Source organism: Rhizobium sp. 01N447_2 (genome assembly GCF_056399245.1).
The window spans coordinates 172767-226211 of record NZ_JBFTQY010000003.1; the positions used below are offsets into that span (position 1 = coordinate 172767).

General features: G+C 60.1%; 56 protein-coding genes, 2 tRNA genes and 1 pseudogene (1 of these 59 cut by a window edge). 22 read left to right on the plus strand and 37 right to left on the minus strand.

Annotated features, from left to right (window positions below; translation table 11 throughout):
• A protein-coding gene (locus tag AC1ECN_RS03330; protein ID WP_130673481.1) for a Gfo/Idh/MocA family protein crosses the window boundary here: on the plus strand, positions 1-321 show its final stretch. It extends 813 nt beyond the left edge of the window; the window shows 321 of its 1134 coding nt (coding positions 814-1134); its start codon lies beyond the left edge, outside the window; the stop codon is at positions 319-321.
• 122 nt (positions 322-443) lie between these two features.
• Here AC1ECN_RS03330 and AC1ECN_RS03335 read toward each other — a convergent pair whose 3' ends face one another.
• A complete protein-coding gene (locus tag AC1ECN_RS03335) occupies positions 444-1139 on the minus strand; it encodes an alpha/beta hydrolase (protein WP_130671941.1) in 696 nt (231 codons plus the stop codon).
• 514 nt (positions 1140-1653) lie between these two features.
• Here AC1ECN_RS03335 and AC1ECN_RS03340 point away from each other — a divergent pair.
• The 9 genes from AC1ECN_RS03340 to AC1ECN_RS03380 all read left to right on the plus strand — a co-directional run bounded on the left by AC1ECN_RS03340 (position 1654) and on the right by AC1ECN_RS03380 (position 9414).
• Positions 1654-2136, plus strand: coding sequence for an MSMEG_0572/Sll0783 family nitrogen starvation response protein (locus AC1ECN_RS03340; RefSeq protein ID WP_003545449.1), 483 nt, complete (start codon positions 1654-1656; stop codon positions 2134-2136).
• A gap of 77 nt (positions 2137-2213) precedes the next feature.
• Positions 2214-3260: a Nit6803 family nitrilase gene (locus AC1ECN_RS03345; protein WP_130671940.1), complete on the plus strand. Its 1047-nt coding sequence runs from the start codon at positions 2214-2216 to the stop codon at positions 3258-3260.
• A complete protein-coding gene (locus AC1ECN_RS03350; protein ID WP_130671939.1) occupies positions 3187-4305 on the plus strand; it encodes an MSMEG_0568 family radical SAM protein in 1119 nt (372 codons plus the stop codon). Before AC1ECN_RS03345 ends, AC1ECN_RS03350 begins: the two co-directional genes overlap by 74 nt.
• Complete coding sequence (locus AC1ECN_RS03355; protein WP_130671938.1) at positions 4302-4844, plus strand: MSMEG_0567/Sll0786 family nitrogen starvation N-acetyltransferase; 543 nt, start codon at positions 4302-4304, stop codon at positions 4842-4844. Before AC1ECN_RS03350 ends, AC1ECN_RS03355 begins: the two co-directional genes overlap by 4 nt.
• Positions 4845-4846: 2 nt before the next feature.
• A complete protein-coding gene (locus AC1ECN_RS03360; protein ID WP_477952196.1) occupies positions 4847-5821 on the plus strand; it encodes a sll0787 family AIR synthase-like protein in 975 nt (324 codons plus the stop codon).
• Complete coding sequence (locus AC1ECN_RS03365; RefSeq protein ID WP_130671936.1) at positions 5818-6987, plus strand: MSMEG_0565 family glycosyltransferase; 1170 nt, start codon at positions 5818-5820, stop codon at positions 6985-6987. The genes AC1ECN_RS03360 and AC1ECN_RS03365 overlap by 4 nt, the downstream gene beginning before the upstream one ends.
• On the plus strand, positions 6980-7267 hold the full coding sequence (locus AC1ECN_RS03370; protein ID WP_018072518.1) for an MSMEG_0570 family nitrogen starvation response protein: 288 nt from the start codon (positions 6980-6982) through the stop codon (positions 7265-7267). The genes AC1ECN_RS03365 and AC1ECN_RS03370 overlap by 8 nt, the downstream gene beginning before the upstream one ends.
• Positions 7268-7279: 12 nt before the next feature.
• Positions 7280-8551: an MSMEG_0569 family flavin-dependent oxidoreductase gene (locus AC1ECN_RS03375; RefSeq protein WP_130671935.1), complete on the plus strand. Its 1272-nt coding sequence runs from the start codon at positions 7280-7282 to the stop codon at positions 8549-8551.
• A 2-nt stretch (positions 8552-8553) separates the two neighbouring features.
• Positions 8554-9414, plus strand: a complete 861-nt coding sequence (locus AC1ECN_RS03380; protein ID WP_130673480.1) for a Pnap_2097 family protein — start codon at positions 8554-8556, stop codon at positions 9412-9414.
• Between the two features lie 62 nt (positions 9415-9476).
• Here the strand turns inward: AC1ECN_RS03380 and AC1ECN_RS03385 are convergent, their stop codons facing one another.
• The 9 genes from AC1ECN_RS03385 to AC1ECN_RS03425 all read right to left on the minus strand — a co-directional run bounded on the left by AC1ECN_RS03385 (position 9477) and on the right by AC1ECN_RS03425 (position 19061).
• Positions 9477-10163 carry an ABC transporter ATP-binding protein gene (locus tag AC1ECN_RS03385; protein ID WP_477952197.1) on the minus strand — a complete coding sequence of 229 codons (687 nt, stop codon included), beginning with the start codon at positions 10161-10163 and terminating at the stop codon, positions 9477-9479.
• Positions 10160-10897 (minus strand): ATP-binding cassette domain-containing protein, encoded by a 738-nt coding sequence (locus AC1ECN_RS03390; RefSeq protein WP_130671933.1) that lies wholly within the window; start codon positions 10895-10897, stop codon positions 10160-10162. Before AC1ECN_RS03390 ends, AC1ECN_RS03385 begins: the two co-directional genes overlap by 4 nt.
• Entirely contained in the window at positions 10894-11913 is a 1020-nt protein-coding gene (locus AC1ECN_RS03395; protein WP_130671932.1) for an ABC transporter permease subunit, read from the minus strand. The genes AC1ECN_RS03390 and AC1ECN_RS03395 overlap by 4 nt, the downstream gene beginning before the upstream one ends.
• Positions 11913-12779 (minus strand): ABC transporter permease subunit, encoded by an 867-nt coding sequence (locus tag AC1ECN_RS03400; protein ID WP_130671931.1) that lies wholly within the window; start codon positions 12777-12779, stop codon positions 11913-11915. The genes AC1ECN_RS03395 and AC1ECN_RS03400 overlap by 1 nt, the downstream gene beginning before the upstream one ends.
• A gap of 140 nt (positions 12780-12919) precedes the next feature.
• Positions 12920-14158, minus strand: a complete 1239-nt coding sequence (locus tag AC1ECN_RS03405) for an urea ABC transporter substrate-binding protein (RefSeq protein WP_477952200.1) — start codon at positions 14156-14158, stop codon at positions 12920-12922.
• A 55-nt stretch (positions 14159-14213) separates the two neighbouring features.
• Positions 14214-15719, minus strand: a complete 1506-nt coding sequence (locus AC1ECN_RS03410) for an amidase (protein WP_130671929.1) — start codon at positions 15717-15719, stop codon at positions 14214-14216.
• A 127-nt stretch (positions 15720-15846) separates the two neighbouring features.
• A complete protein-coding gene (locus tag AC1ECN_RS03415; protein ID WP_130671928.1) occupies positions 15847-16902 on the minus strand; it encodes a phenylacetaldoxime dehydratase family protein in 1056 nt (351 codons plus the stop codon).
• Positions 16903-17205: 303 nt separating this feature from the next.
• On the minus strand, positions 17206-18132 hold the full coding sequence (locus AC1ECN_RS03420) for a nitrilase-related carbon-nitrogen hydrolase (protein ID WP_130671927.1): 927 nt from the start codon (positions 18130-18132) through the stop codon (positions 17206-17208).
• A gap of 140 nt (positions 18133-18272) precedes the next feature.
• A complete protein-coding gene (locus AC1ECN_RS03425) occupies positions 18273-19061 on the minus strand; it encodes an IclR family transcriptional regulator (protein WP_245484704.1) in 789 nt (262 codons plus the stop codon).
• 275 nt (positions 19062-19336) lie between these two features.
• On the opposite strand from AC1ECN_RS03425, the gene AC1ECN_RS03430 reads away from it, so the two are divergent.
• Entirely contained in the window at positions 19337-20356 is a 1020-nt protein-coding gene (locus AC1ECN_RS03430; protein WP_130671926.1) for a LacI family DNA-binding transcriptional regulator, read from the plus strand.
• Positions 20357-20370: 14 nt separating this feature from the next.
• Here AC1ECN_RS03430 and AC1ECN_RS03435 read toward each other — a convergent pair whose 3' ends face one another.
• From AC1ECN_RS03435 to AC1ECN_RS03490, 12 genes are all read right to left on the minus strand, one after another.
• Complete coding sequence (locus tag AC1ECN_RS03435; protein ID WP_130662729.1) at positions 20371-21378, minus strand: zinc-dependent alcohol dehydrogenase family protein; 1008 nt, start codon at positions 21376-21378, stop codon at positions 20371-20373.
• Between the two features lie 107 nt (positions 21379-21485).
• Positions 21486-22274, minus strand: a complete 789-nt coding sequence (locus AC1ECN_RS03440) for an L-iditol 2-dehydrogenase (protein WP_477952204.1) — start codon at positions 22272-22274, stop codon at positions 21486-21488.
• Positions 22275-22408: 134 nt separating this feature from the next.
• Positions 22409-23467, minus strand: a complete 1059-nt coding sequence (locus AC1ECN_RS03445) for a carbohydrate kinase family protein (RefSeq protein WP_130654588.1) — start codon at positions 23465-23467, stop codon at positions 22409-22411.
• Positions 23467-24138, minus strand: coding sequence for a D-lyxose/D-mannose family sugar isomerase (locus AC1ECN_RS03450; protein WP_130660893.1), 672 nt, complete (start codon positions 24136-24138; stop codon positions 23467-23469). The genes AC1ECN_RS03445 and AC1ECN_RS03450 overlap by 1 nt, the downstream gene beginning before the upstream one ends.
• Positions 24138-25292 carry a Gfo/Idh/MocA family protein gene (locus tag AC1ECN_RS03455; RefSeq protein WP_130660892.1) on the minus strand — a complete coding sequence of 385 codons (1155 nt, stop codon included), beginning with the start codon at positions 25290-25292 and terminating at the stop codon, positions 24138-24140. Before AC1ECN_RS03455 ends, AC1ECN_RS03450 begins: the two co-directional genes overlap by 1 nt.
• A 22-nt stretch (positions 25293-25314) precedes the next feature.
• Complete coding sequence (locus AC1ECN_RS03460; protein ID WP_477952206.1) at positions 25315-26139, minus strand: class I fructose-bisphosphate aldolase; 825 nt, start codon at positions 26137-26139, stop codon at positions 25315-25317.
• A gap of 137 nt (positions 26140-26276) precedes the next feature.
• Positions 26277-27050 (minus strand): SDR family NAD(P)-dependent oxidoreductase, encoded by a 774-nt coding sequence (locus AC1ECN_RS03465; RefSeq protein WP_012756012.1) that lies wholly within the window; start codon positions 27048-27050, stop codon positions 26277-26279.
• Positions 27051-27061: 11 nt separating this feature from the next.
• On the minus strand, positions 27062-27787 hold the full coding sequence (locus AC1ECN_RS03470; RefSeq protein WP_012756011.1) for an SDR family oxidoreductase: 726 nt from the start codon (positions 27785-27787) through the stop codon (positions 27062-27064).
• A 29-nt stretch (positions 27788-27816) separates the two neighbouring features.
• Entirely contained in the window at positions 27817-29094 is a 1278-nt protein-coding gene (locus AC1ECN_RS03475; RefSeq protein ID WP_477952209.1) for a D-tagatose-bisphosphate aldolase, class II, non-catalytic subunit, read from the minus strand.
• Complete coding sequence (locus tag AC1ECN_RS03480; protein WP_128439591.1) at positions 29094-30071, minus strand: tagatose kinase; 978 nt, start codon at positions 30069-30071, stop codon at positions 29094-29096. Before AC1ECN_RS03480 ends, AC1ECN_RS03475 begins: the two co-directional genes overlap by 1 nt.
• 30 nt (positions 30072-30101) lie before the next feature.
• A complete protein-coding gene (locus AC1ECN_RS03485; RefSeq protein ID WP_477952211.1) occupies positions 30102-31328 on the minus strand; it encodes an ROK family transcriptional regulator in 1227 nt (408 codons plus the stop codon).
• A 62-nt stretch (positions 31329-31390) separates the two neighbouring features.
• Positions 31391-32275, minus strand: coding sequence for a sugar phosphate isomerase/epimerase family protein (locus AC1ECN_RS03490; protein ID WP_017992894.1), 885 nt, complete (start codon positions 32273-32275; stop codon positions 31391-31393).
• Between the two features lie 297 nt (positions 32276-32572).
• Here AC1ECN_RS03490 and AC1ECN_RS03495 point away from each other — a divergent pair, with 297 nt between their 5' ends.
• From AC1ECN_RS03495 to AC1ECN_RS03520, 6 genes are all read left to right on the plus strand, one after another.
• Positions 32573-34006: an extracellular solute-binding protein gene (locus tag AC1ECN_RS03495; RefSeq protein WP_012756006.1), complete on the plus strand. Its 1434-nt coding sequence runs from the start codon at positions 32573-32575 to the stop codon at positions 34004-34006.
• A 97-nt stretch (positions 34007-34103) separates the two neighbouring features.
• Complete coding sequence (locus AC1ECN_RS03500; protein ID WP_003545408.1) at positions 34104-34979, plus strand: carbohydrate ABC transporter permease; 876 nt, start codon at positions 34104-34106, stop codon at positions 34977-34979.
• A gap of 4 nt (positions 34980-34983) precedes the next feature.
• Positions 34984-35820: a carbohydrate ABC transporter permease gene (locus AC1ECN_RS03505; protein WP_003556379.1), complete on the plus strand. Its 837-nt coding sequence runs from the start codon at positions 34984-34986 to the stop codon at positions 35818-35820.
• Between the two features lie 4 nt (positions 35821-35824).
• Positions 35825-36031, plus strand: coding sequence for a DUF2160 family membrane protein (locus tag AC1ECN_RS03510; protein ID WP_003556377.1), 207 nt, complete (start codon positions 35825-35827; stop codon positions 36029-36031).
• 113 nt (positions 36032-36144) lie between these two features.
• Entirely contained in the window at positions 36145-37206 is a 1062-nt protein-coding gene (locus AC1ECN_RS03515; protein WP_018493710.1) for an ABC transporter ATP-binding protein, read from the plus strand.
• Positions 37207-37217: 11 nt separating this feature from the next.
• Entirely contained in the window at positions 37218-37943 is a 726-nt protein-coding gene (locus tag AC1ECN_RS03520; protein WP_477952215.1) for an SDR family oxidoreductase, read from the plus strand.
• A gap of 3 nt (positions 37944-37946) precedes the next feature.
• Here the strand turns inward: AC1ECN_RS03520 and AC1ECN_RS03525 are convergent, their stop codons facing one another.
• The 3 genes from AC1ECN_RS03525 to AC1ECN_RS03535 form a co-directional block, all read right to left on the minus strand.
• Entirely contained in the window at positions 37947-38204 is a 258-nt protein-coding gene (locus AC1ECN_RS03525) for a hypothetical protein (protein WP_018072498.1), read from the minus strand.
• A 118-nt stretch (positions 38205-38322) separates the two neighbouring features.
• Positions 38323-39087 carry a response regulator transcription factor gene (locus AC1ECN_RS03530; protein WP_024320986.1) on the minus strand — a complete coding sequence of 255 codons (765 nt, stop codon included), beginning with the start codon at positions 39085-39087 and terminating at the stop codon, positions 38323-38325.
• An 831-nt stretch (positions 39088-39918) separates the two neighbouring features.
• On the minus strand, positions 39919-41013 hold the full coding sequence (locus AC1ECN_RS03535) for a hypothetical protein (protein WP_018072495.1): 1095 nt from the start codon (positions 41011-41013) through the stop codon (positions 39919-39921).
• 603 nt (positions 41014-41616) lie between these two features.
• Between AC1ECN_RS03535 and AC1ECN_RS03540 the strand changes: the two genes are divergently transcribed.
• The 4 genes and pseudogenes from AC1ECN_RS03540 to AC1ECN_RS03555 form a co-directional block, all read left to right on the plus strand.
• Positions 41617-42192 (plus strand): hypothetical protein, encoded by a 576-nt coding sequence (locus tag AC1ECN_RS03540; protein ID WP_018072494.1) that lies wholly within the window; start codon positions 41617-41619, stop codon positions 42190-42192.
• 90 nt (positions 42193-42282) lie between these two features.
• On the plus strand, positions 42283-43998 hold the full coding sequence (locus AC1ECN_RS03545) for a type I secretion system permease/ATPase (RefSeq protein ID WP_027689564.1): 1716 nt from the start codon (positions 42283-42285) through the stop codon (positions 43996-43998).
• Positions 43999-44012: 14 nt separating this feature from the next.
• Entirely contained in the window at positions 44013-45458 is a 1446-nt protein-coding gene (locus AC1ECN_RS03550) for an HlyD family type I secretion periplasmic adaptor subunit (RefSeq protein ID WP_130660885.1), read from the plus strand.
• Between the two features lie 7 nt (positions 45459-45465).
• Positions 45466-45729 (plus strand): annotated as a pseudogene (locus AC1ECN_RS03555) (transposase); the annotation flags it as partial.
• Between the two features lie 302 nt (positions 45730-46031).
• Here AC1ECN_RS03555 and AC1ECN_RS03560 read toward each other — a convergent pair.
• The 12 genes from AC1ECN_RS03560 to AC1ECN_RS03615 form a co-directional block, all read right to left on the minus strand.
• Positions 46032-46379, minus strand: a complete 348-nt coding sequence (locus AC1ECN_RS03560; protein ID WP_003545376.1) for a helix-turn-helix domain-containing protein — start codon at positions 46377-46379, stop codon at positions 46032-46034.
• A 9-nt stretch (positions 46380-46388) separates the two neighbouring features.
• Positions 46389-46634, minus strand: coding sequence for a type II toxin-antitoxin system RelE family toxin (locus AC1ECN_RS03565; RefSeq protein WP_130671923.1), 246 nt, complete (start codon positions 46632-46634; stop codon positions 46389-46391).
• 150 nt (positions 46635-46784) lie between these two features.
• Positions 46785-46860: transfer RNA gene (locus AC1ECN_RS03570), tRNA-Phe, on the minus strand.
• Positions 46861-47039: 179 nt separating this feature from the next.
• Positions 47040-47252 (minus strand): DNA gyrase inhibitor YacG, encoded by a 213-nt coding sequence (yacG, locus tag AC1ECN_RS03575; protein WP_018072488.1) that lies wholly within the window; start codon positions 47250-47252, stop codon positions 47040-47042.
• A 135-nt stretch (positions 47253-47387) separates the two neighbouring features.
• A complete protein-coding gene (locus tag AC1ECN_RS03580) occupies positions 47388-48008 on the minus strand; it encodes a Maf-like protein (RefSeq protein ID WP_003545339.1) in 621 nt (206 codons plus the stop codon).
• A 57-nt stretch (positions 48009-48065) separates the two neighbouring features.
• Complete coding sequence (infA, locus tag AC1ECN_RS03585) at positions 48066-48284, minus strand: translation initiation factor IF-1 (protein ID WP_003545338.1); 219 nt, start codon at positions 48282-48284, stop codon at positions 48066-48068.
• A 123-nt stretch (positions 48285-48407) separates the two neighbouring features.
• Positions 48408-48893: an arsenate-mycothiol transferase ArsC gene (locus AC1ECN_RS03590; protein WP_018072487.1), complete on the minus strand. Its 486-nt coding sequence runs from the start codon at positions 48891-48893 to the stop codon at positions 48408-48410.
• A complete protein-coding gene (locus AC1ECN_RS03595) occupies positions 48890-49363 on the minus strand; it encodes a UPF0262 family protein (protein WP_018072486.1) in 474 nt (157 codons plus the stop codon). Before AC1ECN_RS03595 ends, AC1ECN_RS03590 begins: the two co-directional genes overlap by 4 nt.
• A 4-nt stretch (positions 49364-49367) precedes the next feature.
• Positions 49368-50666 carry a histidinol dehydrogenase gene (gene hisD, locus AC1ECN_RS03600; RefSeq protein WP_130671922.1) on the minus strand — a complete coding sequence of 433 codons (1299 nt, stop codon included), beginning with the start codon at positions 50664-50666 and terminating at the stop codon, positions 49368-49370.
• A 116-nt stretch (positions 50667-50782) separates the two neighbouring features.
• Positions 50783-51214 (minus strand): DUF2948 family protein, encoded by a 432-nt coding sequence (locus AC1ECN_RS03605; RefSeq protein ID WP_012755989.1) that lies wholly within the window; start codon positions 51212-51214, stop codon positions 50783-50785.
• 108 nt (positions 51215-51322) lie between these two features.
• The gene (gene murA / locus AC1ECN_RS03610; RefSeq protein ID WP_003545312.1) at positions 51323-52615 is read right to left on the minus strand and encodes a UDP-N-acetylglucosamine 1-carboxyvinyltransferase; all 1293 of its coding nucleotides are present in this window, start codon (positions 52613-52615) and stop codon (positions 51323-51325) included.
• Positions 52616-52722: 107 nt separating this feature from the next.
• Positions 52723-52917 carry a hypothetical protein gene (locus AC1ECN_RS03615; protein WP_003556333.1) on the minus strand — a complete coding sequence of 65 codons (195 nt, stop codon included), beginning with the start codon at positions 52915-52917 and terminating at the stop codon, positions 52723-52725.
• Positions 52918-53070: 153 nt separating this feature from the next.
• On the opposite strand from AC1ECN_RS03615, the gene AC1ECN_RS03620 reads away from it, so the two are divergent.
• A tRNA-Thr gene (locus AC1ECN_RS03620) sits at positions 53071-53145 on the plus strand.
• Positions 53146-53445 lie beyond the last annotated feature (300 nt).

Below are 53445 nucleotides of genomic sequence, written 5' to 3' on the forward strand. Positions count from 1 at the left end.
CAACCGAACGAGCTTGTCCACGCGCGCCTGAATGGACGAACTGAGATAATCAAGCGTGGTGCCGACGAGCTTAGCGACGCCGCCAAAGCGCGGACCCGTACGCCTCCCGGCCATCCCGAAGGTTATCTCGAAGCCTTCGCGAATCTGTATGCCGGCTTTGCCGAGGCAATTCGGGCCAAGCGTGAAGGACGTGACCCGACGGCGATCGGACGTGATATTCCGACCGCGCATGATGGGCTCAAAGGCGTCGCATTCGTTGATGCGGTTGTTGATAGCGCTGCGGCAACCGATCAGCCTTGGCTTGCACCAATTGCTGTTTAAAATTCACATCCCTAACTGGCCGCAGGCCGAAACGAGCGAACGAGGGGAGGCGAATTAACTTGCCCAGGTCGTGAAAGCGGGGGTGCGCTTATTGTCACACCCCCGCCACAAGCGCCTTGTTCTTACTTCGAGACGTCTACCGCCGCCTCATCGATAAGGGCCGCGACCTCCAGGGGCTTTGATTGAGGCAAAGCATGGCTTGCCGCCAAGGTCACGACTTTCCGAGCATTGAGACGAGCCGACATTGCCTTTTGATTTTCAGGAGCAATCATTCTGTCTTCACTTGCTATTTGATACCAGGACGGCTTCTTCCTCCAGGCCGGGGCGGTGATGGCGTCTCCAAAGGTGCCCGCGAGCGGCGCCTTTTGGGTCGCCGCCAAAACGAAACCGTCTTCGGGGGACATATCCTGGCAGAAGCTTTCGTGAAATTTGTCAGCCTTGAGCCACAGGTAGTTGTCGCTGTCCGGCTCGATATTGGCCATTGCCGCAGGAGGATGCCGTTGAGTGATGCTGCCTGGACTTTCGCCTGCGTCGGGAGCGAATGCGGCGATATAGACAAGCCCCGCGACATTCGATTGATCTCCCGCTTCGGTGATGACCGCGCCGCCGTAGGAATGACCTACGAGCAGGACCGGCCCCTTCTGTTGAGCCACCATCTTTCGCGTCCGTTCAGCGTCCTCGGCTAGCGACGTCAGCGGTAGTTCGACGGCGTGAATGGACTGATAGCCCCTATGCGCCAGTTCGAGTATGACCTTGCCCCAATGCGCGGCCCCACCCCAAAAGCCGTGCACCAGAATGATAGTCGGTTTGTTACTCATAGTTTTCTCCTGTTTCCTGCAGCGCCGCGTGTCGCTCCAGGCGCGCAAAGACGCCGTAGCACTTGGATGCAAATTGTCATTATGAATGCATACAAATCGCATTAATTGATCGCATTCAATATGGCTAGGCTTTTCCGATTGATGCGATAGGCCATCTTGACGCAAGGCGAACGAGGCGCATTCACTGACATGCGGGCGAGGCCGGATGTTCGGGCATGAGCCTTCGCATCCCGATGCCACCGGCGACAGAGACTCATGCCGGACAAATATTATGTCTCCCTGCAGTGATTGACGATCAATTGAATGCATTTGTTTTGAGCTTTCATGCATTCGTTTTTTGCATTCGTTCGCCCAGAAAATTGGCTTTAAAACGTTAACCTTCGTAATTGATCGCATAATTGAATGCATTATCGGTAGATTTGACTGCTATTTATGCATAATCAATGTGGCATGGTGCTTGCAATTGGATGGATGCTCCCCGGATGGGGATCGGATTTCAATCAAGGAGCCATCCATGCCCGCAGTGACCAAGCCAGCCAATCAAAAAGGCGACTTTCTTGTCGATTACGAGGACAAGGTTTTCGAGGACGTACAGGCCGGCGAAGGCGAAAAAGCCCTCGTCACCTTCCATACCGTGGCCTTCGAAGGATCGATCGGATTCGTCAACCTGCTGCAGGCGACACGCCTGAAGCGGAAGGGTTTCGAAACCTCGATCCTTCTCTACGGCCCGGGCGTGACGCTCGGCGTTCAGCGCGGTTTTCCGACGCTCGGTGCGGAGGCCTTTCCCGGCCATCTGAATTTCAACAACCAGATCGTCAAGTTCATGGAAGAAGGCGGCAAGGTCTATGCCTGCCGTTTTGCCCTTCAGGCGCTTTACGGCCATGGCGAAGGCGCGCTGATCCCCGGCATCACGCCGATCAGTCCGCTCGACGTTCTCGACCTGATCCTGATCCATCGCCGCGACGGCGCCTTCATCCTTGATACCTGGACGCTCTAAGCACCAGGCGCGCCCCGAAGAAGAAGCGGCGGAGCCTTGGCGCTCCGCCTCCTGCCCCGTCAATCGAGGATTTCGTCATGGAGAAAAAACCGAGCGTCCGGGTTGCCGCCGCGCAGATCGCGCCGGATCTGACCTCGCGCGAGAAAACACTGGCCCGGGTGCTGGATGCAATTCGTGAAGCAGCCGCCAAAGGCGCCGAGCTGATCGTCTTTCCCGAAACCTTCGTCCCCTGGTACCCCTATTTTTCTTTCGTGCTGCCGCCTGTTCTCTCCGGCAAGGAGCACGTGCGACTTTACGAGGAAGCCGTCACGGTGCCGAGCGCTGCCACCGATGCCGTCTCGGCAGCCGCCCGCGAGCATGGCATCGTCGTGGCGCTTGGCGTCAACGAGCGTGACCACGGATCGCTCTACAATGCCCAGCTGCTGTTTGATGCCGATGGCACGCTCATCCTCAAGCGTCGCAAGATCACCCCGACCTTTCACGAGCGGATGATCTGGGGCCAGGGCGACGCCTCCGGCCTGAAGGTGGTCGACAGCGCCGTCGGACGCCTTGGGGCGCTGGCCTGCTGGGAGCATTACAATCCTCTGGCCCGCTACGCCCTGATGGCGCAGCACGAGGACATCCATATCGCCCAGTTTCCAGGCTCCATGGTCGGGCCGATTTTTGCCGACCAGATGGAAGTCACCATCCGCCACCATGCGCTGGAAAGCGGTTGCTTCGTGGTCAATGCCACCGGCTGGCTGACCGACGGGCAGATCGCCTCCATCACGTCGGACGCCGGCCTGCAGAAGGCCCTGCGCGGCGGTTGCATGACCGCGATCATCTCACCCGAAGGCAAACACGTCGTGCCGCCGCTGACAGAAGGCGAAGGCATCCTGATCGCCGATCTCGACATGAGCCTGATCGTCAAACGCAAGCGGATGATGGATTCGGTCGGCCATTATGCCCGACCCGAGCTGCTGCATCTTGTCATGGATGGCCGCGCCACTGCGCCGATGGTCACCACCACCCAGCCATCCCTCCCCACAGCCGAAGCAAGGACCCTTTCCCATGGAGAATACGACACGTCTGCCGACCGAGGTTCTGATCAACGAATTGCAGTCCTACGGAGCCCGGCTCGTTGACCCCAAGGCCGGACATGAAAGCCGCCGCGGTGGTGCCGGACCTTCCGACCATAAGGCTCTGACCATTGACGGCATGACGGTGATGGTGCCGGTTCACACCGCACCTGCGTTCGAGAGCCCCTATCTGGTGGAAAAGCCGGACGAGATGGGCCGCAGCCGTATCAGCCGGGATGGCACGGTGCTGGGCGAAGTCTCCTTCCCTTTGCGCCCACGCTTCTACGAGCGCTCGACCGCCGACGGCATTCCCTATTCGCAGATCGCCGTTCTGCACGGCAAGGACGTGCTTGCCACGACCGTGCTGCAGACCTGCATCCGCTATCAGAGCCGCACCAAGACCTGTCAGTTCTGCGCCATCGGCCAATCGCTGGCCGCCGGCCGCACCATCGCCCATAAGACGCCAGAGCAGCTTGCGGAAGTCGCCAAGGCGGCCGTCGAACTGGACGGCGTCAAGCATATGGTGATGACCACCGGCACGCCGAAGGGCGACGACCGCGGTGCTGCGATCCTCGCCGACAGCGCCCGCGCCATCAAGGCGGCCGTCAACATTCCCATCCAGGCGCAATGCGAGCCGCCGGAAGACGATATATGGTTCAGCCGCATGAAAGAGGCCGGCGTCGATGCCCTCGGGATGCATCTGGAGGGCGTGACGCCGGAGGTGCGTGCCCGCATCATGCCGGGCAAGGCGCAGGTCTCGATCGCCAAATACATGGCCTCGTTCAAGGCCGCAGTGGAGGTCTTCGGGCGCGGCCAGGTCTCGACCTATATTTTGGCGGGGCTCGGCGACAGCCGTGAAGCCATTCTGGACATCTGCGAAAAGCTGGTTGCGCTCGGCGTCTATCCCTTCGTTGTGCCCTTCGTGCCGATCTCTGGCACGCCGCTCGAAGGCCATCCGGCGCCGAGGCCCGACTTCATGCACTCGATCCTCGGCCCCTTGTCCAGGATGCTGGTCGCCAGCGGCTTGAAGGCCGTCGACATCAAGGCCGGCTGCGGCAAATGCGGCGCCTGCTCCGCCCTTTCCACCTATGAAAGGATGCTCACCAAATGATGCTCGAAACCTTTGCTCCCTACCGCTCGAGCGAATTCCAGGTGAAGTTCGCAACCTCCGCCTGGGAGCGCAGCCAAGCGCATGGGCTGCGCCGTGCCGTCTTCTGCGAGGAACAGCAGATCTTCGAGGGCGATGACCGCGACGCGATCGACGATCATGCCATCCCGATCGTGGCGCTCTCCATGCTCGGCATTGCCGCCGATCAGCTGGTCGGAACGGTGCGCATCCATCAGGCCGAACCCGGTCTCTGGTGGGGCTCGCGACTGGCGGTCCATCGCGATTTCCGCAAGATCGGCGCCCTGGGGGCGACCCTGATCAAACTCGCCGTGTCCTCCGCCAACGCGATCGGATGCCACACGTTCCTCGCCAATGTGCAGGTGCAGAACGGTCTGCTGTTCCGCAGGCTGCACTGGGATGTGATCGAGGAGTTCGAGGCATATGGCAAGCCGCATCTCAGGATGAAGGCCGATCTTGCCTATTATCCGCCTTGCGCCACTCCCGAGGCAGGCTTCACCGCCCTTTCCAGAAAGGCGGCGTGAGAATGGCCGCGATCGACATCAGGGCCCTGGCGGCAAAACTCTCGACCAGCAGCGGCATCGCCGCCAAGCAGGATATCGGCGCGATCGCGGCAAGGCTCGGCCTGCAGGGGCAGCAGATTGCCGTCGGTGACGATTGCGCCGCGCTGCCCGATGGCGACGGTTATCTGCTTTTTGCCATTGAAGGGTTCATGAACGAGTTCGTCGCCGCTGACCCCTGGTTCGCCGGCTGGTGCGGCGTCATGGTCAATATCTCCGACGTCGTTGCCATGGGCGGCCGGCCGATCGCCGTGGTCGATGCCGTCTGGGCCAATGGCGAGGCTGGYGCGACTCCCGTTCTCGAAGGCATGCGGGCGGCTTCCAGCGCCTTTGGCGTGCCGATCGTCGGCGGGCACACCAATATCCGCACCGAACGCGGCCAGCTATCGGTCGCCATTCTCGGTCGCGCCAAGACGCTGCTGACGAGCTTCGACGCGAGGCCCGGCGATGTGCTGGTTGCAGCCATCGACCATCGCGRCCGTTACCGCGAACCCTTCAACAACTGGGAAGCCGCCACCGATGCCGCGCCGGCGCGCCTGCGCGGCGACCTCGAGCTGCTGCCCGAGATCGCCGAGGCCGGGCTCGCGCTGTCTGCGAAGGATATCAGCCAGGGCGGCATCGTCGGCACGGCCATCATGCTGGCCGAATGCTCGCATGTCGGCATCGACATCGACGTCACCGCCATTCCCCTGCCCGCCGGTGTGAGCCTCGACCGCTGGCTCGTCACCTTTCCGAGCTTCGGCTATCTGCTCTCGGTCGCGCCGGAAGATGTGGCCGATGTCGTCACCCGCTTCACCGCGCGCGGCATCAGCGCTGCGGTCATCGGCGCGGTCGTGGCCGGCGCCGAAGTCGCGCTGGTCGACGGCGAGCGCCGTGCAGTGGTGCGCAATCATGCCGAAACACCACTGCTGCAGCTCGGCCGACAGGATGTCGCCGCATGAGCCTCCCGCCGCACCGAACGCTACGCATTGCCATGCTGACCCATTCCACCAATCCGCGTGGCGGCGTGGTTCATGCCATGCAGCTTTCGGAAGCGCTGACCTCGCTTGGCCATAAGGTGATCCTGCATGCGCCGGATGCCAAGGCGGCGGGCTTCTTTCGCCAACCTTCCTGCGGCGCAGCCTGCATTGCCGTGCCGCCGGCACCCGCCGACATGACGCAAATGGTCGAGCAGCGGATTGCAGACTATGTCGACTATTTCCGGAGAACGGGAGCCGATGGCTTCGACCTCTTTCACGCCCATGACGGCATTTCCGGCAATGCGCTGGCGACGCTCAAGCTGGAAGGCCTGATCCCGAATTTTGCCCGCACTGTCCACCACATCGACCAGTTCGCCGATCCGCGCCTGATGGCTTTGCAGGATCGCGCGATCGATGCGGCCGATATCTTCTTCGCCGTCAGCCGCCTCTGGCAGGATAGGCTGAGAGACGAGCGCGGCATCGAGGCGACAGTGGTCGGCAATGGCGTCGACGCCAACCGCTTCTCGCCGGCCTGGAGCGGGGAGCAGGTCGCTCTGCGCGACAGGCTGCAGCTGGGAAGCGGGCCGATCTTCCTCAGTGTCGGCGGCATCGAGGCGCGAAAGAACACCCTTGGTATTCTCGAAGCCTTTCGTCAGGTCCGCGCCATCCGGCCGGATGCCCAGCTTGTCATTGCCGGCGGCGCCTCGCTCCTCGACCATGGCGACTATCAGGAGGAGTTCCGTTCTTGCCTCGCCTGCCTCGGTCGGGACGCAGCAGCGGTGCATGTCACCGGAGCGATCGCGGATGCCGACATGCCGAGCCTTTACCGGCTGGCGGATGCGCTGGTGTTTCCCTCGCTCAAGGAAGGCTTCGGCCTCGTCGTTCTGGAGGCCATGGCCAGCGGCATTCCGGTCGTGACATCCTCCATTGCGCCCTTCACCGAATATCTGGGTCCCGGCGATGCGATCTGGTGCGATCCGCATCATCCGGTCTCGATTGCCGAAGGCATGGCGCTGGCGCTGGTCGCACCGATCCGCGAGCAGATCATCCCCCGTGGTCTCGCGGTTGCCGCCCGCCATGGCTGGCAGCAAACCGCAACAGCCCATCTTGCCCGCTATCACACGCTGCTGGAGCCCGACCATGCCTGAAATGCGCTTTGTCATAACCTGGCCCGATGGCCAGGAAGAGAGCTGTTATTCCCCCTCGCTGATCATCCGTGAGTTTTTCACCGAGGGTGAAAGTTATTCGGTCGCCGATTTCGTCGATCGCAGCCGCAGGGCGCTTACCATCGCCAGCGATCGCGTGGAGGCGAAGTTTGGTTTTGCCTGTTCATCCGCAAACGACCAACTCGCCCGAATTGAAAGCGCCGCTGTCGCCTTCCTGAATGACGCAGATGCCCGCGTCCACTGCAAAACCTTCATCCTCTGAAAGGACTAGTCCATGCCCCAGAACCTGAAGCAGCATTACAGCACCGCCGTCATCGGTGGTGGCCAGGCCGGCCTGTCCGCCAGTCATTACCTGAAGAGGCACGGCGTCGACCATGTGGTCTTCGAGAAGAAGACCGTTGCGCATAAATGGAAGAACGAACGCTGGGACGCCTTCTGCCTGGTGACGCCGAACTGGCAGTGCCAGCTTCCCGATCATCCCTATGACGGCACGGATCCGCACGGTTTTATGGTCAAGGACGAGATCCTTGCCTATGTCGACCGCTTCGTGAAGAAGGTCGATGCTCCGATCTTCGAGCAAACCGGCGTGACGTCGCTCGAAAAGCATGGCGGCCTCTTCCGGCTCGAAACCTCCGCTGGCGCGGTGACCGCCGATGCCGTGGTGATCGCCACCAGCCTCTATGCGGATCCGGCCATTCCGCGTGCTGGCGAGCGCCTGCCCGAGGACATCACGCAGATCCACACCGCCGCCTATCGCAATGCCGACCAACTGCCGGACGGCGGCGTCATCGTGGTCGGCTCCGGCCAGTCCGGCTGCCAGATTGCAGAGGATCTGCATCTTGCCGGCCGCAAGGTGCATCTCGTCACCGGCAATGCGCCGCGTTGCGCCCGGTTCTATCGCGGGCGCGATGTGGTCGATTGGCTTTCCGATATCGGCCAATACGACATCACCGTCGAACATGACGGCATGACGAAGAAGAAGCACGACACCAACCACTATCTGACGGGACGCGACGGTGGACGCGATATCGATCTGCGCAAGTTCGCGCTGGAGGGCATGGCGCTGTATGGCCGCATGTCCGGCATCGTCGCCGGCCGGATGCTGTTCGAGCCGAACTTGAAGGCCAATCTCGACGGCGCCGACCGGGTCTATAACGGCATCAATGCCCTGATTGACCGGCATATCGCCGAGAAAGGCATCGATGCTCCGGCCGGATCCCCATATGTCCCTGTCTGGGAGCCTGAGGCGGAGATTGCCGAACTCGACCTGAAGGCGGAGGGGATCACCTCGGTCATCTGGGCCACGGGATTCAGCCCGGATTGGTCCTTCGTCGGACTGCCGATCTTCGACGGCAACGCCTATCCCGTTCATCGCCGTGGCGTCACCGCCGTCGACGGCGTCTACGTGCTGGGACTTCCCTGGCTCTGGACCTGGGGCTCGGGCCGGTTCCTCAGCGTCGGCAGGGATGCCGAACATGTGGTCGGGCATCTCGCAGCGCGACGTTCGGCACAGACATCGTCTCTCAAGCAATCGGTCAACGCCTGATCATGAGCGCGGCCCTTCTCGATTTTCCGCCCGCAGGACCTTCGGCACGCGACTTGATGGAACGTGCCCTCGATCCGCATATACTGCTGGGCATGCCCCATCTGAATGGAAACGGGCTGTCCGAGACCTGGTTGATGAAGGAACTCGGCCATCGTCACTGGCTGATGCTTGCGTGTCATCTCGAGCTCGACAATGCGGATTTCAGAACGGCCGACGGAGAAGAGGCCTATGCCGCGATCTGTGCAACGTCACTGACGGATGCGCGTTTCGACGTCGTGCAGGCGAACGACATTTTGACCATCCACTCGAGACTGTCCGCAGTCTCGCGAACCCGGACGTCGACCCGGCACGAGTTGTCCATCCACGGACGAAGCGTCGGCGCGGTCGAACTCATCTCAACCTTCGTTCACAGGACGATCAAAGACAACAATCACTCGATCGCCCGTGTGACGTTGCGTGCGCCGCAGGAACAGCGGTTCCAGCCCAGCCTTCTCGCCCAGAAGGCTGCAGACATCCGGAATGGGCGGTTGGCAACGCATTTCGGGCTTCCTGTCCCCGCCAACAAAGCGCTCCGAACCTTTCGGTTTGATCCCAGCGCCTCGCAGGAATTCAACGGCGCAGGCCTATTTTACTTTGCCGAGTATCAGGCACTCGCCGATCGCGCCTTGGAAAACTGGTTTCCTCGCAAAGGGCCGGTCGTCCGAAAGGACGTCTTCTTCCTTGGAAATATCGAACAAAATGAAAGCGTCTTCTTCGACCTTGTTGCTTTTTCTGACGAACAAAAAACTGTCCATGGGCAGCTACGACGCGAAAATGGGAAGGTGATCGCCAAAATATTCGGTTCGTGGACATGTCTTGGCTGAGACTACCTGAAGATTTCAGCCGCCTCGGTTCGGTTTGCAAGTTGGAACCGGCTGAAAGCCGGTCAATGAAGTTCGTCCATCTTAAGCAGTTCGTCCGGCCGAACCTCGGCCGAGATTTCACCCTTCTGCATGAGCAGAACGCGGTCCGAGAGAGCGGCGATAAATTCCCGCCGCTGCTCCACGACAATCAGCGTAAGGCGTGTGCGACTACGCAGCCCGATCAGGGTTTCGACAATCTCCTCGTTGATCGACGGCTGGATGCCTTCGGTCGGTTCGTCCAGCATCATGATTTTTGGTCTTCCGCAAAGGCAGCGCGCGAGCGCCAGAAGTTGCTGCTCGCCACCGGAAAGAAGTCCCCCCGTGCGCGACAGAAGCGGTTTCAGCCGGGGGAAAAGCTCAAGTATCTCCYCGATCACCCCTTCCCGGTGCCCGCCGGAAACGGCGCTGCCCATGCGAAGATTTTCGGCGACTGTCAGCGCCGGGAATATCTGCCGGCCCTGCGGCACGAGGCCCATGCCGCGGCGCGCACGGCTGTGGGTCGCAAGCCGCGTCACATCATCACCCGCAAACGTGATGCTCCCGCGAGTTGCCGGTTGATAGCCGAGGAGCGTGGTCAGGAGCGTGGTCTTGCCCATGCCGTTGTGTCCCCAGATTCCGACACATTCCCCCTCGGCTACGCCGAAGCTGATGCGATTCAGGATCGGGATGCGGCCGTAGCCGGAGGCGAGATCTGCAACAGTAAGAATCATAGCGTCACACCCCCTGTCTGCTTGCCGAGATAGACATCCTTGACGCGCTGGTCGGAGAGCACCTTGTCGACGGCATCCTCCATCAGCACCTCGCCCCTGTTGAATACGGTGACGGTCTTGGCGATCATCTTGATGAATTCCATGTCGTGCTCGACGACGATCATCGCGCAGGTGCGGTTGATGTCGCGGATGAGTTCGGCGGTCCGCTCGCGTTCATGGCCCGTCATCCCGGCCGCAGGCTCGTCGAGGAGGATGAGCTTCGGATGGCCGGCAATGACGACGCCGAGTTCCACCCACTGCCGCTGGCCATGGGCCAGCTTGGCGACCTCGGTTTTGGCTGCGTGCGCCAGCCTGATCGTTTCCAGCGCCTCGTCAGCAATCCGGTCCGCTTCGGCGCGTGCGTTTCGCTTGCGGGCCGAAAGCCAGAGGTTTTCCCGAACGGTCAGATTATCGAAGAGGCTCGGGATCTGCGTCTTGATGCCGACGCCGAGATTGGCGATCTGATGCGTCTGAAGGTCCTTGATCGGCGTGCCGTTGATTGTGACGCTTCCGACAGAGGGCTTATGCACTCCCGTCAGAAGGCGGAAGAAGGTGGTCTTTCCCGCGCCATTCGGGCCGATCAGGCATCGAAGCTCTCCCTGATTGAGCGAGAAATTGACGCCTTGCACCGCCTGCAGGCCGCCGAAATGGATGCCGAGATCCTTGGTTTCAACGAGTTTGGCTGCGCTCATCATACCGCTTTTTCCTCATGTCGGGTCGTCCTGGCGCCAACGGTCCGGGCAAGATTGCGGATTGTCGGAACAAGCCCCTGCGGAAGGAGCAGAACCACGATGGTGAGAATGCCGCCCAGGATAACGTCCTTGTTGATGGTATCAATCGTGGTGAGCCATGTGGTCAGCCATTGAAGAAGGAAGCAGCCGACGATAGGCCCAATCAACGTGCCCACGCCTCCAACCACGACCCAGATGATGACCTGAACCGATTGGGACAGGGCGAAGACGCTTGGATCGGTATAGTTGCCCCAGTTGGCATAGAGACAGCCGGCAATGCCAGCAATCGCCGCGCCGATAATGAACGTCAGCAGCTTGTAGCGACGCACGTCGTAACCGAGCAATTCCGAACGCCTTTCGTTTTCCTTGACCGAGAGCACAATGCGGCCAAAATCGCTCGAAATCAGAAAGCGCAGTCCGACATAGGTGAGCCCGAGCAGGACGACTGAAAGTGAGAAAAGTTCAATCGTGCCCAGTTCCCACTCCGGAAAGCCAGGAACTGTCAGCCGGGGCACAGAGGGAATGCCGTTGAAACCGCCCAGTGGCGCTTTGCCGATCCTATAGGAGGGACCGGAGGTGGAATTGGCGACTTTGAAGAAGACCAGCGATACGGTGAGTGTGATCGCACCGAGATAAACGTCGCTGATCCGCCCGTAGAACATGAAGTAGCCAAGAACCGCCGCAAACAGGCTCGGGACGATGATCGCCACGAAGAAGGCCGAAGTCGTCTCACCGAAATTGATCGCGGCGATGGCATAGGAATAGGCCCCAAGCCCGAAGAACACGGCGTGGCCAAAGGAAAGGATGCCGCCGATCCCCCAGATGAAGGCCAGGGAAAGGGCGAGTATCGCCAGGATGACGTAGATCATCATCTGGAGGACTTCATATTCATTGAAGATCGCGGGAATGAGAAAGATGGCCAGCAATGCTCCAGCGCCCGCGACGAGGGCAGCGGCCCAGTTATTGAGTTCTAAGGTCATCAAATGCTCCCTCGGAAAAAGCGGCCGGTGATGCCCTGCGGCATAAGGCGGACAAGGAGGACGGCGGTGAGCAGCATCGCAACCTCGCCGAGAACGGGGGTCGTCAGGAAACTGGCCACCTGATTGACCGTCCCGAAAATGGTGGAAGCTGTCAGCGTGCCGACCATGACCGAGGCGCCACCGCCAATCACGGTGATAAAGGCTTTCGCGACGAAGGTCGTGCCGATGCCCGGCACGATGCCTGTGATCGGCGCCATGACGCCGCCGGCAAGGCCGGCAAGTGCCGCACCGAGCGCGAAGGTCACGGCATAAGTGCGCTTCGGATCGACGCCCACAGCCGCGGCCATAGTGGGATTCTGCATGGTTGCGCGGGCGATTAACCCGAATTCGGTCTTCCTAAGGAGAAGCATCACGAGAACGATGGTCACCACGGCGACCCCGATGATAAAGAATTTGTAGCCGCTGACATTAGCGTTGCCGATGGTGACGGCGCCGATCGGGGAGGAAATCCCGGTCGTCGTATTGCCGAAAACGGTGGTTGTCAGGCCGACAAACAGAAGCGACAGGCCCCAGGTCGCAAGCATCGTGTCGACAATGCGACCGTAGAGATGCCGGATGACCAATCGCTCCACGATCAATCCTATCAGACCGACCGTCAGCGGTGCGATGAACAGAATGGCGATATAGAAATTCACCCCGTGATTGACGGCCGTGATGGCGGTGTAGGCGCCAAGCATCAGGAACTCGCCATGGGCGAGATTGATGACGCGCATCATACCGAAGACGATGGCGAGGCCAAGGGCGATGAGCACGAGGCTCGAAATGCCTGCCAGGACTTCCAGCCCGGCTGTGAGTACGAAGGTCACGGCTTGCGTCCCTAACGAAAAGGCCAGTGCTTCTCTTGCGCTGTTCAAAAGCAGAGAGGCGACGCGGCGACGATTGATCTTTCATGACTCCAGACTGTCCGGCCATCGTCAGCGGCCGGACAGTCCTGGGAGGAGCCGACTTACGGCTTGATCACGAACTGCTCATTGGTGTCCGGATTGTCGATGAGATTACAGACTGCCTGCGTGTCAGTGGAGGCCTGTTGGTCCCACTGCTTCAGAATCTTGAAGGTCTGGTTCTCAGTTTCGGCCATGCGGGCATCGACCTTCACGTGATGCRTCTGCGGATCGATCGTCACCTTGCCGCTCGGGCCGTCGAACGAGAGGCCAGTCTCCAGTGCTTCGATGACCTTCATGCGATCCGTCGTACCTGCCTGGGTAACTGCCTTGGCCCAGAGATGCATACCCTGATAGGTATTGGAGGCAAACTCGGTGACGACAGGATAGTCGTCGCCGAACCGCTTGTGCCAACGCGCGAGGAAGGCCTTGTTGGCGGGTGTGTCGATCGTCTCGAAATAACTGGCGAAGGTCACAATTCCATTGCCTTCCTCGGCAGAGAGAACTTTCTGTTCCTGGCCGTGACTGAACGTACTGGAGACGAGCGGGATCTTCTTGTTGAGCCCGGCTCCGGCCCATTGCCGGTAGAACGAGACGTGCGCGCCTCCGACCAGCGCCGAAAAGACCATGTTCGGCGCTGCCGCCTGAATCTTCTGGATGGTCGGGCCGAATTCCGACACGTCGAGCGGGAAGAACTCGACCGCGACTACCGCGCCGCCGTGCTCTTTTGCATATTTCTTCACCCATTCGGAAATGATCTGGCCGTAGTTATAGTCTGCGGCGACCACATAGATGGTCTTGCCGAAGCGCGCGATCGCCTCCGGAATAGCCGAGGCGAGGTTCTGGGCCGGTGTCGCGCCGGTGCAGAAGGTGTTGCGGTCGCAGACACCACCCTCATACTGGGTGTTGTAGAAATAGAGCGTTCCGGCCTTGTGCAGCACCGGACGGATGACCTCACGCGAGGACGATGTCATGCCACCCTGGACCACGGCTACCTTGTCGCCCAGCGCCATCTTCTGGGCGATCTGGGTATATTGCTGCATGTTGGACTGTGGGTCCTGGGTGATCAGCTTGATCTGGCGGCCAAGCAGGCCACCCCCTTCGTTGATCTCCTCGGCAGCAAGGATAAGCGCGTCTGCCATCGGCTTGCCATAGAGATCGAGGCCGCCCGAAAGGTCGTGAATGCCGCCGACCAGAATGTAGTCCGCGGCGAATGCTTTGGAGTTCAGAAGTGCCGGTCCAACAGCCAGCACGGCCGAGGAAGTGGCCGCCGTCTTCAGGAAGYCTCGTCTTGAAATACTCATGATGTTCCCCTTTTTGTGGTTACAGGTTTTGGGTCTGCTAGGCAGCTCGATCGGTTTACCCCGCGGATTGTTCAAAAGCGTGGGCAGCGCGATAGAGTGTCATCTCGTCGTAATGCCGACCGACCAGCATCATTCCCAATGGCAAGCCGTCGCTGAAACCACAGGGAATGCTGATGGCCGGATGGCTCGTCAGGTCGAATGGAAAAGTATTGGCCATGTTCTCCGTCGCACGGCGCAGTGCCAGCGAACGCGACGTTTCCCGGCCGGGCAGCGGCGGCGCTTTCATCGGCGTCGTCGGCATTAGAAGAATGTCATAGCGAGCAAGAGCTGCGTCATATTCGGCTCTCAGCTTGCGAGCGAGGTTCTGTGCCTTGGCATAGTAGCGGCCGTGGCCGGCCTGGATCATGCTTTCCCCGATCAGCATGGTCTGCTTGACCGAGTCCGGCAGTTCATCGGCACGTTGGCGCCAGGCCGAATGCGCGGCCACCATGCTGGTGATATAGAGGCCTTTCCAATTGAAACCGTGGCCGTTGCCCTTCATCAGCTGCTCAGTTGCGCCCTCGAAGGCGACGATCAACCAGATCGCTGGCCCCTGCCGGTGCATCGGAACGGAAACGTCCTCGACCTCCGCGCCGAGTTCGCGGAACCGCAATGCGGCCGTACGCACTGCATCGTCCACGTCCGCTTCCGATTCCGGATGCCCGAAACCTTCCTTCAGGATACCGATCCTCAACCCGGCCACGCCCTTTCCGAGCGCATCCGTATATCGCTGCGGCTTGACCAGCGCGGACTGGCGCGGGTCGAGCCCGTCGGGTCCGGCGATCACTTCCAGCATCAAGGCGTTGTCGGCCACCGTGCGGGTCATCGGCCCCAGATGATCGAGGGTAAGTTCGATCGGCATTGCACCTGTATAGGGTACGAGGCCCCAGGTGGGCTTGAGGCCGACAATGCCACAATAGGAAGCAGGGGTACGGATCGAGCCGCCCTGATCGCCACCGATCGCCATGTCCACTTCGCCCTTTGCCACGAGCACCGCGCAGCCCGAGGAAGAGCCGGCGGCCGAGTGATCGGCGTTGTGCGGATTTCGCACTGGTCCCTGCGCACCGGTATGCGAGCCGCCGGAGAGACAGAAATATTCACATTGAGCCTTGCCGGCGATGGTCGCACCGGCATCGAGCAGGCGGACCACTACGGTTGCATCGACGTCGGGCACATAACCTTCGAGAGTCGAGGCACCATTCATCATCTGCACACCTGCGACCGCGACATTGTCCTTGATGGCAACGGTCTTGCCGGCAAGCTTGCCGCCGCTGGCGCCCTTGATTTCGGTCTTCAAATACCAGGCGTTTAGCGGGTCCTCGCCCGCCGTCGGCCGGATACCCGGTGCTCGGGGATATTTGACCGCGGGCAAGTTGTCCGGCAGTGCCTCGACGAGGTCATAGAGATCGAGCGCGGGCTGCATCTCTTCCATGAAGAAGCGGAGATCTTCATCTGACAGATTGAACGACAGGCTCTCCGCGACGGATTTGAGCTGTCCGAGGGTTGGGCGGCAAACAGTCATCTTGGTTCCCCAATTATTCTATATGCTGAATGCAATTCATGATGACGAATTTAGAGTTTGTTCAACAGGCCTGTCAAGGGCGGCAGCCGTCCTCTTGGAGGAAGCCGGCGACCATACACTTCCGGCGTCAACAGGCGGCGATCGCGTCGAAATAGGGCAGCAGGCCCGTTCCTGGGTGGCAGTTGACGTACTCGAAAGTCGCCGTCTGGCTGACAAACAATTCGTGCCATGAGACGAACTGTCTTTCCTCCTTGTGCTTCCGGTTCATCGCGATGGCATGACTATAGATGTCGAGGTGCGTTTTGTGCGATGCGGCCCATTCTTCGAGGTGCTCAAGCGATAGGAAATGCGCGACGACCGAAGTTTCACGGCGCTCGGCCCCGTCCTCGTCTAGATTGGTCAGCACACGCAGAGCAAGCGTACCCGTCTCGTCCTTGTTCTCGAGAAGATAGTTCATACCGGTCATCAGCCGGGGGCGCATGTTTTCCAAATAGTCCGTGAGCTGCTCGGCCTCAGCATGTGCCCAATACTGCCCGGAGCGCAGCGTCACCATGTTGACCGGCGCACGTACATAAAGCCGTTGGCCCTTACCGCGGAGCTCTCGAGCCTTGGGCATGATCGAGCCATGCGGAGAGTCCAGCGGATCGATTGCCGACAGCGGAATCCGATCGCGGGCCGCGCCGAAGAAGCCGTTGGTAGTGATCGGGACGATGACACTGTCGGCCGTCCGACCGATACCGATGCGATACCAATTCTCTGAATAGATGGTTTCATGCCGGTCATAGGGAACAGAGATCGTTTCTCTCCAGGCTCCGACGGGACCGTTAAGCCGAGCGTCGTCGGCAAGCCAGGCGACCAGCTTAGAAGAGAGGGAGAAACGCCCATGGGCAACCGGATCGGTCCAGTAGCCAACGATCACCGCGTTGACATATCCTGCTTCATCAGCGGTCCGCATGATTTCGAAGGCTTCGGGGCCGTCGGGGCCGGCAAAGCTTTGACCGGCATCGCGAAAAAAGGCCTCCTGCGCTTCCCAATCGAGATCGCGGCCCTGGATGGCAAAATAATCGGAGACGATAGCGGCGATCGGCTTTGTCCATCGAAGGGCATGGCGCGGCGCCGCCGGCTGATGGCCTTGGGGCCGACGAGCCTGGATCGTCCGCTCATATTCGATATGAAACACCATTCCCGTCATCTTTCCAGCGTGGCTTCTGCGGTACGAGCGGTCGCCGGCGCAAGAAGCTAGTTCCCAGCGACTTCCGACAGGGTCGAGCCCGTTCAGAAGGCGCATTAAAATTCAACATATAGAACATAATTCTACATATTGAATGTCTTCAGTCAAAACGGATGTCAAGCGGGAAAATGACAAATAGATAAATATTTTCAAATAGTTACAAAACGACACAAGGGTGCCGACGGAAAAGGCCTAACCCTTTCCGCAGCACCCTTGTTCCCCGGAACCTCCGGGGTGGGATTCGTCTTTCGATCGCTAGGCTCGTGTCACGACCGCAGCTTTCGGTTCCTCGTCCACCATCAATCGGAACACATCGGGTCGGGCATAGTGGCCGACAACGTCAAAATCGAACTGGGCGCGCACGATGTCATCGGTGTCGAGATCAGCCGTGAGGATCGTCTCCCCGGAATAATCCGGCCCGGCCAACACGCGGCCGAGCGGATCAACGATGATGGCGCCACCACGCATCAACACTACCTCCGGGTCGTCGGTGATGCGGTTGCCCATGCTCTGTGGGAAATCCTTGCGGGTTAGATATTGACAAGCCGAAAGCACGAAGCAGCGGCCTTCGAGCGCAATATGGCGCATCGTCGCCGCCCAACTGTCGCGATCATCAGCAGTGGGGGCGCAGTAGAGTGTGATTCCCTTGCCATACATGGCCGTGCGCATCAGCGGCATGTAGTTTTCCCAGCAGATGATTGCGCCCATCGGCCCCCAAGGGGTTTCGACCGTGTCGAGCGTTGAGCCGTCGCCGAAGCCCCAGCAAAGCCGCTCTGCTCCGGTTGGCATGAGCTTGCGGTGCTTGCCTGCAAGGCCCTCGGGCGTGAAATAGAGCGCCGTGCAATATAGTGTGCCGCCGTCGCGCTCGATCACCCCGATTGTCAGAAAGAGCTCCGCCTCACGCACGGCCTCGGCGAGGTCGGCCGTTTCTGGCCCGGGCACGACAATTGCATCTGCGTGATAGTCGGCGAATTCCTGACGGCCCTCAGGCGTACGTGCGCCGATGTAGATATTGAAATTGGCGCCCTTCGGATAACCGCCAATAAAGGCCTCCGGGAACACGACAACATTTGCCCCTAGAGCTGCGGCTTCCCGTATCAACCTAATCGTCTTGTCGACCGTCGCGCTCGTGTTGCCTGAAACTGGTGCGGCCTGAACTACCGCCGCTCGAAACCTTGTCATATCCACCTCCCTTTCGTCATCGTTCCCTCGGTATTCAACATACAGAATAGCATTCTATATGCTGAAGTCCTCTTTCGCTACAGAAAAACCGCGGAGCCGTCGAGCGTAGACGGACAATCCGCGGCTAGCGAGCGAAGGTATCAGGCGAGGATCTGTCCGAATCTGGACAGGCGGCTAGCGAGTTCCTGGACGGCGATAACGACCTTGGATTCGACCTCGGCTGTCGCGTCGCCCTCGTAGAGCATGACCGCGACCCCCGCAGTCGAGCGCCCGACCGAGCTGGCGACGCGCGCGCCGTAGGAGTACATATGTGGCCGCGTACCGCCTTTTTCCACCGCATAACCGTTGCGGCGCGCTTCGGCCAGAATCGCTAGCAGCTCGGTACGAGTCTCGGTACTGGCCTTAGTCACCTGGGGCAGCTTGTCGTCGGGATAGAGCGCCTTCACCTCTTCATCGGTCATCGCCGCGAGCAGCGCTCGCCCGCTTGCCGTACAACAAGCCGGCAGCCGCATTCCCACTTTGAAAGTCACGCCCAGCGGCTGTGGCGACGTCCGTGATCCAATGTAGAAGACGTCGCTGCCGTCCAACACAGAGATGACAGCCGCATTTTCTCGGATAATGGGAATATCGTCGCAGGCGTCATAGAAGTGCTGCACGATATCATATTTATTGATTTTGGAGCTCGCGAGATCGAGCACCTTCAGAGTGAGATCGAAGGTTCCATCTGAAAAGCGTTCGATATAGCCATCTGTCTGCAGCGTTTTGCAGAGAGAATGAGCCGAGCTCATGGCGATATCGAGCTCTTTCGCAATTGTCGTCAATGTCTGGCGCTCGTCGCTGCGCGCGATAAATTCTAGAAGCTTTAGCCCTCGGGAGAGGGCGGGAGCAGTGCTTTTGATGGCTGTGGACGCCAATACCGATTTCGACATATGGAAGCCAATCCTATTCCGTGTATTGGCGTTTTAAGCGGCGTAGTGGTTTAACGCAAGTTAGCGCAGGCTACCGGCGGCCTTCGGCTGTGATGGCCAAATCTTTGACTAGCGGCGCGTGCTTGATGCGGCGCCCCGCTAGTGATCTAGTGAGTGACAAATGAAAAAGGTGAACTTCAGCAGCCCGTCTGATGAATGTTCGACCGCTACTGTGCTAGCGTCTTTTGCGGGTCTGGAAAGGACGCGCGGCGGCGTAGATAAAGAAATGCGAGCACGTGACGACCAGCATCAGACATATCGCTAAACTTGCAGGAACATCGGTCTCTTCGGTCTCGCGCGTGCTCAACAACAGCGGTTATGCCTCGCCTGAGCTCAGGGAGCGGGTCGAGGCGGCTATCCGAACGCTGAACTACACGCCCAGCAAGGGTGCCCGTATGCTGCGCGGTGCACCAAGCCGGATGATCGGACTGATGCTGCCGTCGATCGACGTGCCTTTCTTCGGCATCCTCGCCCATGCGATCGAACAGGAACTGTTCCAGCACGGCTATCAGACGCTGATCTGCAGCACGGCGGAAAATATGGACCATGAGGTGCGCTACATATCGATGCTGCTCGCCCAGCGCGTCGACGGCGTCATCGTGGCAAGCGCCTTCGGCAGCATCGAGCATTTCGGGGTGCTCCGGGACGCTGGCATTCCAATCATCGCCATTGACCGCGAGCTGAGCGGCATCGCTGACGACGCTGTCATGGCCGATCACGAGGAAGGCGGACGGCTGATGGCGCGCCATCTGGTCGACCTCGGCCACCGGGCAATCGCCATCGTCGGCGCGCCGGCCCACAGCCAGCCGATCCAACTTCGCTTTCAGGGCATCACGGCGGAGATGGCGAAAGATGGGATCGCGCCTGCCACCGTGGCGATGGCGGAAGAGCACAGCTTTGCAGAGAGCTACCGGCTGGCGCGAGAATTGCTGTCGTCTCGACCCGAGGTCACCGCGATCATCGGCACGACCGACGTTTCGGCGATTGCCGCAATCCATGCCATCCAGGATCGCGGATTTTCCGTTCCGGGCGACTATTCGGTCGTGGGCTTCGACGATCTGCCGGAGGCTGCCTACGTCTTTCCACGGTTGACAACGGTCGCGCAGCCGATCCGCGATGTCGGACAGCAGGCAGCACGGCTGCTGGAAGCGCTGATCGAGGAACACCAAACAGGAGACGAATCTCGGCAAGGTGCGATCGTAAAAGTGCCGGTCACCCTGATCGAGCGCGATTCCACCGGCCCCGTCCGCAACTGAGGTGGACCCCGAAGCTAGGGCCGGACGATGACCTTGATCTCGCCTGGCAATGGCGCGTTGCCCACCACGTCGGCGACCTCCTCGAGACTGATGGTTTTGGTGACCAATGCATCCAGCTCCAACGCCCCGCTCGCGACCATTGCCGCAGCCCGCGAATGGGTGAAGGGGTTGAGGTAGGCCGGCCTGATATCGACTTCGTTTACCAGCAGATCGAAGGGCAGAACCGGCACCTCGACACCCGCCGGTGTGACCCCGAAAAGCACGAAGGTACCACCGCGCCGCGCCATTTTCAGACCGCTTTGCAGCGTGTCGCTCACGCCGGCGCACTCGATGACCACGTCTGCGCCGCCTTTGGTGACCTCTCGAACAGAAGCGATTGTTTCCGAGGCCGGGTCGAAGGTGTGCGTCGCCCCCAGGCGCAGAGCCGTTTGGCGTCTCGATTGCTGCCGCGTGATCAAAATGATCTCGCCTGCCCCAGCCAGACGAGCCAGTTGCACCATGAGCAGACCGATCACGCCCCCGCCGAGGATCGCGACGCTGTCGCCCGGACGGATCCTTGCCTTGTCGATGGCGTGGATACAGCAGGCCAGCGGTTCACTGAAGGCGCCGTGAACGGGATCGAGATCAGCCGGCAGGACGAAGGCCTGGGCCTGCGGCACCGCAACATATTCGGCAAAGCCGCCATCCCGTGTCACGCCGATGGCGGTCAAGCTCTCGCACAGGTTCGGCCGCGCCTGCGTGCAGGCCCGACAGGTGCCGCACGAAATATTCGGGTCGACCGTCACCAACTCACCGCCGGTAAACCGTGTCACCCCATCGCCGATCGCTTCGACGATGCCGGAGAATTCGTGGCCCAGCGTCACGGGGATCGCTGTCGGATACTCGCCCTTGTACATGTGGCGATCGGAACCGCAGATGCCGGCCACTGCAATCCGGACAAGCAGCTCGCCTGGCCCGGCAACCGGTTTCTCAACGCTGCGCATGGTCAAAGACCCGATCGACTCCAAGCGTACAGCCTTCATTTCACTCCTCCAGACATCAAGTTCGATTGCCTCTTCGTGCTGATGAAGCCGTATGCAGGATGACATCCGCCCCGCGGCATCGACCATTCCGGGCACGGCTCAAGCGCTCAGCTCATGACATTGCCGCCATCGACATTATAGCACTGCGCCACGATGTATGCTGCATCGGGCCCGGCCAGGAAGGCCGCCATGGCAGCTTGTTCGTGGGGGGCGCCAAATCGTCCGGCGGGAACGGCGGCGGCCACGCGGCGCTTGACGTCACCGGGTTTCAAAYCCTCCCGGCTGCCGAGTTTTGCATCGACGACGTCCCACATCGGCGTATCGACGACGCCGGGAGCGATGGCGTTGACGTTGATCCCATAACGGATCAGCTCCAAAGCGCAGCTTTGAGTAATGCTGATGACGGCCGCCTTGGAAGCGCAGTAAGCCACTGCCGGTCCTTCGCCCCGGCGCCCAGCCTGGGACGAGAAGTTGATGATACGTCCACCTTCCCCTCTCTCCACCATGTGCCGGGCAACGGCCTGCGTCATGAAGATCAGGCCTTCGATATTGACCTGAAATACCCTCGCGGTCCGCTCCCGGGATATTTCCAGAATGGACTCGACCTCGTAAATGCCTGCGGCATTGACCAGGATGTCGATCTTGCCGGCGGTTGATATAGTGAAGCGCGCAGCTTCTTCGATGCTGTCCTGGCTGGTCACGTCAAGCGCTACACCCCAGGCATGAGGGCCGATCGCTTCGGCCACCCGTGCGCATCGTTCACTGTCGAGGTCCGCCACGACAACCCTCGCGCCTTCGGCGGCAAAACGTTCGCATACCGCCTTGCCGATGCCGCTCGCTCCCCCCGTGACCAATGCCACCTTACCGGAGAGCCGCGCCGTTTCCGCATATGTCATTGCATTGCCTCCCCGGTCGCGCCTAAATTGGCAAAGGCGCCGTGCGCGGCTGCCATAACGAATAGCTTCATGTTTGCTCCTCCCCTTTTGACTGAACGATAATCGGAGCCGCCCTCCTGAGCGACGCCAATGGGCTAAGCGGATTCCGGGTTCGTCTCCTTCGCCTCGCGAAGAAGGACGGACATGTCGGGGATACCATCGGTGGCCGTCGCCCCCTTGAGACAACGCGCAGCTGCGGCATGCGCGACGGCGCAGATATGCTCGACCGGCCAGTCCTCATGCAGGCCGTAGAGCACGGCGGAGCAGAAAGCGTCCCCAGCGCCGACGGTACTGACGATGTCATCGGGATCGACAGGTCGTGAACGCGTGATGATCGGGGAAGCGCCTGATGCAAACCAGAAGCAGGTTTCCGGCGCATGGATGATCGCGCCCTTGGCGACGCCTGCGGCAAGCAGGCGCTCGCCCGCTTCCAAAAGCCCCGCCTCGATCAAATCTCCCTCCGCATCGCGAACGATAACGCCGGTTGCCCGCCCCGCCTCCATCTCGTTGATGATCAGGAAATCGCAGAAGGGCAGTGCGACGCCGACCTTGGCCGCAAATTCCGGGTCTTCGCTCGATACGAAATCCACACAGGTCGTCAGGCCGGCGCAGCGCGCGGCTTCCAGCAGGCGCGATGCTCCCGAACGGCCGTCAAGGCCAATGCGGTCGAGACCCGGCAACAGCATGAGATAACCGAGATAGAACAGCCGATAACCGGCCTTGGCGAAGGCTGCGGGTGAGACAAGCTTGTCGGTGACGGCATCGTTGGCGCCGCCATGATAGAAGAAGGTCCGGTTCTGGCCGGGCACATTCATGACATGCGTATGCGCCGTCACCCGGTCGGCAAGCGCGGTCAGCCCACCGACATCGACGCCGGCAAGTGCAAGGCGGGCCTTGACGATCTCTCCGTCCTGATCGGCGCCGATGCATCCCGCCGCCGCCAGCTTTCCGGGAAATCCAAGCGAGGCCAGATCGGTGACGACATTGGCCGCCCCGCCCCCCACGCCCAGATCCTGGTTCAGGATATGCGCGAGATTGCCCTGTTCGGGCCAATAGGACAGGGTGTGGACGCGATCGACGATGAAGTTTCCCGCGCAGACGATGCCGCCCTGCTTCCGACTGTCGCGATCGTGAACCCCCTCCCCAGCTCGCATCAGCTGACTCCTTCGTTCCACAAGGGTCTCAGCGGCGGCTCATCTTCCTCGATCGCGGCAAAGCGTGCGATCGGCTCCAGAAAGAAATTGTCGCTGTTGTCGTCGTTGACCTCGCTGACCTCGCCGACAAGGACAGGTCCGCCGCCTTTCCTGCCGTAAAAACGGTGGTAAAGCCCGGTGCGGATCGTCACGCTCTGGCCAGGTTGGAGAACCAGCGGCTCCCATGCAGCGAGCCGGTGCTGCAGCCCGTCTACCGGCACCGTCACATCCTCCGCCAGCACATTGCCATCGGCATCGGTTGCGGCAAATTCGATGACGAGATCGCCGCCGGCGCGATTGATGATGTCTTCCATCTTCGCCGCATGACGGTGGGTCGGCGTAACCTGCCCTTCGCCAACGAAGAGCAGCTTTTCGGCATAGGTCCGTTCACCCCAGATATCGACGATGCCATTGCGCAGGCTAAACAGCACGAGACCGCATTCGGCGAACCGGTCCGAGCCGAAATCGGTGACATCCCAACCCAGCTGATGGGCGCGCAAATAGGCTGATGCCTCGGGATGAGCGGCAAAATCCGCCGCCGTCCAGGAGCCCCATGCCGGCAAGGACCAGTGCCAGCGCTCGAGGGTCTCGGTTGCCCGCAGCAACGCGGCGTTGATCTCGGAGCGCCTCATCAGGCTGACGCCCCGTCATACGCGACCGGTACCACGACGTCCTCGCGACCGGATTTGAGGGCTGCCGTCAGGACTGCGTGATGCGCCTGGGCCTCGGCCGGCGTCGCGCAGCCGAAACCGTTGGCATCTCCTCCGGCAAGCTCATCTACAAAGGCCGCCCACATCTGCTGTATGGCGTCGGCAAAACCGAATTCGAAGATCTTGCCTGTTATGGCTGGAAACAGCGAGCCATAACCAAGATCCTCGGTGCTCCAGGCCTGGACACCGCCATTATAGTCCATCCACTGCCACTGGCGCGGCGACTTCGTGCTGAAGAACGCGCTCTTCTTCATGCCGAGAACGCGGATGTACCAGGTGTTGGATTCGCCGGGCGCGATGCGCCAGGTTTTCAGCACCATCGGGAAATCTTGATCCCCGGTGCGCACGCGGCTGCTGATCGTGGCATTGTCCCAGGTGGTGCAGGGCAACATGCCGCCCTTGCCGTCAGGACGTTCGGTGACCTTCTTGACCAATTGCGCATGCAGGGTGGTCGGGCGCCAGCCGAGACGCAGCGGCACGTGCAGCACATGCATGCCGAGATCACCCATGCAGCCATAGTCGCCATTGATATCGGCCATGCGCTTCCAGTTGATCGGCTTCTGCCGGTCGATATCCGAAGAGTGCAGGAAACCCGCCTCGACTTCGAGGATATTCCCCATCTCGCCGCTTTTTGCGAGCGCGATGACCTTCTGCGCGCCGGGGAAGAAAGGCATTTCCGACGAGCAGCGGACCAGAAGTTCGGGGTGCTCGGCGAGAACCGCCATGATCTCCCGGTTCTGAGCGGCATCCATGCCGAAGGGCTTTTCGCCGAGAAGATGCTTTCCGGCCTTCAGGATGTCGATGTAGAATTGCTGGTGCAGCACATGCGGGACAGCGCAATAGACCGCATCGACCTCGGGATTGGCCAGAAGCTCCTTATAGTCGGCGGTGAACTGCCGAACGGTCGGCACATGATCCCTGAACCAGTCGAGCAGCGTTGCGTTGGTATCACAGGCGGCGACGATTTCCGGTCGCGCCTTCACATCGGCCAGATGCAGCCAGCGCGCCGCGGCGCTGGCGAACTCGCGCCCCATCAGACCGCAGCCGATGACGCCGAAGCGGAATATTTTCGTCATGACATCTCCTCCCAGACGTGCGTCAGCCAATATGCAGCGAGGCTTGCTCGACGGAAGCCTTGTCATGGACGATCGCCATCAAGGCCCGCGTCATGCCGCCGGGATTGTGATGCTGGATGACGTTGCGGCCATAGACGATGCCACGGGCGCCCTGCTCCATCAACTGCTTGGTGCGGATCAGGATTTCCTGATCCGAAACGCGTCCGCCGCCGCGCACGAGCACCGGCAGGCCCTGGGCGATTTCGACCACACGGTGATATTCCTCGACATTGTCGCAGGGGTCGGCCTTGATGATATCGGCGCCGAGTTCGGCCGCCTGGCGCACGAGCGGCAGGATCTTGTCGATCGCGCCGTCGACCATGTAGGCGCCCTTGGAATTGTCCTGCATGACGAGCGGCTCGACCATCAGCGGCATGCCGTAGATCTCGCATTCGCGTTTCAGGCTGTTCACATTGCGCACGCAGGCGCGGTAGACTTCCGGCTGGTCCGGCAGCATCAAGAGATTGACGACGACACAGGCGGCATCCAACGCAACGCCCTGTTCCACCGCCCTGTCGATCATTTCGGAAAACAGCTGAGACGGCAGGGGATTGCCATAGATGTTGGCGATGTCGGTGCGCAGCACCAGCGCCGGACGCTGCTTGCCGGGGATCRCCTGCAGCATGGGTGCGGTTCCCGGCGGCAGCTGAATTGCATCCGGCGCCGCTTGCGCGATCACCTCGATCGCAGTCTTCATGTTCTCGATGCCGGCGAGGAAAGTCCGTTCATTGAACATGCCGTGATCGATAGCAACGTCAAAACAATTTCCAGACACGCCGAAAAGTCGGTTCAATCGCGCGGATTTCATCAAGCTTCCTCCCGATATGGTAACGTTTCCACATTTGGATAAACGCAGCAGGAATGCGAGTCAAGATAATGTGGTAACGTTTCCATACTGGTTTTTCCGATGCGGACGAGGCGCGCTCGCGCCTCGTCCGGGAAGAACTACCAGCAGGTGAATCCCGCATCGACGTTGACGATCGCCCCGGTCATCAGGCTGGCCGCGCCCGAGGCGAGGAAGAGGACCGCGCTGGCAACCTCTTCCGGCGTTCCCATCCTGCCCATCGGCGTGTCGGCGAGCCAGAGCGGAATACGCTCGCGATTGGCTTCGACGGCCACCACCATCGGTGTCTCGATATAGGTGGGCGCAACGGCATTTACCCTGATACCGTGGTGTGCCCACTCGGCGGCCAACGAGCGCGTGAGGTGATGGACTGCCGCCTTGGAGACGTTATAGGCCGTCTGAGGCTGGGGCCGGTTGCAGATCGTCCCCGACATCGAGCCGAGGTTGACGATGGCGCCGCGTTTCATCGAAATCATCGGACGGCCGAAGGCGCGCGAGCACCAGAAGACGCCGTTGAGATTGACGTCCATCATGCGCAGCCAATCGGCGTCGGTGAGATCCTGCGCCGGGATGCCGCTCTGGCCAATTCCGGCATTGTTCACCAGGATGGTCGCCGGCCGCCCGCCGTCGGCGAGTTCAGCCGCGATCGCGTCCATTCGGGCCGCGTCTGTGACGTCGCCGACCCGGACTTCGACGTCGTAGCCTCTGTCGCGCAACGCAAGTGCTTGCACAGCGTCGGCCTCGCTGCGTTCGATGACGACGACGGCGGCGCCCGCCTCCGCCAGCGCCTCGGTGCAGCAGAGACCGATCGCACGCCCTCCGCCTGTGACCACCGCCCGTTCGCCGTCGAGGCGAAATTTCTGCTGGTAGCTCATTTCGCGTCTCCTCAAATGTCAAAGGCGCTTGGAAGCACGACGATATCGCGGATAGTGACGTTGCGCGGACGGGTCAGCATGAAGATGATCGCGTCGGCGACTTCCTTGGGCTCGATCAAGGCTCCGGCCTCCTTGGCCTTGCGAAGGTTTTCCTCCGGCCAGTCCGCAAGCAAAGCGCTGATCACCGGCCCTGGAGAAACCGACCCCACACGAATGCCACTTTTCAGAAGCTGGCGTCGCATCGTCTGGACGAAGCAGGTCATCGCCCACTTCGATGACGAATAAACAGGTTCCCATGGAATCGCCGAGTGTCCAGCGACGGAGCTGGTGACGACAATGTCGCCGGTGCCGCGTTCGATCATGTGCGGAATGACGCTTCGAACGTTCTTGATGACGACGTTTACATTGAGATTGAGCATCCGATCGATGGTATCGAGGTCGGTTTCCATCAGGTCGCCGCCGATATAGGTGCCTGCATTGGCATGCAGGATATCGAGCTTGCCGGTCTTCGACAGGATGCCATCGAGCAGTCCCGCACACTCGCCCGGATCCAGCAAGTTGATCTTGAGCGGAATAGCGCGCTCGCCAAGCCGGGCACAAACCGTCTCAAGGGCCTTCTCATCGCGGTCCACCAGCACGACCGTCGCGCCAGCGGCGAGCATTGCCTCCGTCGAAGCGAGTCCAATTCCGGACGCAGCACCCGTGACCGCCGCGATCTTCCCATTCAATTCCGTCATCGATTTTCCTCCTGTCTTGATCCTGATTGTCAATTCTTCCCGACGCCGCAGGCGGCGTGATAGTCCGAGAGACTCTTCGTCACCCTCCAGATCAAAACCTGTTCCGGATCGAGCGGCGCATCTGCGAATTCCTGTGCGGCCGGCATATGCTGCCAAAACAAGGGCAGCGGTACAATTTGCCCTCGAAGCGCCTCGCACAGGCGCCCGACGGCCTCTTGGGCTTCAGCCGACGCCCAATAATAGCGAATGCGGTCAGACAGCGAGTAATGCCGCAGCCAGCGCATCTCGGCGTTTGTCCCGTGGTAGTGGCGGCTCCAGTTGCCGGGCTGATCGAGCATCAGCGCTTCCATCGCCGCATAGAGCGGACGCTGGCCGTAATCGGGCAAAAGGTCCGATGCGATCGCATCCAGCGCGTAGAGCGCCTCGCGCAGGACGAAGGTCAGTTCGGGACCGACCTTCAGAATGGGAAAGCCATCCTCCACCAGCGCGRCCAAGGGCTGGGTCCCCTGATAGTCTGTCGAATGCGCCTCGAAGACAAACTGCGGCTCCTTGGTGAGCACCGACTTCAGCGCGTCTATCTTGCTGCGGTCGTAAAGGATGACATTCTGATTGCCGAACTCGACGCCCGGCTGAACGACCAGCCCGATGGCCCGTTCAAACGCTTGGCCGAGTCCTGCCTCCGCAAAGATCCGGCGGTGGACTTCGATCGTCTTCAGCGCCGCTGCGGCCGCCGTCGGATCGATGGTTGTCAGGGCATGATCGGCCCCGCCTGGCGGCGGCACTTCGGTGCCGATGACATAAACCGGCATTGCGCCGCCGCTCTTCTTCGCCGAGGCCTCGGCGACCGCCGCGAGCCGGGCGGCGCGATGGGCGGTGGTTTCGTCGTCGAGCGCCACCGGCTCGCCCTTGCAGCCCATCGACGCATCGAGGTGAATCTTGCGAAACCCGGCCTCGACATAGGCGGCAACCATCTTCTCCGCCTCGGCCATGGCCTCTTCGGCCGGCCGGTCACGCCAAGGATTGGGGCCGAGATGATCGCCGCCGAGAACGATCAGATTTTCCGGGCACCCTTCCTCGACTGCTATTTTGCGGACGAGGGACGCGAAGTCGCTTGGCGTCATTCCGGTATAGCCGCCGAGGTGATTGACCTGGTTGCAGGTCGCTTCGATCAGGACGGTGCTTGCCTGTTGCCGCCCGTGTCGGAGTGCGGCGCGAAGCACGATCGGATGGGCCGAGCATACGGAGGTCACGCCTCTGGGGTGGCCTTCGATCCTCATCTTGGCCAGTTCGTTGAGATGCACCTGCATCACGGGCGCCTTTCGGTTGAAGCGATGAATGCATCGAGTTCTTGCTGAGTGCCGGCACCTTCCATCGGACCGAGGACCGTCACGTTGCGGGCGCCGGCGGCCGAGGCATAGGTCAGAGCTTGCTGCGGAGACATTCCGAGCCGCCGGCAGGTAAGATAGGCACCGCCGAAGCAGTCGCCGGCGCCGGTGGGGTCGACCTCTTGAACGACAAATGCCGGAGCGTCGATGCGGTCTCCGTCCCTGCCGAAGTAGGTCGCGCCTTCGGCGCCGCGCTTCAGCACGATCTCCTTGACACCCATCTCGAACAAGCGGCGGATCGCCTCTGCCTCGCCTTCGACGCCGGCGGCACGCTCAAGCTCCTCTCCGGACGGCAGAAGCAGATCGGCGGCAGCGACAAGCTTGGAAAAGCGGCGCTCGGTATCCTCATCCAGCTTCAATTCCTTGCGAATGTTCGGATCCACTGAGAGGGTTCCGCCCCGCGCCTTGACGATGTCGACCGCCTTGTCGATCACCGCGCGCGCGCTGGGGACCGACAGAGCGGAACCCATCACGTGAAGATGTCCGCTCCGATGGATGAGATCGCCGACCGCTTGAGACCAGCCGAAGCGCGCAGCTGCTGATGTGGCGATGTTATAGACGAAATCCCTGGAGCCATCCTTGCGGTAGCGGACAAAGGCGCTGCCTGTGGGGTAATCCGAATCGATCGAGATCGTCGAAACGTCGACGCCGTCGCGTTTGAGGCGATCGGTATTGACACGACCGAAATCGTCATCGCCGACGGCGCCGACCATTGCGGCCTTGCCGCCCAGGCGCCCGCATTGCGAGATGAAGATCGCCGGCGCTCCGCTCGCGAACGGACCGACGAGCGGCTGGGCTTTGAGAAAGCCGTCTCCGACCGTCGTGGCGACGATCTCGACGAGGATCTCCCCTACGCAAACGGTGGGACCAAGCGGGTCCGGAGCCAGTACTGAAGTCATTTGCAATCCTGCTTTCGATCGTTCTTGTCGTCAACTCGTCGCCGACTGGATCAGCGCACCGTCCTCGCCGCCGAACTCCTCGCTCTCCAATGACAGAAAGCGCTGGTGCAACATGCACGCCGCCCCGAAGGCGGAGCCGAACTCCGCATCATCGTCCRCGACGATCTCCGGCGTGGGGAAAGGTATACTCTGGCCCTCCGACATGTGGACCGCCACCCGGGCGGCCACCATCGGGTAGAGGGATGCCACAGAGCCACCCAGCACGATCCTGTCGGGGTCGAGCAGCCGACAGGCCTGCAGCAATGCATATGCGAGATGGCGCGACCAGGTTTCGGCGATATTGACCGCGGCCGGGACACGGTCATGAACGTCGCCAAGGAATTCCTGCAGATCGACGTGCTTACGTCCAATAGCCTCGCGATACTGCCTGATCAGCACTTCGCGACCGATCAGTTGCTCAAACTTCTGACCGCCGCTTCCCGGCACCAGGGTGTGACCGATTTCTCCCGCCAGGCCGTGGCCGCCCCGGAACAGCTTGCCATCGATCATGATACCGCCACCAACGCCGGTTTCCATCAGCAGGAACAGGGTCACGCCTGAGACGCCGTGACGATAGCTGTCGCCGATCGCAAACGCGTTGGCGTCGTTTTCAACTGCGATCGGGACGGCGGCCGGGAAGGCGGCCAGGAAGGCGGATCGGCCAATCTCCTTCAACGACACCTCCCGCCAGCCGATGATGGGTGCGAGGGTGACAATTCCGTCCGGCCGGATGTGGGCCGGCGCCGATATGCCGAGACCCTTGCAGCGTCCGATCATCCCCTTCGCCATCGCGCCGACGATCAGCTCGACACCCCGCGCCACGGCCTCCTCCACGGTCGACGACATGGTGTCGAACGCGATTTTCCGACATGCCCGGACTTCGGCGGAGAGATCGACAACTGCAGCCGATATATGCTCGACGCCAATCTCGATCCCGACGAAGAATGCGGCATCGGGGACCAGTTCGAGCATGATACCAGGACGCCCGGCACGGGAATGCTCCAGGCGCTGCTTGCCGCTCTCGTCCGACTCCTGAACAAACCCGCCTTCCGTCAGCTCGGCGACGATCTCTCCCGAGGACGAGCGATTCATCCCGAGCTTCCGGGCGAGATCCGCCCGGCTGAGGCTTCGGTGGGCATAGATCGTCTGCAAGGCGGCGACGATATTGTTCTGTCGGATCCTGCGCGGCGAACTTCCGATGGAGACGGTGTCGTTCATGTTTCAATTCCCTTCAGTCGGCCCAACCCTTACACGACTGGAACAGGCTGTCAGAGGGATAATCAGGGCCGCGCGTTTGTGGCGCGGCGGCGCTTGGCCTCGTCATATTTCAGCTCGATGTAGCGCTTCGCGTGCGCCGCAAGCGGATCATTATCCTCCCAGGTGTCGCGCCATATCGCACAGGCGAGCGACAGGCCTTCGTCCACGACCGTCGTCGAGAAGCTTTCGAACACGATGTCGCGCTTGTAGTCGATGTCGAGCAGAGCGTCGAAGATCAGATCGAAGTTGATGACACCGTCACCGAGGTAACCGCGATTGCTCTCGCCGATGTGGAAGTAGCCGATCTTGTCGCCGGCCAAGCGGATCGCCGCGGCCGGATTGGCTTCCTCGATGTTCATATGGAATGTGTCGAGGTGGAGACGGACATGCTCCGATCCCGTCTCGGCGACGAACTTCAGCCCCTGCGCTGCCGTATTCAGCAGGTTGGTCTCGAACCGGTTGACAACCTCCAGGACGAGGTCGACGTTCGCTTGTCTGGCGACTTCGGCGGTTGCGGCGATCGCGGCGACGCTATTGTCCCAGCCCTTCTTCGTCGGTTGGCGATTGTACTTGGTGTGCGCGGAATAGAGAATTCCGCCCAGCTTGTTGCCGCCGATGTCACGGACCGCCCGAACGGCGTCGGCCAGCGTCTGCTTGCCGGCGGACACAGCTGAGGTATCCTCGCTCGATACGTCCCTGTCGAGCGGCAGGCCCATCGTCACGCCAATCTCCACGTCAAGCGACTGCGCAAGCTTTGCCAGTCGATCGAGATTGAATTTCTCGGGGCGCAGATAGGCAAATTCGATGGTGCGATATCCGTGTTCGGCCGTCTTGTTGAGGGCCATCTCCAGCCCTTCCTGCGTTTGGCCGCCTGTCCATACAAATGAATGGATACCCAATCGACGCATAGCCTTTTCCTCCAAAAAATGCCTTTGGCTGCGGACAGTGCTATGCCATTTAGTTTGGCAAGACAACAAATAATTTTGGCTTAAAATCTTTTGCTGCTTTGCAAAAATACCTTGCAATGCAACATTTTAAGCTTGCGCCAATTGCATTCAACCCTCCGTCGGAAATTAGTTTCTGCGAAAATCAATAGGATAGATCCTCTATTTGCATGTTTAGACAACAAATGTTGCGCCGGTGGTTTTTTTGGCCTACACAAAGGACCGGCGAAATGATCTCGCTGCACTTTGGGAGGATTGAAAATGAACTATGCTTTGAAGGCTAGCGCGCTTGCGCTGACGCTCAGCCTCGCCGCCACTGCTTCGCCTGCCTGGGCTGATTTCTGGTCCGACGCCGGCGCCAAATTCAAGGGCGTGACACTGCACGGCGTCACCGAAAGCACCCCGCCATCGAACTACATCAGGAATGTGCTTGCTCCGGAATTCGAAAAGAAGACCGGCATCAAGGTCGACATCGAGACGACGTCCTGGGATCAGATGTACGACAAGGCCATCAAGGACATGGAAGCCAAGACTGGTATCTATGACATGGTCTACATCGAGCAGGACATCATCTACTCCTATCTCGCCAGGAATTTCCTCGTCGACATCACCAAGACGCTTAAAGACCAGCCGGATCTGAAGGCGCCGACCTACGACGATGCGAACTTCACCAGCTTTGCCGACTATTTCAAGGACGCGAGCGGCGATCTCTTCGGCGTTCCGATGGAAGCCTTCCTGAAGGCGTATCTCTATCGTAAGGACCTGTTCGAAGATCCGAAGATCAAGGAAGCTTTCAAGAAGGAAACCGGCAAGGACCTGAAGCCGGCGACCACACACGCGGAATACACCGAGATCGCCGAATTCTTCACGAAGTACGGCAAGGACAACGGTATGGAGCTCTGGGGCACCACCGCTCAGGCACATACCGGCCATCCGGCGTCCTGGTATGAATTCTTCGAGTCCATCGCGCCGACCTTCGGCGTCTACAATTGGGGCATCGACGCCAAGAACAATTATGCGGCGACGGTCGAACATGGCGGCGCAATGAACGGCGACAAGGCGAAGGCCGCGTTGAAGTACTGGCTGCACCTGCGCGACATCGCTCCTCCGGAATCGACGCAGTCAACCTGGACGGAAACCGCGACGACCTTCGCCGCGGGCCGCGTCGCCCAGGGCCTGATCTACGGTGAGAACGCCGCGTGGATCGCAAGCGATCCGGCGCAGTCGAAGGTGGTCGGCCAGGTCGGTTTCGCTCTGCCGCCGCTCGAGCCGGGCGTATTGGACGACGCGAAAGCTGGAAAGGGCTATATCGGCTACTACGATGGCGGCGCCTTCGGCGTTCCGGTCACGTCCAAGAACAAGGAAGCATCACTGCTGTTCCTCGAATTCATCGGCCAGAACGAAGTGCAGCCCGATTGGGCCATCGCCGCACCGCGCATCACCAACAAGGCGACGTTCGACGATCCGAAGGTGAAGGAGATGGACGTCAAGCTTGGCGGCTTCTACACGATGCTGAAGGACGACGGCAAGCTCTTCGCCGGCGCTCCCCCCTACCCCTTCCATGCGCAGGTGCGTGAAGCGACCGCTCCTATCTTCTATGACATCCTGACCGGCAAGATCGGGCCCGATGAAGGCCTCGACCAGATGGCGGCCAAGGCTGAAGAAGAGCTCACCTCGCTCGGCTATCGCAAATAAAACATCCTCCCCAACTTGACGGGTCGTTCCGACGACCCGTCATCTTCCGTTCCCAGATGGAGCGGACGTCCACATAACGTTCAATGGGGGATAGGCGATGCATTCGCAGAAGCTCGGGTGGCTGTTGCTGTCACCGACCATAGTGATCCTCGGACTGTTCGGGATCTTTCCTTTCATCTACGTCCTCTGGGTCTCTTTCCATTCATGGAATCCCTTCGCGGCCAATCCGGGCATGATTTTCAACTGGGCTGAGAACTATCGGCGGCTCGTCTTCGACCCGCAGTTCCTGGCATCGCTCGGCATCACATTGACATTCGTCTTCTTCGCGGTCGTGTCGGAGCTGGTCCTTGGCTACATCCTCGCCCAGGCGCTGCTCAAGGATTTTCCCGGAAAAGCGGTGTTTCGCACGATCCATACGCTGCCGCTGATCATGGCGCCAATCATCGTCGGCTCAGTCTGGAAGCTGATGACCACCCCGTCCATCGGCATCATTCCCTATCTTCTGAGGAGCTGGTTCGGCTACGATCTGAATATCGGCCAGAGCGCTGTCGCGGCCTTCACCGTCACTGTCATCATGGACATCTGGCACTGGACGCCGCTCGTCACCCTCTCGCTAATCGCCGCACTCGTCTCGCTTCCATCAGACCCCTTCGAGCAGGCGCAGATCGACGGTGCCGGCAAAAGCCAGATCTTCTGGCACATCACGCTCCCCCTGATCCGCCCGGCCCTGCTCGCCACGGTGTTCATCAGGCTGATGGACGCGCTGCGCACCGTCGACGAAGTCCTGATGCTGACCGGCGGCGGTCCGGGTTCTTCGACGCGCTACATCGGCGTCCATATCTTCAGGGAAGTCTTTCCCAAGACGAATTACGGCTACGGTTCGGCGATCTCCGTCATCGTCCTTTACCTCACCATCGTCGTCTGCTGGCTGCTCTATGTCGGTTTGATTGCGCCCCGCGTGAAGAGAGGTTGATGCGATGAAGACCCGTTTTCCCTGGCTTCCGGTCGTCCTGTGGACCTTGATAAGCCTCGCGACCCTTTTCCCGATTTACTGGCTCTTCGTCATATCGGTGAAACAGCCCTTCGACCTGTTCTCGACGCCCGATGTCATTCTCCGGAGCTTCTTCTGGAAGAACTACCAGGACGTGCTGACCAATCCGACCTTGCGCGGATACATGCTCAACTCGATGATCATTTCGTCAGGCAACGCGCTGCTCGTCACCACGCTCGGCTTCCTTGCCTGCTACGCCCTGACGCGCTTCGACCTCGCCGGCAAGGAAAGCATCTTCTTCTGGACGATCACCAACCGCATGGCGCCGCCGGCGGTCTTCCTCCTGCCGCTTTTCCTGCTGCTGACGCAGGTCTACAGGATCGGCGACTTCTCGCTCGCCGATTCCAAGCTGGGCATGATCCTGGTCTATTGCTCCTTCAACCTTCCCTTCGCCATCTGGACGCTGCGTCCGACCGTGGAAGGCATTCCGAAGGAATTGGACGAGGCGGCCTACATGGACGGCGCGAGCCCATGGACCGTCCTCTATGATATCATCTTTCCTTTGGCACGGCCCGGACTTGCGGTGACGCTGATCCTCACCTGGGTGTTTGCGTGGAACGAATACCTGCTGGCAGCGACGCTCACCAACTTCCATGCGCGGACTCTGACCACCGGCTTGTCTGAATATGTGACGACGACGGGGACGGCCTGGGGCATCATGGCCGCGATCTCAATGCTCACATTGGTTCCGGCGCTCATCGTCTTCTCGGTGGTCCAGCGTCACATCGTCGCCGGCCTGACCTTCGGCGCCGTGAAAGGATGAAACGATGACGTCTCAATCAGGAAATAACGAACGCAAGCCGGGATTTCTGCCGATCGAAACGAACTGGTTCGACCGGCTCTTCATCTCGATCGTGATCTGGGTCGCGCTCTCGCTGTTCTGGATGCGGTTCATCGAGCCGTTCGGGCCTTCGGTATGGTTTGCGGCGGCAATCTCGGCGGTCCTTGGCGCCTATGTCGTCTGGAAGGGATGAGCCGATGAATTCCGTCAACAACACCAAAACACTACAGCGCCGCGCGTCTTCTCAGACGCGCAAAGGACGCTGTAGCACTTTAAATTTCTGCATGCTGCTTTAGGAGAACGACATTGGCAAACGTACAGGTTAGCGACGTCACCAAGAAGTATGGCTCTCTTCAGGTCATGCATGGCGTGAGCGTCGACATCGAGGACGGCGAATTCGTCGTTCTGGTCGGTCCCTCCGGATGCGGCAAGTCCACCCTGCTCCGGATGATCGCCGGGCTGGAGACGGTCAGCAGCGGAGACATCCGGATCGGCGGCCGTGTCGTCACCGACGCCCCTCCAAAGGAGCGTGACATCGCGATGGTCTTCCAAAGCTACGCGCTCTATCCCCACAAGACGGTCGCCGAGAATATGGGCTTTCCGCTGAAGATGGCCAAACGTCCGAAGGCGGAGATCGACGAGAAGGTCGGCAGGGCGGCCGAGATCCTCGATCTGACGCGTTATCTCGACCGCTATCCGAAGCAACTGTCGGGCGGACAGCGTCAACGCGTGGCGATGGGTCGTGCCATCGTCCGAGATCCGAAGGTCTTCCTGTTCGACGAGCCATTGTCGAACCTCGACGCCAAACTCCGCGTCACCATGCGCGTCGAGATCAAGGAGCTTCACCAGCGGCTGAAGACCACCACCGTCTACGTCACGCACGATCAGATCGAGGCGATGACGATGGCCAACAAGATCGTGGTGATGCGCGACGGCAGGGTCGAGCAGATCGGCAAGCCTCTCGATCTCTACGACTTCCCGGTTAACCTCTTCGTCGCCGGCTTCATCGGCAGCCCATCGATGAACTTCCTTGAGGGCCGCATAGCCACCCGCGACGGCAGGAAGATCGTCGTCACCGACCAGGGCATCACCCTTCCGATGGCAGATACAAATGCGGATGAAGGAAGAGCCGTTACCTACGGCATCCGGCCGGAGCATATCACGATCGGCGAGGAAGGCGTTCCTGTGGAGGTATCGGTATTCGAGCCCACGGGTTCGGAGACATTGATCTTTGGCCGCACGGGAGGCGTGCCGATCGACGCGCTGATCCGCGAGCGCATCGAGGTGGATCCCGGACGGACAATGTACTTCCATATCGATCCCCGACGTGCACACATCTTCGATCGGGAAACAGGCCAAAGACTGTAGGAGGACGACCCATGGACTTCAAAGGAAAGACGGTCATCGTGACCGGTGCCGGAAAAGGCATCGGACGCGAAATTGTAAGGATGCTCGCCGAACGGGGTGCGCAGGTCGCGGCCCTGACCCGGAGTGCTGCCGATGTCGAAGCGCTGCGAGTGGAGCCCGGCTGCCGGGCAATCCAGGTCGATCTCGCAGACGCCGATGCGACCAGAGAGGCTGTCATCGCTGCCCTTCCCGCCGATTTCCTCATCAACTGCGCCGGCACGACCGAACTCCAGCCGTTCCTGGAGACAACAGTCGAAGCCTTCGATCGTCTCGTCGCGGTCAACACGCGTGCTCCGATGATCGTCGCTCAGGAATATGCCCGTTCGCTGATCAAGGACGGCCGCAAGGGCGCCATCGTCAATGTCTCGTCGGTCGCATCCTTCGTCGGCATCCCCGATCACGCGACCTATTGTGCATCGAAGGGCGGGTTGGATGGCTTGACGCGGGTCATGGCCAAGGAGCTTGCGCCTCACGGCATCCGCACCAACGGCGTCCACCCAACGGTGACGCTGACGCCAATGGCGGTGAAGGCATGGAGCGATCCCGAAAAGGCCGCGGGAATGATGAAGCGAATTCCGGTCGGTCGCTTCGCTGAGCCGGCAGACATTGCCGAGGTTGTTCTTTTCCTGCTCTCCGATGAGGCGGCCATGGTGAACGGGATATCGATGCCGGTGGACGGCGGCTATATGATTGCCTGACGTTCAGGACGAACGTGCGGCACGACCCCGCGATTGCAAAACCGGAAGCGGCGACGTTGGCCGCCGCACCAATCGGCGCAGTTCATCTTGATCAACAAAATGATCCGTCACGCCGGCCTCTTTATCCGGATGACTGAAGACAAGGCCATCGGAATCCTCAAGCTTTAAAGCTTGCTCCGTATTCATGATCCCGAGCGCCTGGCGCTCGTACTCGGATTCGAGCGCCGCCTCGACGATGGCTTTTCTCTTGCGCATGTCCATGTCCTCCATTCCTCAAAGGGTAACGGACGGCCGGACTCGCGGTTCCGATCAAGGCATCACGATATGAGACCCGTTGAAACGAAGGCACGCCGATACCCGCCGGTACTGGCGACACCACCTAACTCGGCGAGGCGTCTGGCTCACCGGCGGCTCTTTGAATTAAGCGGGCAACCACTTCAGTGCGGTTCTGCGCCTGCAGCTTGCGCATGATGTGTTGCAGATGCATCTTCACCGTATGCCCCGACAAATTGAGTTTTCCTGCAATGACCTTATTTGAACAGCCGCATTGCAGCTCTGCGAGGACATCCGCTTCCCGGGGAGTGAACTCAGCAATCGCCAAGTACTGCGTCCTATCATCCAAGCTCTTTTCGGCTTCATTTCTGGCCGGACTATGCTCGTTTGAGCCTGCTGTACCAGCTCCCAATAGCTGCGGGAAAAATGTTCCTCCTGCCAGAACGAGACGAAGACCGGCAAGAGCAATGTCAACGGGAAGTGAAGTCGAGAATAAGCCGCGGATGCCCATCTTGAGTGCCTGACGGGCCATGATGGCGTCATCCGTACCTGAGAGCAACGTGACAGGAGTCTCAGGAAAACGTGCAGCAATCGCCGCGAGATCATCACGCAGGCTGGTGCTCTCAACACTTCTGCCAGCCAGGCCCAATACAATCAAACGCACCTCAGCTCCAAGAGCACTCTCGAGACTCTCGGTCGAGATCAAATCTATAACGTTCCATCCGGCGAGTTCACGCTCAAGAAGCTTCACCACGGTGGTGCGCGCCAATGTAGAATGCTCGATGATGATCACAGTTGGTGCATTGCGCCCGATACGGCGCCTAGTTCCAGTAATGTCGGACACTTGCGTGCTCCCCACGAATATTTGCAACGCAACAGCTATTCATATTATTCCTGTTCTCACTACATGTCATGAGAAAAAGTGAGTGTATTTCAGATATTAATAGTCTGACATCTCATGATAATTCTTATAGTCTATAAAATATCAATGATAGATAACTGGGATTGCAAAGCACATTAAAGAGATTTTTCATGAAGTCCTGCCGGTTCGACTTGTCGCTGCAGACTTTCCAGCCTTCGCCGAATTCACGTACGGCAAGCGGGTCAACAAAGCTTTCAAAGGCACTGAAAAGGCAGCCAATCTGCTACAGACCCATTTCGGAAAGCGCCATTGGACATAACGAGCTGCCGATCGGCTCGGCTTTGTTTCCATATCTCAATTCAAAGCAGTCGCAGACCTGACAGCAAAATGACAAACGCGAAAAGCGACAAAAGCCTGAGATCGCTGACTACCCGTTATGATTAGTGAAACTGTGCTCTAATGACGCATTAATACCCGTTAGCATTGTTCTCCCGCAGACAGCACTGCGCCGGCACCGACCGATAGCGGCCGGAGGTCACGGCCCCTGGCGGCCGAAATCGGCGACAATGCGGATGAGGTCATTGGGGAATGTTCGGAATCTCAGTGAGCCGACCGTTGCGTGCCATGTCGGCCCAAAAGACGAGAGCCCGGTGGAGGAAGCGTTCAACATATGGCCTGAAAATGGCACAAAGAACGGTTTCGTGCAGTTGAGCCTCCGCAATGCAAGTGGGGAGGCTATCCGCCAGAGCAATTCCAGCAAAAGTGCATTGCGGTTTTGCGTCCGGAATTGCGTGGAAACAAAGAGAGCATTTCCGTGCTTCGAAGAAAAATGGAAAGGCTCTAGCTATGCATGAAGCTCAGAATGTCGTCTACGAGAGCCGAATGGGCGTCCGTGAGGTTACCGTCTCCGCCGTGGCCTGCGATGCCGGCCAACTGGAGCGCATGTTGATCATAGAGAACATGGTCGACCTGTTGGGCGTCCGCCGTCCCACCGGCGGGAACGGCAATGTTGATGGGATGGAAATAGCCGAAATTGACATCGACCATGCTGCCGGTTGACGATCCGACCCCGTCACCGCCACCGCCGAGCGCATGGTTGCCGGTGAAAATCGTGTCTGACGACAGGTTGAAGCCACCGCCATTGCCGCCGATGCCTGCGATCTGCACAGCTCCCTGATCGAAAATGACATTGTTTGTCTGATGGGCCTCCGCCGAGCCGCCCGCGGCGCCGATGGCGATATTGATCGGCGAGAAGATAGCGATACTCACGTCAACCATAGTGCCGACGAAATATCCATCGCCACCATGACCTGCATAAAAGTCGCCGGTCAATGTGAGCGCAGTTCCCGGGCTCATCGACGGGCCATGGCTCGCGACGTTATGGTCTCCGCCCGAGCCGCCCATGCCGCCGATCTGGGTTGCGCCCTGCAGGAACAGGGCGTTGTTCGATTGGTCAGCGTGAGCCGTCGCGCCGGGGCCTGCAGCCACGGCGGTATTGACGGGGGCAAACAGCGCGACTTCGGTGCTTACGAGTCCACCGTAGAAAAGCCCACTGCCCCCGGTGCCGGCATGATTGGTGCCATCGCCGCTGCCGACGGCAACATTGCCGCTTCCGCCATTCCCGCCTATCCCGGCCATTTCGGTGGGATGCTGATTGATGAGCGCATCATTGCCCTGGAAAGCGTCGGCACCCGAATGAGGTCCCGCAATAGCGGCATTGGACGGCATGAAAACGGCCAACGCGTTGCTGCTGATCACGCCTTCGCTTATCCCGTCACCACCGCTGCCGGCTGAATTAGAGCTTGGACCGGAAGCGACATCCAATGGAAGCCAAGTCGGCACCAGCGCCAGATGTCCCGCGGCCACATTGGAGGCGAGGTGTTGATCGGTGCCCGCCTTGGGCAAGTCTTCCAATAAGGAACGAGTTTCCGCCATTACCGTCTCCATCCGCGGTCAACCGCACGTCCACCGAGCGTGCGGCGCCATGCAGCCTGAATTGTTCAGGCATTGTGCCTCTGAACGTCAGAAAAGCAGAGCCTGCAATTCGTCTACATCCCATCGGCTAGTTCTGTAGCCATTTGGCCGTCATGACCGCAGCGCCCGTTGTGCGAGTTTGCGAGCACTCAATCCCCGTTTGGGTTAGAGGCCCTACATCTTGCACCCTCGTTCTCGCGGCGGGTCATGAAAGCTTTTCAGCTCCAAGCGGGGGTCTCCTCCGCCAAGCGCAGCCTGATCAGAAGCCCGGAATGCAGTCGGTTCGCTTGGGCGGCCGTTGTTTCGAAAAGCGGCGTCGTTTCGACGAGGTCGCAGACATGATCATGACAATGCCATCCGGCCTCAAATCACTTCGTACTAATCAAAAATAACGCTTCGTCACCTGCAAGTATACATCCGAAGGAACATCACCGAATATCTAGATAGTTCACAGATTAAATCGCAGGCAGTATTTGACTGCGGTTGTATTGGCTGGCGGTGACATGCTGGATACCCACGCCGTAAAAGTAACACTGATGAAACGAAGTAGAAGGAGTGACATCAATGCCTATTCCACAGATATCCGACACGATTCATCTCAACAACCCGGATGCGGGTGACGCGAAGGCCGGCAACGGCGGAGATGGCCACAACGATGGGAACATCAACTACAACCCGGTTGCATATGTGGACCCCGTGCAAACGGTCTACGGGGCGGATACCCATCTGCACAATGGCGATCACGTTTGGCAGAAGGCAGGTTGGGACGCCGGCAGTGGCGGAGACGGTGGCTTTGCTCAGGCCAAGAACGGCTTCCTGGCGGCGGTCACGAACAGCGGCGACGGCGGCGCGGGGGGAGATTCCCACTCCAACGGCAGCCAAGGAAACTCGAGCGGCGGCGACACGGCTACCGTGAATGCGGCGACGACCGCGACACAATATACGCAGCTTCTGGCCGATCAGCATGCGACCATCCTCGCAGGCGTCGGCGGCAACGGCGGCAACGGAAACAACGCTCTGGGCGGCGATATCTCGTCAGCTCTGGTTCACACGGATCCCGAAACGACGACGGTGAACAATTCTCTCGATCACTTCATAAACGCCTTCGGCCATATCGACGTCGACCATCTCGGCTCCTGAACTCAGACCTCAAGGGCCGCTGGTTTCGGCCGGCGGCCCTCAAGGTAAGCAGCCTCTTCTTGTCAGTATCAAGTGCAGCGAGATCTGATAATGACAACAATTTCCATAAAGCCACCGCGCCCGCCGACACAGCTTGTTGTTGCGCTCCGGGCTTGTGCCGGGGCATTCGGGCTGGTCTTCCTCTATAGCTGCGGCTACAATCTCTTTCTTCTCGCGCCGTCCATCTATCTCCTGCAGATCTATGACAGGGTCCTGTCGAGCCGAAGCGCTGATACGCTCCTGATGCTGACGATGATCATCGCCATCGGCGTGATGGTCGGGTCCACGCTGGATATCGTGCGCAGAGCAGCTCTTTCGCGCATCGGCAGTTGGCTGGACCACAGGCTGCGGCCCATGGTGCTGACAGCATCGTTCGAATATGCCGCTCGCGCCGATACGGGAGCCGCCACGGAATGCTACAGGGACCTGGCCGCACTACGCCAGTTCCTCGATTCACCGGCTAGCTCGCTCTTTTTTGATGTTCCCTGGGCACCGGTATTCCTGTTCCTGCTCTTTCTTGTTCATCCGCTGCTTGGGACCATCGGTCTTCTGAGCGCGCTTGCACTTCTGCTGTTTGCGTTCCTGACGGACCTGGCGACGAGAGAGCCGCTTGCCTACGCCAATCTTGCCCTTTCGAGGAGCTATATCCGATTTGCGACCGCCCTCAAAAACATCGAGGTGATCCGGGCAATGGGCATGCAGGATGGCGCAGCGCTGATCGTCTATCGCGATGCGGAAATGGCAAGAAGGGCGCAGGACATCGCGATGCATCGGACGGAGATCATTCTTGGTTTCTCCAAATCGATCCGCACCCTCGCGCAGATCCTCATGATGGGATCCGCCACCTGGCTGGTGCTCGCAAACAATGGCAGTGCCGGGATCATCTTCGTTGCGAGCCTGCTGCTCGGACGCGGGCTTGCACCAATCGAGGGCGCAATAGGTGCATGGCGCTCCTTTACGTTTGCGCGTAGTGCCTTCAATCGCTTGAACAGAATGCTGATATCAGTTGCATCTGAACACGATGCCCGAATGGTGCCGCTACCGGAACCCAATGGCCTCGTTCTCGATAACGTCAGCTATATCAAGCCATTCGCCGATCGGCCGATATTGACAGGCATCACATTGCGCCTCGCACCCGGCGATTGCATAGCGCTCATCGGTCCGTCGGGATCGGGAAAATCGACACTCGGTCGCGTCATAGCAGGCGTTGTGCAAGCAACGAGCGGATGTGCTCTTCTCGGCGGGGTGGATATCTCGGCTCTGCGCCTTTGCGGGGGAACCCGCCACGTCGGATACCTGCCGCAGGACATCGAACTTTTCGGCGGAGCGATCAAGGATGTGATCGGCCGGCTGGACGGAGGAGATCCCGGCAAAGCGATCGACGCCGCAAAGCTGGTTGGCTTGCACGACGCGATCATGCGGCTGCCCCAGGGCTACGAGACCGATATCGGTGAAGGTGGAAACCTGCTCCTTCGAGCTCAGCGCCAACAGCTGGGACTGGCACGGGCGGCGTATGGAAATCCGTCCCTGATCGTTCTCGACGATCCGAATTCGAGCCTGGATTATGACGGCGAACGCATGCTGTTCACGGCAATCGAACGCATGAAATCCAGGGGGATGACCGTCGTTATCATAACTCACCGGATGGGGATCCTGCCGGTCACCAACAAGATTGCCATCATGCGTAACGGGACGGTGGCTGCCGTCGGCGACAGCGAGCGGATTTACGAAACCTATCTTCAACCACCGTCTCGAACAGGAACATAGGGAGAAACGCTGCCATGGCCCTTGTTCAACTGGACGCAACGCCGGCGAGATTTTCAAATTCGTCAAGGACGGCTCCGCAGTTGGTTCCACGATCGACAGCGACGGCCAGGCAACAGACGGCCTATTTGCCGGTGATCGAGTCGAAACAGCGCGGACCCGCCCCCCCTTCGCCCATGCCGGGGCTCAGAGGTGTTGTTTGGACGGGGAACTTGTTGATCCTGGTCTTCATAGTCGGATTGGGAATCTGGTCGGTCCTGGCGCCACTGAAAAGCGCTGCGATCGCATCCGGCGTCGTCGAACCGGAGTCCAGCCGCAAGACCATTCAGCATCTGGAAGGCGGGATTGTCCGACGGATACTCGTTAAAAACGGCGATGCGGTCATGGGCGGGCAAATCGTGATAGAGCTCGACGATACGAAGTCCCGCTCGGAGCGCGACAGCATTCAAGGGCAACTTTGGGACGCCGAAGGAAGCCGCGCCCGCCTGCTTGCGGAGCAGACGGGCGGCGACCATGTCGCCTATCCTGAGGATCTCAGGGGAGCAATGGACAGATATCCCTCGGTCAGCGCAATTCTGATCGGGCAACAGAAAATCTTCGAAGCCCGTCGCCGGGTCATGCAGGCGGAAATTCAGATCGCCAACGAAAAGATCGCGCAGGTGCGGCAAGAAATCGTCGGACTTGGCGCGCAGAAGGCAGCACTGGCCGACAGAGCGACAATCTCGAGCCAAGAACTAGATCAGGTTACGATCCTCAGCGCCAAAGGACTGGAAAGAAGGAGCAGACTTCTCAACCTCCAGCGGGAAAAAGCAGACCTTGATGGCCAGCAGGGTCAAGTCGAGGCACAGATCTCTCGCGCCTACCAGGTGATCAGCGGGTCACAGGCCGATCTCGCAAAGCTTGAGAGCGACCGGTTGAGCGAAGTCGCCCAAGGCATGCGCGATACGGAGAGCCGGATCATGCAACTGCGCGAGCGTTTGCTGGCGATCGACGACCAACTCTCAAGGACCGATATCCGTGCTCCCGAAGATGGAACAATCATGAACCTGCGCATCCACACATCAGGTGGGGTGATCGGCGCGGGTGAACCGCTCGTCGATCTTCTGCCGCGCTCCGATCGCCTTGTCGTGTCTGCCCACGTCAGACCGGAAGACATCAATCTTGTCCATGCCGGGCTCGAGGCACAGGTCCACCTCCTTCCATACAATCAGCGGCGCGTTCCACTCCTGAAAGGTCAAGTGGAGTATGTATCAGCGGACCGTCTCACCGATCCGCAGAGCGGCCAGCCCTACTTTGCCGCGACGATCCGTGTAACGGACGAGCGGTTGGCGAAAATGAAAGATGTCGAGCTGGTCGCCGGCATGCCCGCACAGACACTGATCGAAACCGGCAAAAGCAGCGTGGCGCTTTATGCCATCAGACCACTCCTCGACAGTTTCAACAGAGCATTTCGCGAGGACTGAGACCGTGATGGGCAAGCGAAAATTCGACGACGACCAGATTACCGGTATTCTGAAGGAGCACCAAGCCGGAGTGACGGTGGCAGATGTTTGCCACAAGCACGGGATCAGCGAGCCGACCTTCTATCGGTGGCAATCCTTGCAGTCCGGAAATGTCGGTCTCCATGCCAAAAGGTTGAGAGCACTGGAGGAAGAGAACCAGAAGCTCAAGAAGCTTTTGGCCGAATCCATGCTCTCGGCGGCAACACTGAGCGAGATGCTGGCGAAGACATTGAAAGGGCGACACTAACCCTTCAAACTGAGGGGTTTGTTGGCCGCCTTCTGGCCCTGCATATCAGGAGGGCGGGATCATATTTTTGGACGAGGGAGCCTCCCCAAGTGGGGCAAAGGGATACGGCTCGAAAAACAGTAAGCTCGATCACAACGTGGCCGCCCGGCGCGTCTACGTCTTCAAGCGCAGGCTGCCGATCGTTACTTCCGGTGTAATGAACAGGTCCAACATGTTGCGGAATGCGGCATTCGCGAATTCACGATCGTCGGTGCTCATCAGTCCTCCCATGTGGGGATGCGTATGCATCAAGCCACATCGTCAAGGTCGACGTCCAGCGCGCTGGCGATCGACCTGAGTGCGTCCAGGGAGCCCTCCTTCTTTCCGGTCTCGATTTCGGAAAGGTAGGGCTGGGAGAGCCCGGACTTTTCAGCCAGCTCCTTGATACTCATGCCGCGATGCTTACGGAACACCCGGACAGGATCTTCACCGGCGATCAGCGCCTTGACGACGTCTTCAGGCCAGGTCTCTTCGCCAGCGTCGATACGCGCCTTTGCGGCACGCGCGTCGCTGACGTCGACAAGGTCCTGATAGTCGTCTTCGGAAAGCAGCACGTACCCCTTGCCGTCGATAGTCAGTTTCTGGATTTCACCCATGGTGGTCTCCTATTCGTTATAGACGTCGCCGCGTGGGCCGGCCTTGATGACGAGGACCTGCATGGTCTGATCGTCGATGATGACGCGGTCCTGCCCGACACGAATTCGAAAAAATTCGCTGCCTTGCAGCTTCTTGAGGTCGACCGTCTCGCCGTTGGCGAAGGCTTCGACCTTGGCGACGATCGCCGCTGCGCGCTTCGGCTGCATCTTGCGGAGTGCCTTCGCGGCAGCCTTGCTGTAGGCGATCCTTTTCATGAGCCAAATATAGCTGAAAGCGAATTATTTTTCAACAATGATATTGCCAATGGCGATATTTGTGAAATTCTGCAGGTTCTTTCGATCGGATGCCCGCGCGCATCGATGATGCGGATATAAAAAAATACAATGAAAACTACGTGATAGCAGTGGTGCCCAGGACCGGAATCGAACCAGTGACACGCGGATTTTCAATCCGCTGCTCTACCAACTGAGCTACCTGGGCTAACCTGCTTCCGATGGTCCCTTTTCGAAAAAGAACCGTGGGGCCTTGGTTCACCCCGGAAGCGAGCGGGGTTATAGCATCTTGTTCGCCCATGGCAAGCGTCAAATGACTCTTTTTTGATGGTCTTGCCGGCTTTGCGGATTCATGAGGAAAAATAAGAGCTTCGCGGGCGGAATTCTCTAGTTTTCCTCATCCGGATAATCAGCCTTCGTCTCGTCGTCGGCAACCGGAATGGCATAGGCTCCGGTCAGCCAGCGGGAGAGATCGGCCTCGCGGCAGCGGTTTGAGCAGAAGGGGTAATGCTCGCGGTGGGAAGGTTTGCCGCATTCGGGGCAAGGGCGCGTCTTGCGCAGCGGTTCGACCTTGGCGGCCGGTTTCTTGTCTTCAGGCATATCGGTCCGTCCTAAAGCATGTCGCGTAAAAGTGTGTAGCGGTCTTGCGACAACGACATGCGTAAAAACAAAGCCTTAAAGCGCGACGCGCGGATCTGAAAAATCGTGACGCACTTTAAGCATCGGCCGTCGGGCTCAGCCCTCGGGCCACCGGCTATGCACATCGAAGCCTTCGCCGGTCAAAAGCAGAATGGTTTCATAAAGCGGCAGGCCGACGACATTGGTGTAGGAGCCCACCATCTTCTGCACGAAGGTGCCGGCGAGGCCCTGGATGCCGTAGGCGCCTGCCTTGCCGCGCCACTGGCCGGAGGCCAGGTAGTTCTCGATCTCGAAGCCGGAGAGACGCTTGAAGCGCACCTTGGTCTCGACGATCTTTTGACGGACCTTGCGATCCGGGGTCACCAGGCAAACGCCGGTGTAGACCATATGGTTGCGTCCCGAGAGGAGATGCAGCGAGTTCAACGCCTCGTCAGCGAACTCAGCCTTGCCGAGAATGCGCCGGCCAACGGCGACCACCGTATCGGCAGACAGGATATAGCTGCCCTTCCAGGTGATATCGCCCTTGATGGCGGCAAGGGCGGCTTCGGCCTTCTCAGCCGAAAGCCTGCGGGCAAGCGAACGCGGATGCTCCGATTTCTTCGGCGCCTCGTCGATATCCATCGGCATCAGGCGCGAGGGCTCGATGCCGGCCTGGTTGAGCAGGTCGACGCGCCGGGGCGAGCCTGAGGCCAGAATGAGCTTGTATTTCAGCGCCATGGAACCTCGACCATCGGCAGACGGGAGCAAGAACCCTTGCAGGACCTTCGGGCAAACTTACTTGAAACGGTAGGTGATACGGCCTTTGGTCAAATCGTAGGGCGTCATTTCCACAAGCACCTTGTCGCCGGCGAGAACGCGAATGCGGTTCTTGCGCATGCGGCCGGCGGTGTGGGCGATGATCTCGTGTTCGTTTTCGAGCTTCACGCGGAACGTCGCATTCGGCAGAAGTTCGGTGACGATTCCCGGGAATTCGAGGACTTCTTCTTTAGGCATATAAGTGTTTTCTTCCTGTGGGTTGAATAGGCAGCGCAGCGCGCGCCTTTAAAATTTGGGCGGAAACTACACAATCAACGCAGGTTTGTGAACCTCGTTGATCAGGCTTTCCTTTATTTGTTTTCATGCCGATTGCGCGGCAATGCCATTTCGTTTGAGTAGCCGGCTTTCGATGAGGCCGGCCAGATGATCGCGGACCTCGCGATAGCTCTCCAGAATCTGCTCGCGCGTTCCGATTGCAACCGTCGGATCCATGGTCGGCCAGTAGACGACATCGACCGCATTCGACCGGGTCAGCTCAAGTGCTGCATGATGGGCCTGCGGTGACAGCGTGATGATCAGATCGAAGTAATCGTCCTCGAGTTCTTCCAGCGTCTGCGGCTGGCGGCGCCCGAGGGAAAGCCCGATTTCATCGAGCACGGCATCCACGAAGGGATCGCGCTCGCCGGCGCGAACGCCAGCAGACCTGATATAGGTGTTGGCCGGCAGAATGCTACGGGCGATCGCTTCGGCTATCGGCGAGCGGATGGCATTCATCCCGCACATGAAGAGGATGGCGCCTGGCCGCTTTCCCTCCTCGACATCGGCGGCGCGCTCCATTGCCGTCATCCGCGCCAGTAGAGCACGCAGACCAGCGTGAAAAGGCGCCGGGCGGTATCGAAATCGACCTCTATCTTGCCGGCCAGCCTATCCTTCAGCGTCTGCGAGCCTTCATTGTGGATGCCGCGCCGGCCCATATCGATCGCCTCGATGCGGCTCGGCGTCGACGAACGGATCGCTTCGTAATAGCTCTCGCAGATCATGAAGTAATCCTTGACGATCCGCCGGAAGGGCGTGAGCGACAGGATATGGGTGGCGACGCCGCCGCCCTCTTCGGTGGTGATGGCAAAAACCAGTTTCGAATCGACCAGCGAGATGTTCAGCCGGTAAGGTCCGCCGACATGGCCGAGCGGCTCGAACTTGTTCTCCTCGATCAGATCGAAGATGGCGACCGCGCGTTCATGCTCGACATCGGGCGTCGAACGGCCGATCGTATCGTCAAGGACGACGTCGCAAAGCCGGAATTCGCCCTTCGCCATGCCCTCACCTTTCGAGGTTGAGGCGGATCGCGACCGATCGCGCATGGGCATCGAGGCCTTCGGAAACGGCAAGGGCGATCGCCGCCGGGCCAAGGGTGCGGAGCTGCTGGGGCCCAAGGCGCAGGATCGAGGTGCGCTTGACGAAATCGAGCACCGAAAGGCCGGATGAGAAGCGCGCCGAACGCGCCGTCGGCAGAACATGGTTCGAACCGCCGACATAATCGCCGATGACCTCAGGCGTATGGGCGCCCATGAAGATCGCGCCGGCATTGCGGATGCCGTCGAGCAGCCGGTCCGGATCGACGACGGCGAGCTCCAGATGCTCGGCAGCGATACGGTTTGCCAGCGGAATGGCCTGTTTCAGATCGGAAACGAGGATGACCGCGCCGAAATCGCGCCAGCTTGCTGCCGCCGTCTCAGCCCGGTTCAGCGTCTTCAGCTGGCGTTCGACCTCCTGCTCCACCGCCTTGCCGAATGCGGCATCGTCGGTGATCAGGATCGCCTGGGAGCTGACGTCGTGCTCGGCCTGGGCCAAGAGGTCGGCTGCGATCCAATCCGGATTGTTTTCCTTGTCTGCAATGACAAGCACCTCGGAGGGGCCGGCGATCATATCGATGCCGACGGTGCCGAAGACATGGCGCTTGGCGGCGGCGACATAGGCATTGCCGGGGCCGGTGATCTTGGCGACCGGGGCGATCGTCTCGGTGCCATAGGCAAGAGCCGCGATCGCCTGGGCGCCGCCGACACGGTAAATCTCCGTGACACCGACAAGCTTGGCGGCGGCAAGCACCGCCGGATTGACGGCGCCGCCGGTGGCAGGAACGGCGATGACGATGCGATCGACGCCGGCGACCTTGGCCGGCACGGCATTCATCAGCACCGAGCTTGGATAGCTCGCCGTGCCGCCCGGAACATAGAGCCCGACCGCTTCGATCGCCGTCCAGCGCGAACCGAGACTGACGCCGAGGTCGTCCTCGTAGATATCGTCCTTCGGCAGCTGCCGGCGATGATGGGATTCGATGCGCAGTGCTGCGAGCTTCAACGCCCCCAGCACTTCCGAAGGCACCGCCTCGACGGCGGCGTCGATCTCGTCAGCTGTGACACGCATCGGGACGGTGGCGTAATCGATGCCGTCGAATTTCAGCGAATATTCGGCAAGCGCCACATCGCCACGGGCGCGCACGTCATCGATGATGGCGCGAACGACGATGTTCACATCCTCGGAGACTTCACGCTTCGTCGTCAGAAAGGCGGCAAAATGCTGCTCGAAACCTTCCGATGCCTGATCCAGCCAGATTGCCAAGGCCGATATTCCTTCTCAACTTGAAACTGCGATGCTCAAACTTTAGGGCGTCAAACACTCATTGTTTTATGCATGTCGTTATCCCGGAACCGCTGCACACTTCCGGGCGACATGCATTAGCGGTGACGAGGCTTGGAGGAAGCCTCCCAGGCACCGCCGATATCGGCCAGCTGGACCTCGATGCATTCGACATCGAGCGCAATCGAGGCCGTGCCGGACAGCGACAGCTCGATCGTGCCCTCCGGCCCCTCGCCCTTCTGCTCGAAGCGCAGCGCCAGCAGCGACAGCACCTCGTCGCGTTTGCCACGATCGATGCCGAGCGAGCGGACGGCCAGCACGCGCTTGAAGACCAGGGCAGCCCGGCGACGCTCGAAACCCTTGCGCTTGCGCTCGGCACCTTCCCAGACGAAACGATTGGCGGCAAGCGCGAACTGCGCGTCACGCGGCGACCAGTCGATGTCGCCGACCTTGAAGACGCTGTCCTGCATATGCGCGGACATGATCGCAAGATCCTCGTTATCGAGCGCAACAAGTTTCAGGTCGGTCATTCAGCCTCATCCCATTACCGGCCGAAGCCGGGCACCGCCGGAATGGCGATGCGTCAGACAAGGGAAATAAGGCGCGGCGACCAATTACGCAACCGGGATGAACGGTGCTTACTCGCTGATGCGCTCGACGATGGCGCCGCAGCGGGTCAGCTTCTCCTCGAGCCGCTCGAAACCGCGGTCGAGGTGATAGACGCGGGAGACCGTGGTTTCGCCCTCGGCGGCAAGGCCGGCGATGACGAGCGAGACGGAGGCGCGCAGATCGGTCGCCATGACAGGCGCGCCGCGCAGGCGCTGGACACCCTCGATCTTCGCCGTCTGGCCGGACAGCGAGATCCTGGCGCCGAGGCGGGCAAGCTCCTGCACATGCATGAAACGGTTTTCGAAGATGGTCTCGGTGACATGCGAGACGCCGGAAGAACGGGTCATCAGCGCCATGAACTGCGCCTGCAGATCTGTGGGGAAACCCGGGAAAGGATCGGTGACGATATCGACCGGTCTGATGCCGGCGCCGTTGCGCTTGATACGCATGCCATTGTTGGTCGACGAGATTTCCGCGCCGGCGCGGCGCAGCGTTTCCACCGCGGTCTCGAGCAGCGCCACATCGGTATTCTCGAGCACGACGTCGCCGCCGGCCATGGCGACGGCCATCGCATAGGTGCCGGTCTCGATGCGATCCGGCAGGACGCGGTGGCGGGCGCCGGAGAGCGAGGTGACGCCTTCGATGGTGATCGTCGCAGTACCCGCGCCCGATATCTTGGCGCCCATGGCGTTCAGGCAGTTGGCGAGATCGACGACCTCAGGCTCGCGGGCGGCATTGCCGATGACAGTCGTGCCGCGGGCAAGCGTTGCCGCCATCATCATCACATGGGTGGCGCCGACGGAAACCTTCGGGAAGGTGTAGCGTGCGCCGATCAGGCCGCCGGCAGGCGCCTTGGCGTTGATATAACCGGCATCGATCTCCATGGTCGCGCCGAGCGCCGTCAGGCCTTCGATGAAGAGATCGACGGGGCGCGTGCCGATGGCACAGCCGCCCGGCAGCGAAACGCGGCAATGGCCTTCGCGCGCCAGCAGCGGGCCGATGACCCAGAAGGAGGCGCGCATCTTCGAGACCAGTTCATAGGATGCTGTGGTATCGACGATGGTGCGGCAGGTGAAATGGATCGTGCGCGAATAGGAATCTTCCTGGCGCTCGCGGCGGCCGTTGACGGCGACGTCGACGCCGTGATTGCCGAGGATGCGCATCAGCAGTTCGACATCGGCCAGATGCGGCACGTTTTCGAGCGTCAGCGTATCGCTGGTCAGAAGCGAGGCGATCATCAGCGGCAGTGCGGCATTCTTGGCGCCGGAAATCGGAATGATGCCATTCAGCTCATTACCGCCGACGATTCTGATACGATCCATGTGCGCTTACGGGCCGAGCCCGCCTTTCCTGAAAGTTCTGCCTTGGAATAAGGAGTGAGGTGTTTAGGGGATTTCTCGACACGCTTCAATTCGCGACGGACGGAACATTACGATTCGTCCATTTTTGCGGCGGGCAGCCCATTTGTTTCGTCGGCCTGGCCCGAACGGCGGGCGCGGACCTGCTGTTTGCGTCGCCCCAGATTTTCCCTGAGCTTTTCGGCGGCGCGTTCGCGGCGCAATTTCGCCTGCGCTTCGATCGCCTGTTTGCGGCTCTGCTGGCCGGTTTCGGTCTTTTCATTCATGCGACAGGATTAGCCGAATTCGCGCCAATCCAAAAGTCCCTTCATCCCAATCGACGCGAAGTTGGAATTTGCGGCTTGCGCTGGCCGCCAAGCTGTGGCAATAGCCCCCCGTTCTCGCGATTGAGCCACACGGCTCGCACGGGTACTGGTCCTGCTGCCGTAGCTCAGTGGTAGAGCACACCCTTGGTAAGGGTGAGGTCGGTGGTTCAATCCCACTCGGCAGCACCAGTTTTCTCTTAGATATCGGGAAACCACTTTTCTCCCTCAGCGAGGCGGGCGACAACTGGACAACAGTTCGCTGCTGTAAAAGTGTGGACTGGGCGGAGCGCGTTATTTAACGTCACACGCAACATTTCACTTAGTAGATCGGCGAGACAAGCCCCTTGCATGTTCAATTTGCACTGATTGTTGGATGATCTGTGCGCACTCCGGCGGATGGCCATCCGCCGGAGTGCGGACGGCCGGGACCGCAGGCCCCTTGGCTTGAACCGGGGATGAGATTGGTCCGGCCGTCCTCGCGTTTGTCCT

Coding starts and splice junctions, on each gene's coding strand:
- AC1ECN_RS03435 (WP_130662729.1), bottom strand. CDS start 21,378: ATGAAGGCTGTACGCTTGGAGTCGATCGGGTCTTTGACCATGCGCAGC.
- AC1ECN_RS03375 (WP_130671935.1), top strand. CDS start 7,280: ATGCCCCAGAACCTGAAGCAGCATTACAGCACCGCCGTCATCGGTGGT.
- AC1ECN_RS03420 (WP_130671927.1), bottom strand. CDS start 18,132: ATGACAAGGTTTCGAGCGGCGGTAGTTCAGGCCGCACCAGTTTCAGGC.
- AC1ECN_RS03580 (WP_003545339.1), bottom strand. CDS start 48,008: ATGGCGCTGAAATACAAGCTCATTCTGGCCTCAGGCTCGCCCCGGCGC.
- AC1ECN_RS03350 (WP_130671939.1), top strand. CDS start 3,187: ATGGAGAATACGACACGTCTGCCGACCGAGGTTCTGATCAACGAATTG.
- AC1ECN_RS03500 (WP_003545408.1), top strand. CDS start 34,104: ATGCATTCGCAGAAGCTCGGGTGGCTGTTGCTGTCACCGACCATAGTG.
- AC1ECN_RS03525 (WP_018072498.1), bottom strand. CDS start 38,204: ATGGACATGCGCAAGAGAAAAGCCATCGTCGAGGCGGCGCTCGAATCC.
- AC1ECN_RS03520 (WP_477952215.1), top strand. CDS start 37,218: ATGGACTTCAAAGGAAAGACGGTCATCGTGACCGGTGCCGGAAAAGGC.
- yacG (WP_018072488.1), bottom strand. CDS start 47,252: ATGCCTGAAGACAAGAAACCGGCCGCCAAGGTCGAACCGCTGCGCAAG.
- AC1ECN_RS03340 (WP_003545449.1), top strand. CDS start 1,654: ATGCCCGCAGTGACCAAGCCAGCCAATCAAAAAGGCGACTTTCTTGTC.
- AC1ECN_RS03395 (WP_130671932.1), bottom strand. CDS start 11,913: ATGACCTTAGAACTCAATAACTGGGCCGCTGCCCTCGTCGCGGGCGCT.
- AC1ECN_RS03410 (WP_130671929.1), bottom strand. CDS start 15,719: ATGACTGTTTGCCGCCCAACCCTCGGACAGCTCAAATCCGTCGCGGAG.
- AC1ECN_RS03545 (WP_027689564.1), top strand. CDS start 42,283: ATGACAACAATTTCCATAAAGCCACCGCGCCCGCCGACACAGCTTGTT.
- AC1ECN_RS03565 (WP_130671923.1), bottom strand. CDS start 46,634: ATGAAAAGGATCGCCTACAGCAAGGCTGCCGCGAAGGCACTCCGCAAG.
- AC1ECN_RS03335 (WP_130671941.1), bottom strand. CDS start 1,139: ATGAGTAACAAACCGACTATCATTCTGGTGCACGGCTTTTGGGGTGGG.
- AC1ECN_RS03590 (WP_018072487.1), bottom strand. CDS start 48,893: ATGACGGCAATGGAGCGCGCCGCCGATGTCGAGGAGGGAAAGCGGCCA.
- AC1ECN_RS03490 (WP_017992894.1), bottom strand. CDS start 32,275: ATGCGTCGATTGGGTATCCATTCATTTGTATGGACAGGCGGCCAAACG.
- AC1ECN_RS03345 (WP_130671940.1), top strand. CDS start 2,214: ATGGAGAAAAAACCGAGCGTCCGGGTTGCCGCCGCGCAGATCGCGCCG.
- AC1ECN_RS03455 (WP_130660892.1), bottom strand. CDS start 25,292: ATGACGAAAATATTCCGCTTCGGCGTCATCGGCTGCGGTCTGATGGGG.
- infA (WP_003545338.1), bottom strand. CDS start 48,284: ATGCCTAAAGAAGAAGTCCTCGAATTCCCGGGAATCGTCACCGAACTT.
- murA (WP_003545312.1), bottom strand. CDS start 52,615: ATGGATCGTATCAGAATCGTCGGCGGTAATGAGCTGAATGGCATCATT.
- AC1ECN_RS03495 (WP_012756006.1), top strand. CDS start 32,573: ATGAACTATGCTTTGAAGGCTAGCGCGCTTGCGCTGACGCTCAGCCTC.
- AC1ECN_RS03480 (WP_128439591.1), bottom strand. CDS start 30,071: ATGACTTCAGTACTGGCTCCGGACCCGCTTGGTCCCACCGTTTGCGTA.
- AC1ECN_RS03595 (WP_018072486.1), bottom strand. CDS start 49,363: ATGGCGAAGGGCGAATTCCGGCTTTGCGACGTCGTCCTTGACGATACG.
- AC1ECN_RS03465 (WP_012756012.1), bottom strand. CDS start 27,050: ATGAGCTACCAGCAGAAATTTCGCCTCGACGGCGAACGGGCGGTGGTC.
- AC1ECN_RS03355 (WP_130671938.1), top strand. CDS start 4,302: ATGATGCTCGAAACCTTTGCTCCCTACCGCTCGAGCGAATTCCAGGTG.
- AC1ECN_RS03390 (WP_130671933.1), bottom strand. CDS start 10,897: ATGATGAGCGCAGCCAAACTCGTTGAAACCAAGGATCTCGGCATCCAT.
- AC1ECN_RS03450 (WP_130660893.1), bottom strand. CDS start 24,138: ATGAGGCGCTCCGAGATCAACGCCGCGTTGCTGCGGGCAACCGAGACC.
- AC1ECN_RS03615 (WP_003556333.1), bottom strand. CDS start 52,917: ATGAATGAAAAGACCGAAACCGGCCAGCAGAGCCGCAAACAGGCGATC.
- AC1ECN_RS03425 (WP_245484704.1), bottom strand. CDS start 19,061: ATGTCGAAATCGGTATTGGCGTCCACAGCCATCAAAAGCACTGCTCCC.
- AC1ECN_RS03370 (WP_018072518.1), top strand. CDS start 6,980: ATGCCTGAAATGCGCTTTGTCATAACCTGGCCCGATGGCCAGGAAGAG.
- AC1ECN_RS03535 (WP_018072495.1), bottom strand. CDS start 41,013: ATGGCGGAAACTCGTTCCTTATTGGAAGACTTGCCCAAGGCGGGCACC.
- AC1ECN_RS03415 (WP_130671928.1), bottom strand. CDS start 16,902: ATGGTGTTTCATATCGAATATGAGCGGACGATCCAGGCTCGTCGGCCC.
- AC1ECN_RS03445 (WP_130654588.1), bottom strand. CDS start 23,467: ATGCGAGCTGGGGAGGGGGTTCACGATCGCGACAGTCGGAAGCAGGGC.
- AC1ECN_RS03380 (WP_130673480.1), top strand. CDS start 8,554: ATGAGCGCGGCCCTTCTCGATTTTCCGCCCGCAGGACCTTCGGCACGC.
- AC1ECN_RS03550 (WP_130660885.1), top strand. CDS start 44,013: ATGGCCCTTGTTCAACTGGACGCAACGCCGGCGAGATTTTCAAATTCG.
- AC1ECN_RS03605 (WP_012755989.1), bottom strand. CDS start 51,214: ATGACCGACCTGAAACTTGTTGCGCTCGATAACGAGGATCTTGCGATC.
- AC1ECN_RS03510 (WP_003556377.1), top strand. CDS start 35,825: ATGACGTCTCAATCAGGAAATAACGAACGCAAGCCGGGATTTCTGCCG.
- AC1ECN_RS03470 (WP_012756011.1), bottom strand. CDS start 27,787: ATGACGGAATTGAATGGGAAGATCGCGGCGGTCACGGGTGCTGCGTCC.
- AC1ECN_RS03560 (WP_003545376.1), bottom strand. CDS start 46,379: ATGGGTGAAATCCAGAAACTGACTATCGACGGCAAGGGGTACGTGCTG.
- AC1ECN_RS03540 (WP_018072494.1), top strand. CDS start 41,617: ATGCCTATTCCACAGATATCCGACACGATTCATCTCAACAACCCGGAT.
- AC1ECN_RS03505 (WP_003556379.1), top strand. CDS start 34,984: ATGAAGACCCGTTTTCCCTGGCTTCCGGTCGTCCTGTGGACCTTGATA.
- AC1ECN_RS03365 (WP_130671936.1), top strand. CDS start 5,818: ATGAGCCTCCCGCCGCACCGAACGCTACGCATTGCCATGCTGACCCAT.